At 64.0% G+C, this 55,893-nt stretch carries 54 protein-coding genes and 2 tRNA genes (2 of these 56 only partly in view); 29 read left to right on the top strand and 27 right to left on the bottom strand.

Translation table 11 applies throughout. The annotated features are described in order from the left end of the window. From BMI87_RS03570 to BMI87_RS03540, 7 genes are all read left to right on the top strand, one after another. Nucleotides 1–2,082: the 3' portion of a hypothetical protein gene (locus tag BMI87_RS03570; protein WP_168175150.1), read on the top strand. 483 nt of this gene lie to the left of the window's left edge; the window shows 2,082 of its 2,565 coding nt (coding positions 484–2,565); the start codon falls outside the window, past its left edge; its stop codon occupies nt 2,080–2,082. A gap of 122 nt (nt 2,083–2,204) precedes the next feature. Next, nucleotides 2,205–4,937, top strand: a complete 2,733-nt coding sequence (locus BMI87_RS03565) for a Hint domain-containing protein (RefSeq protein ID WP_078519762.1) — start codon at nt 2,205–2,207, stop codon at nt 4,935–4,937. A 109-nt stretch (nt 4,938–5,046) separates the two neighbouring features. Next, complete coding sequence (locus tag BMI87_RS03560; protein ID WP_078519761.1) at nt 5,047–6,147, top strand: ABC transporter ATP-binding protein; 1,101 nt, start codon at nt 5,047–5,049, stop codon at nt 6,145–6,147. Between the two features lie 115 nt (nt 6,148–6,262). Continuing rightward, nucleotides 6,263–7,339 (top strand): ABC transporter substrate-binding protein, encoded by a 1,077-nt coding sequence (locus tag BMI87_RS03555; RefSeq protein ID WP_078519760.1) that lies wholly within the window; start codon nt 6,263–6,265, stop codon nt 7,337–7,339. A 68-nt stretch (nt 7,340–7,407) separates the two neighbouring features. Next, nucleotides 7,408–7,899 (top strand): YegJ family protein, encoded by a 492-nt coding sequence (locus tag BMI87_RS03550; protein WP_168175149.1) that lies wholly within the window; start codon nt 7,408–7,410, stop codon nt 7,897–7,899. Between the two features lie 17 nt (nt 7,900–7,916). Continuing rightward, nucleotides 7,917–9,197, top strand: coding sequence for an ABC transporter permease (locus BMI87_RS03545; RefSeq protein WP_078519758.1), 1,281 nt, complete (start codon nt 7,917–7,919; stop codon nt 9,195–9,197). Between the two features lie 12 nt (nt 9,198–9,209). Continuing rightward, on the top strand, nt 9,210–10,121 hold the full coding sequence (locus BMI87_RS03540) for an ABC transporter permease (RefSeq protein WP_078519757.1): 912 nt from the start codon (nt 9,210–9,212) through the stop codon (nt 10,119–10,121). On the opposite strand, the gene BMI87_RS03535 is transcribed toward BMI87_RS03540, so the two are convergent. Continuing rightward, nucleotides 10,110–10,523: a DUF1810 domain-containing protein gene (locus BMI87_RS03535; RefSeq protein ID WP_078519756.1), complete on the bottom strand. Its 414-nt coding sequence runs from the start codon at nt 10,521–10,523 to the stop codon at nt 10,110–10,112. The genes BMI87_RS03540 and BMI87_RS03535 overlap by 12 nt on opposite strands. 306 nt (nt 10,524–10,829) lie before the next feature. Here BMI87_RS03535 and BMI87_RS21955 point away from each other — a divergent pair, with 306 nt between their 5' ends. Continuing rightward, on the top strand, nt 10,830–11,375 hold the full coding sequence (locus BMI87_RS21955; RefSeq protein WP_146681491.1) for a hypothetical protein: 546 nt from the start codon (nt 10,830–10,832) through the stop codon (nt 11,373–11,375). Nucleotides 11,376–11,475: 100 nt separating this feature from the next. Here the strand turns inward: BMI87_RS21955 and thyX are convergent, their stop codons facing one another. Then, complete coding sequence (gene thyX / locus BMI87_RS03525; protein ID WP_078519754.1) at nt 11,476–12,390, bottom strand: FAD-dependent thymidylate synthase; 915 nt, start codon at nt 12,388–12,390, stop codon at nt 11,476–11,478. A 154-nt stretch (nt 12,391–12,544) separates the two neighbouring features. On the opposite strand from thyX, the gene BMI87_RS03520 reads away from it, so the two are divergent. Then, on the top strand, nt 12,545–12,979 hold the full coding sequence (locus BMI87_RS03520; protein ID WP_078519753.1) for a VOC family protein: 435 nt from the start codon (nt 12,545–12,547) through the stop codon (nt 12,977–12,979). On the opposite strand, the gene pth is transcribed toward BMI87_RS03520, so the two are convergent. From pth to BMI87_RS03505, 3 genes are all read right to left on the bottom strand, one after another. Continuing rightward, on the bottom strand, nt 12,980–13,690 hold the full coding sequence (pth, locus tag BMI87_RS03515) for an aminoacyl-tRNA hydrolase (protein ID WP_078519752.1): 711 nt from the start codon (nt 13,688–13,690) through the stop codon (nt 12,980–12,982). It abuts the gene before it with no gap. 87 nt (nt 13,691–13,777) lie between these two features. Then, a complete protein-coding gene (locus tag BMI87_RS03510) occupies nt 13,778–14,068 on the bottom strand; it encodes a hypothetical protein (protein ID WP_078519751.1) in 291 nt (96 codons plus the stop codon). A 189-nt stretch (nt 14,069–14,257) separates the two neighbouring features. Further along, nucleotides 14,258–14,893: a 50S ribosomal protein L25/general stress protein Ctc gene (locus BMI87_RS03505; RefSeq protein ID WP_078519750.1), complete on the bottom strand. Its 636-nt coding sequence runs from the start codon at nt 14,891–14,893 to the stop codon at nt 14,258–14,260. A 236-nt stretch (nt 14,894–15,129) separates the two neighbouring features. On the opposite strand from BMI87_RS03505, the gene BMI87_RS03500 reads away from it, so the two are divergent. Next, nucleotides 15,130–15,951: a helix-turn-helix domain-containing GNAT family N-acetyltransferase gene (locus BMI87_RS03500; protein ID WP_246832636.1), complete on the top strand. Its 822-nt coding sequence runs from the start codon at nt 15,130–15,132 to the stop codon at nt 15,949–15,951. Nucleotides 15,952–15,961: 10 nt separating this feature from the next. Here the strand turns inward: BMI87_RS03500 and BMI87_RS03495 are convergent, their stop codons facing one another. Beyond that, nucleotides 15,962–17,125 (bottom strand): alpha-hydroxy acid oxidase, encoded by a 1,164-nt coding sequence (locus BMI87_RS03495; protein WP_078519749.1) that lies wholly within the window; start codon nt 17,123–17,125, stop codon nt 15,962–15,964. Nucleotides 17,126–17,279: 154 nt separating this feature from the next. On the opposite strand from BMI87_RS03495, the gene BMI87_RS03490 reads away from it, so the two are divergent. The 3 genes from BMI87_RS03490 (at nt 17,280) to argF (ending at nt 20,442) form a co-directional block, all read left to right on the top strand. Then, nucleotides 17,280–18,026 (top strand): ZIP family metal transporter, encoded by a 747-nt coding sequence (locus BMI87_RS03490; protein ID WP_078520030.1) that lies wholly within the window; start codon nt 17,280–17,282, stop codon nt 18,024–18,026. 222 nt (nt 18,027–18,248) lie between these two features. Then, on the top strand, nt 18,249–19,427 hold the full coding sequence (locus BMI87_RS03485) for an aspartate aminotransferase family protein (protein WP_078519748.1): 1,179 nt from the start codon (nt 18,249–18,251) through the stop codon (nt 19,425–19,427). 88 nt (nt 19,428–19,515) lie between these two features. Next, nucleotides 19,516–20,442 carry an ornithine carbamoyltransferase gene (argF, locus tag BMI87_RS03480; RefSeq protein ID WP_078519747.1) on the top strand — a complete coding sequence of 309 codons (927 nt, stop codon included), beginning with the start codon at nt 19,516–19,518 and terminating at the stop codon, nt 20,440–20,442. 21 nt (nt 20,443–20,463) lie between these two features. Here the strand turns inward: argF and yihA are convergent, their stop codons facing one another. The 8 genes from yihA to rpmH form a co-directional block, all read right to left on the bottom strand. Then, nucleotides 20,464–21,114 carry a ribosome biogenesis GTP-binding protein YihA/YsxC gene (yihA, locus tag BMI87_RS03475; protein WP_078519746.1) on the bottom strand — a complete coding sequence of 217 codons (651 nt, stop codon included), beginning with the start codon at nt 21,112–21,114 and terminating at the stop codon, nt 20,464–20,466. After that, the gene (locus BMI87_RS03470) at nt 21,114–21,881 is read right to left on the bottom strand and encodes an MOSC domain-containing protein (protein WP_078519745.1); all 768 of its coding nucleotides are present in this window, start codon (nt 21,879–21,881) and stop codon (nt 21,114–21,116) included. The genes yihA and BMI87_RS03470 overlap by 1 nt, the downstream gene beginning before the upstream one ends. After that, the gene (gene yidC / locus BMI87_RS03465) at nt 21,878–23,725 is read right to left on the bottom strand and encodes a membrane protein insertase YidC (protein ID WP_078519744.1); all 1,848 of its coding nucleotides are present in this window, start codon (nt 23,723–23,725) and stop codon (nt 21,878–21,880) included. The genes BMI87_RS03470 and yidC overlap by 4 nt, the downstream gene beginning before the upstream one ends. A 191-nt stretch (nt 23,726–23,916) precedes the next feature. After that, complete coding sequence (locus BMI87_RS03460; protein WP_168175148.1) at nt 23,917–25,536, bottom strand: GGDEF domain-containing protein; 1,620 nt, start codon at nt 25,534–25,536, stop codon at nt 23,917–23,919. Between the two features lie 81 nt (nt 25,537–25,617). Further along, the gene (ttcA, locus tag BMI87_RS03455) at nt 25,618–26,499 is read right to left on the bottom strand and encodes a tRNA 2-thiocytidine(32) synthetase TtcA (RefSeq protein WP_078519742.1); all 882 of its coding nucleotides are present in this window, start codon (nt 26,497–26,499) and stop codon (nt 25,618–25,620) included. After that, nucleotides 26,492–26,782 carry a membrane protein insertion efficiency factor YidD gene (gene yidD / locus BMI87_RS03450; protein WP_078519741.1) on the bottom strand — a complete coding sequence of 97 codons (291 nt, stop codon included), beginning with the start codon at nt 26,780–26,782 and terminating at the stop codon, nt 26,492–26,494. The genes ttcA and yidD overlap by 8 nt, the downstream gene beginning before the upstream one ends. Then, nucleotides 26,779–27,207 (bottom strand): ribonuclease P protein component, encoded by a 429-nt coding sequence (gene rnpA, locus BMI87_RS03445; protein ID WP_078519740.1) that lies wholly within the window; start codon nt 27,205–27,207, stop codon nt 26,779–26,781. Before rnpA ends, yidD begins: the two co-directional genes overlap by 4 nt. Nucleotides 27,208–27,337: 130 nt before the next feature. Beyond that, on the bottom strand, nt 27,338–27,472 hold the full coding sequence (rpmH, locus tag BMI87_RS03440) for a 50S ribosomal protein L34 (protein ID WP_075776231.1): 135 nt from the start codon (nt 27,470–27,472) through the stop codon (nt 27,338–27,340). A 305-nt stretch (nt 27,473–27,777) separates the two neighbouring features. Between rpmH and BMI87_RS03435 the strand changes: the two genes are divergently transcribed. Both BMI87_RS03435 and BMI87_RS03430 read left to right on the top strand, forming a co-directional pair. Then, nucleotides 27,778–29,202: a HAMP domain-containing sensor histidine kinase gene (locus tag BMI87_RS03435; protein ID WP_078519739.1), complete on the top strand. Its 1,425-nt coding sequence runs from the start codon at nt 27,778–27,780 to the stop codon at nt 29,200–29,202. Nucleotides 29,203–29,348: 146 nt separating this feature from the next. Beyond that, nucleotides 29,349–29,425 (top strand) — tRNA-Arg (locus BMI87_RS03430). 411 nt (nt 29,426–29,836) lie between these two features. On the opposite strand, the gene BMI87_RS03425 is transcribed toward BMI87_RS03430, so the two are convergent. Further along, nucleotides 29,837–29,912 (bottom strand) — tRNA-Ala (locus BMI87_RS03425). Nucleotides 29,913–30,160: 248 nt separating this feature from the next. Beyond that, on the bottom strand, nt 30,161–30,487 hold the full coding sequence (locus BMI87_RS03420) for a TIGR02300 family protein (protein WP_078519738.1): 327 nt from the start codon (nt 30,485–30,487) through the stop codon (nt 30,161–30,163). A gap of 143 nt (nt 30,488–30,630) precedes the next feature. Between BMI87_RS03420 and BMI87_RS03415 the strand changes: the two genes are divergently transcribed. The 5 genes from BMI87_RS03415 to BMI87_RS03395 all read left to right on the top strand — a co-directional run bounded on the left by BMI87_RS03415 (nt 30,631) and on the right by BMI87_RS03395 (nt 33,549). Further along, nucleotides 30,631–31,326 carry a M48 family metallopeptidase gene (locus tag BMI87_RS03415; RefSeq protein ID WP_078519737.1) on the top strand — a complete coding sequence of 232 codons (696 nt, stop codon included), beginning with the start codon at nt 30,631–30,633 and terminating at the stop codon, nt 31,324–31,326. 31 nt (nt 31,327–31,357) lie between these two features. Further along, nucleotides 31,358–32,014 (top strand): GntR family transcriptional regulator, encoded by a 657-nt coding sequence (locus tag BMI87_RS03410; protein ID WP_078519736.1) that lies wholly within the window; start codon nt 31,358–31,360, stop codon nt 32,012–32,014. Nucleotides 32,015–32,195: 181 nt separating this feature from the next. Continuing rightward, nucleotides 32,196–32,483: a 50S ribosomal protein L28 gene (rpmB, locus tag BMI87_RS03405; protein WP_078519735.1), complete on the top strand. Its 288-nt coding sequence runs from the start codon at nt 32,196–32,198 to the stop codon at nt 32,481–32,483. Nucleotides 32,484–32,595: 112 nt separating this feature from the next. Then, nucleotides 32,596–32,949, top strand: coding sequence for a hypothetical protein (locus BMI87_RS03400; RefSeq protein WP_078519734.1), 354 nt, complete (start codon nt 32,596–32,598; stop codon nt 32,947–32,949). A 39-nt stretch (nt 32,950–32,988) separates the two neighbouring features. Continuing rightward, nucleotides 32,989–33,549, top strand: coding sequence for a copper chaperone PCu(A)C (locus tag BMI87_RS03395; protein ID WP_078519733.1), 561 nt, complete (start codon nt 32,989–32,991; stop codon nt 33,547–33,549). A gap of 22 nt (nt 33,550–33,571) precedes the next feature. Here BMI87_RS03395 and meaB read toward each other — a convergent pair whose 3' ends face one another. Next, nucleotides 33,572–34,558: a methylmalonyl Co-A mutase-associated GTPase MeaB gene (gene meaB / locus BMI87_RS03390; RefSeq protein ID WP_078519732.1), complete on the bottom strand. Its 987-nt coding sequence runs from the start codon at nt 34,556–34,558 to the stop codon at nt 33,572–33,574. A gap of 130 nt (nt 34,559–34,688) precedes the next feature. Between meaB and BMI87_RS03385 the strand changes: the two genes are divergently transcribed. From BMI87_RS03385 to BMI87_RS03375, 3 genes are all read left to right on the top strand, one after another. Further along, nucleotides 34,689–35,441, top strand: coding sequence for a DUF3108 domain-containing protein (locus tag BMI87_RS03385; RefSeq protein ID WP_078519731.1), 753 nt, complete (start codon nt 34,689–34,691; stop codon nt 35,439–35,441). Nucleotides 35,442–35,448: 7 nt separating this feature from the next. After that, a complete protein-coding gene (gene hrpB / locus BMI87_RS03380) occupies nt 35,449–37,899 on the top strand; it encodes an ATP-dependent helicase HrpB (RefSeq protein ID WP_246832635.1) in 2,451 nt (816 codons plus the stop codon). Nucleotides 37,900–37,972: 73 nt separating this feature from the next. Further along, on the top strand, nt 37,973–38,476 hold the full coding sequence (locus BMI87_RS03375; protein ID WP_078519729.1) for an acyl-CoA thioesterase: 504 nt from the start codon (nt 37,973–37,975) through the stop codon (nt 38,474–38,476). Between the two features lie 96 nt (nt 38,477–38,572). On the opposite strand, the gene BMI87_RS03370 is transcribed toward BMI87_RS03375, so the two are convergent. The 7 genes from BMI87_RS03370 to sucC form a co-directional block, all read right to left on the bottom strand. Further along, nucleotides 38,573–39,109: a hypothetical protein gene (locus BMI87_RS03370; RefSeq protein WP_078519728.1), complete on the bottom strand. Its 537-nt coding sequence runs from the start codon at nt 39,107–39,109 to the stop codon at nt 38,573–38,575. Nucleotides 39,110–39,211: 102 nt separating this feature from the next. Continuing rightward, nucleotides 39,212–40,600, bottom strand: a complete 1,389-nt coding sequence (lpdA, locus tag BMI87_RS03365; protein ID WP_078519727.1) for a dihydrolipoyl dehydrogenase — start codon at nt 40,598–40,600, stop codon at nt 39,212–39,214. Between the two features lie 48 nt (nt 40,601–40,648). Further along, nucleotides 40,649–41,041 carry an MAPEG family protein gene (locus BMI87_RS03360; protein WP_078519726.1) on the bottom strand — a complete coding sequence of 131 codons (393 nt, stop codon included), beginning with the start codon at nt 41,039–41,041 and terminating at the stop codon, nt 40,649–40,651. 108 nt (nt 41,042–41,149) lie between these two features. After that, entirely contained in the window at nt 41,150–42,685 is a 1,536-nt protein-coding gene (gene odhB, locus BMI87_RS03355; protein ID WP_078519725.1) for a 2-oxoglutarate dehydrogenase complex dihydrolipoyllysine-residue succinyltransferase, read from the bottom strand. A 4-nt stretch (nt 42,686–42,689) separates the two neighbouring features. Next, a complete protein-coding gene (locus tag BMI87_RS03350; protein WP_078519724.1) occupies nt 42,690–45,647 on the bottom strand; it encodes a 2-oxoglutarate dehydrogenase E1 component in 2,958 nt (985 codons plus the stop codon). A 573-nt stretch (nt 45,648–46,220) separates the two neighbouring features. Continuing rightward, entirely contained in the window at nt 46,221–47,108 is an 888-nt protein-coding gene (gene sucD / locus BMI87_RS03340) for a succinate--CoA ligase subunit alpha (RefSeq protein WP_075776193.1), read from the bottom strand. Between the two features lie 5 nt (nt 47,109–47,113). Beyond that, nucleotides 47,114–48,307, bottom strand: a complete 1,194-nt coding sequence (sucC, locus tag BMI87_RS03335) for an ADP-forming succinate--CoA ligase subunit beta (RefSeq protein WP_078519722.1) — start codon at nt 48,305–48,307, stop codon at nt 47,114–47,116. Nucleotides 48,308–48,542: 235 nt separating this feature from the next. Here sucC and BMI87_RS03330 point away from each other — a divergent pair, with 235 nt between their 5' ends. Then, nucleotides 48,543–49,607 carry a glycosyltransferase family 2 protein gene (locus tag BMI87_RS03330; protein ID WP_078519721.1) on the top strand — a complete coding sequence of 355 codons (1,065 nt, stop codon included), beginning with the start codon at nt 48,543–48,545 and terminating at the stop codon, nt 49,605–49,607. Here BMI87_RS03330 and BMI87_RS03325 read toward each other — a convergent pair. Further along, a complete protein-coding gene (locus BMI87_RS03325) occupies nt 49,594–50,853 on the bottom strand; it encodes a hypothetical protein (protein WP_078519720.1) in 1,260 nt (419 codons plus the stop codon). The genes BMI87_RS03330 and BMI87_RS03325 overlap by 14 nt on opposite strands. Before the next feature lie 69 nt (nt 50,854–50,922). Beyond that, a complete protein-coding gene (gene mdh / locus BMI87_RS03320; RefSeq protein ID WP_078519719.1) occupies nt 50,923–51,885 on the bottom strand; it encodes a malate dehydrogenase in 963 nt (320 codons plus the stop codon). 225 nt (nt 51,886–52,110) lie between these two features. Here mdh and BMI87_RS03315 point away from each other — a divergent pair, with 225 nt between their 5' ends. Beyond that, nucleotides 52,111–52,854 (top strand): sulfite exporter TauE/SafE family protein, encoded by a 744-nt coding sequence (locus tag BMI87_RS03315; protein WP_078519718.1) that lies wholly within the window; start codon nt 52,111–52,113, stop codon nt 52,852–52,854. Nucleotides 52,855–52,863: 9 nt separating this feature from the next. On the opposite strand, the gene BMI87_RS03310 is transcribed toward BMI87_RS03315, so the two are convergent. Then, the gene (locus tag BMI87_RS03310) at nt 52,864–53,196 is read right to left on the bottom strand and encodes a hypothetical protein (RefSeq protein ID WP_216644087.1); all 333 of its coding nucleotides are present in this window, start codon (nt 53,194–53,196) and stop codon (nt 52,864–52,866) included. A gap of 176 nt (nt 53,197–53,372) precedes the next feature. Here BMI87_RS03310 and BMI87_RS03305 point away from each other — a divergent pair, with 176 nt between their 5' ends. The 4 genes in view from BMI87_RS03305 to BMI87_RS03290 are tightly spaced (at most 12 nt apart) and all read left to right on the top strand, a layout consistent with a single transcriptional unit that may run on beyond the window. Continuing rightward, nucleotides 53,373–54,233, top strand: a complete 861-nt coding sequence (locus BMI87_RS03305) for a CoA ester lyase (RefSeq protein WP_078520028.1) — start codon at nt 53,373–53,375, stop codon at nt 54,231–54,233. Between the two features lie 12 nt (nt 54,234–54,245). Continuing rightward, nucleotides 54,246–54,797 carry an NnrU family protein gene (locus BMI87_RS03300; RefSeq protein ID WP_078519717.1) on the top strand — a complete coding sequence of 184 codons (552 nt, stop codon included), beginning with the start codon at nt 54,246–54,248 and terminating at the stop codon, nt 54,795–54,797. 1 nt (nt 54,798) lies between these two features. After that, entirely contained in the window at nt 54,799–55,002 is a 204-nt protein-coding gene (locus BMI87_RS03295) for a DUF1737 domain-containing protein (protein WP_078519716.1), read from the top strand. Beyond that, a protein-coding gene (locus tag BMI87_RS03290) for a MaoC family dehydratase (RefSeq protein ID WP_078519715.1) crosses the window boundary here: on the top strand, nt 55,002–55,893 show its 5' portion. It continues 143 nt past the right edge of the window; 892 of the gene's 1,035 nt are visible here — the first part of the coding sequence; the start codon lies at nt 55,002–55,004; its stop codon lies beyond the right edge, outside the window. Before BMI87_RS03295 ends, BMI87_RS03290 begins: the two co-directional genes overlap by 1 nt.

Genomic DNA, 55,893 nt, shown 5'->3' with positions numbered 1-55,893 from the left:
GCCAGCGCGTCCGCTGCGGAGAGCCGGGCGGCGGCGGAACTGGCGCGTGATGCCGCGATGCTGAGTGGAGGAATTTATGCGAGCGTTGCCGACGGGCTCGGGGCCACCGCGGAAGGCACGCATTTCAGTGTGGCGGGCGAGGGCGCGCGTTTCGCGACGCTCTACCGTCACGCGGCTGGAGGCATCGCCGAGGAGGTCGCGAGCTACCCGTCTTCTGAAGCGCTGGCGGCGCGGAAGTTTACCGGTTTGCGCTCGGTCTTCAGCGGCAACGACTTTCGCGACGGTGCTGCAGGATGGGCCATCTCGGGGGCGGATACTGTAAGCTGGGCCCCCGAAGGCGCAGAGGTCGCGCGCAGCCTGTCGGGGCAAAGCTTCGGCGCGATGCTGATCTATAAGGACGTCCCCGGCGCGGGCGTTGATCTGGTCGCGGGGCATCGCTACGCGCTTTACGCCGATTTCGACGTGGAGGGCGATGTCACCGCAAGCGGTATCGACACGCTCGGCTGGCGTCCCTTCGTGCTGCAATCGACGCCGGGATCGGCGATGGACGCGCTGCGCGTGCAGGTGGGCGAGAGCGGTGCGCCGATCCGCCACCGCGTTGCGCGGTGCTTCATCGCCGAGGCGAGCGCGACGCGCGGCAATCCCTATATCGAATTCGCGAGCCCGCGCGACGGGAGCGATCAGAACCTCCTGACCCTGTCGCTCAAACTCACGCTGCGCTGCTTCATGCTGGTCGATCTGGGCGTGGCCGGCGAGCCCGCATTCGACCTCAGCGAAACGGAGGTGGCCGAGGCGCTGGCGCGGCTTGGTGCCCCCTATCATCCGCTGCCCGAGATCGCGCAGGCGGTCAGCTTCGACGCGGTGCGTGCGGTCCAGACGGGCTACGCCCAGCAGGCCGGGCAGGCGGCTCGTGCCGATCTTGCGGACATGGCAGAGGCGCTACGCTCCCCTTGGGTGGGCAAGCGGGTCATCACTTTGGGCCATTCGCTGGTCTCGCAGGTCATGTGGCAACCGCATCTGCGCGAGATGCTGTCGCTCGAGGGGCACTCGGTGCGCGGGATTTCGGGCGGTACTTTGCAGCCCAAGCCGGGCGAGGGTGTGGCAGGTATGTTCTCGCGCGACTACATGGCGGGGCTCGCGAACGACCTGATCAATTTCAGCGATGCGACCGCAGGAAACGCGACGACGCTGGGTCTGAGCGCGGAAATCCGCGACCGGAGTGCGGCGACGATCTTCTGGCTCGGCGCGAATGACGGTGTGATGGATCTGGCCAATGCCGGGTATCAGACCCTCGCGCTCGATGGGGCGCAGATCGCGGGGCTGGCGGCGAAGGCGGCGGCGCTCTCCGTCGGGCATTTCGCAGGCCCCGCAGAGGGGCTCGCAGCGACGCAAGCCGGGGCCTATTTCAGGGCCCCCGGTACGCAGCCCGGCTTCGATATCCTCTACGAGCATCGCAATACCGGCAGCGCCGAGGCGCGCGCGGTCTATCACGTTGCGCAGCCCGGCATCGCCTATAGCTGCGACCGGATCATGACCGAAACAGAGCAGGACGAGTTCGAGGCGCGCAACGCCGCGGATGGTGCGGCGGCCTTCCTGTCGGCGCCGCTGAGCACTGGGTATATCGTGACCTATGAAGGTCTCTGGCACACGATGATCGCCAATTATCTTGCGGCGAGCGGCTTCGACGGGGTGCCCGATCATCGGTTGTTCATCGTGCGCGAGCCGCAGGCCTTCTGGACTTTCGACGGGACGCTCGACTGGCCGCAAGGGCATTTCGAGCGCAACGCGGTGCATGCGCGTGTCGCCGATCGTTGGGGCATTCCGCAGATCGATCTGTGGGGCGAGAGCGGCATCAACCTAGCGACGCGCGGCTGGTATCTCGCGGTCGAGGCGGGGGGCGATCTGCTGATCCATCTCAACGACCGTGGCGGACGCCTCTGCGCGAACCGGGTCGCGACGCGGATGGCGCAGTTTCCGCCGCTCGATCCGGCGGGGGCATCGAATGGCGCGGCGCTGGCGCTGCCCCTGGACGCGTCCGGGCTCGCGCCGTGGCAACCCGACAATACGGTCAAGCCGGGCTGAACTCCGGCCGATTTATCTCAAATCGCAAGAACTCTCTCGCGCGCGTTAACCCTGCCTTGGGAGACGCGCGCGATGATCGCTCCGGGTGAAACCGTGTGTGGGGCTGATCGGGCGGTCGGGCGATGGCGAGTTACGTCTTTCATGGCTATTTCCGATCGGATTTCCTGATCGAGGGCGGCGGCTCGACCGTCGTCACCGGCAGCCGTCTCATGATCGACCCGAGCTGGGACGTCGATACGAGCGGACGTATCTTCACCTTCACCGACGACGGCTCGACTCTCTCCGGCGACACACTTCTCGACGAGATCGGCAACGACCTCACGCAATCCGTCTCGGTGACCGATGCATATGGCGCGCCGATTGCGTCCGGTCAGGTCTATATCGAGAATGAGTTCACGCTGCTCGCTCCGGACGGCACGACGATCACAATCTATATCCTCGAGATCGGCGGAACGATCGTCGGCGAGGTCGCCGACCAACCGCTGCAGCCCGGCGTCACCTATGAGGTCACATCCGTCAGCGACGTCTCTACCGGTCCGGCCTATACCGAGCTCTTCAACGCAACCTACGACCCCGACGACGCCAACGCGATCCAGGGCGGCAGTCTGGATGACACGCTTCAAGGGGGCGCGTCGAACGACCTGATCGATGGGGGCGCTGGCGCCGACACGATCGACGGTGGCGCGGGCGACGACACGATTAACTACGGCGCCGGCGGCAGCACGCTGGCCGAGGGCGATCTGGTCTATGGTGGCGATGGCAATGATCTGATCGATGACGTCCCGGGCATCTCCTACGACTATGATGACACGCTTGATGGCGGGGCCGGGAGCGATACGATCTGGGCCGGGGGCGGTGCGGATTCCGTCCTTGGCGGGGCCGATGACGACGTGCTCCATGGCGAGGCCGGGGATGACACGATCCTTGGTGGCTCGGGGAACGACTATCTCTATGGCGAGGACGGCAACGACTCGATTCTGGGCGAGGCGGGCTCGGATACCATCCTCGGCGGGACGGGGGGCGACACGATCTCGGGCGGGGACGGGGCCGATCACCTCGCGGGCGAGGCCGGGAGCGACCTCCTCTACGGCGATGCCGATGCCGACACGTTCTACCTGAGCGACGGCTGGGGTAGCGATACGCTTTTCGGCGGCGAGACTGTTACCACGGGCAACGAATTCGACCTGCTCAACTTCACCTATTACACGGCGAGCGGCGTGGCGGTCACCTTCTCCGGATCGGAGAGCGGCACGGCCAGTGCCGGTGGCAACACGGCGAGTTTCAGCGAGATCGAAGGGGTCGTCGGGTCGCAGCAGGGCGACGTGATCGACGCTACCAATGACGCCAGCGGCGTCTCGATAGACGGTGGCGGCGGCGCCGACACGATCAACGGCGGATCGGGCGCGGACACGCTTTCGGGGGGTGACGGCAACGACACGATCTGGGCGCTGGGCGGCGACGACCTGATCTCGGGCGGGACGGGCGACGATACACTACAGGGCGTGGGTGGCAGCGATACGCTCACCGGCGGCGCAGGGGCTGACGAGCTGCATGGCGGCGACGATGCCGACACTTTCCTGCTTTATGCCGGTGACGAGGCCGAGACGATCTTAGGCGGCGAAGGCGGCACCGATTGGGACGTGATCGAGCTTGGTCCGGGTGAGGCCGTCGTCCTCTGGACGGGTTGGGAAACCGGTGCCATCAGTTATGACGGCGGCATTACCGTCACCTATTTCTGGGAGGTCGAGGAGGTTCGGGGCTCCGCCGACGCAGAGGCATTCGATGCCTCCGCCGCGGGGAATGCCGTCTCGATCGCAGCAGGCGACGGGGCTGATACGCTGACTGGCTCGGCGCTGGGCGATACGCTCGATGCGGGCGCTGGCGATGACGTCATAGATGCCGGTGCAGGGGCCGATACGATCACCACCGGGTTTGGGGCCGATACGCTCAGCTTCAGCGATGGCGACGGGCAGGACATCGTCACCGATTTCGATCTGACGGATGACGGGACGGGCTTCATGCTCGATCAACTCGATGTCTCTGACCTGACCGATGGCACCGGCAATCCGGTCAATGCCTGGGATGTCGCGGTCAGCGACGATGGCGCGGGCAATGCGGTTCTCAGCTTTCCCAATGGTGAGAGCCTGACGCTGACCGGTATCGCGCCCGCGCAGGTGGCGGGGGCGCCGCAGCTCTACGCGATGGGCATCCCCTGTTTCACCGAAGGCACGCGGCTTGCGACGCCGCGCGGGTCGCGCCGGGTCGAAACCCTGAAACCGGGCGATCTGGTCACGACGCTGGATGATGCGCCGCAGCCGGTGCTGTGGCATGCGCGTCGCCGGTTTGGCGCGGCGGCGCTGGCCGCCGATCCGCGGCTTTGCCCGGTGCGACTGCGGCCCGGCGCCTTCGGCAATCGCGCGGCGCTGGTTCTCTCCGGGCAACATTGCATCTGGGTGCCGGAGGGGCAGGGCGCGCTCGCGCGCGCGCGCCACTTAGCGGCAACGGGATGGGGCGGGGCGCGGGTGATGCGGGGCTGCCGGGAGGTGACCTATCACCACCTGCTGCTGCCGCGTCACGCGTTGGTCAATGCCGAGGGCGCCTGGGTCGAAAGTTTCTGGCCCGGACCGCAGGCGCTGCGCGCGCTGACCCCCTCAGATCTGACCGATCTGCTGCGCGCCCACCCCGCCTTGGCGCAGGTCCATTTCCTCGGCGCGGCGCCGGAAGCGGTCTACGGTCCACGAGTTCGTCCACCTCTTACGTGGCGGAAGCTAGATCGTTCCAAATGCAAGTCGTGGTCGCTCCTTGCGCGACAAGCGACGCAAAACGGCAATTTTTCAGGCGAAACCGTGCTGTGATGCGTCGGTGACGTGGGTTTTTGATTTCCGGGTTGAAAAACGCAAATGCCCTTGCTTTAGTCACATGCACGGGAATTGACCAACGACAAAAAACAACGGGGAGCCCGCTTTGAACAACGCAGCTAGCGACGATGGATTCGTCGTATTCGACCGCGTGCAGAAGAGCTATGACGGCGAAACGCTCGTCGTGAAGGATCTCAATCTCTCGATCGGCAAGGGCGAGTTTCTGACGATGCTCGGACCGTCCGGTTCAGGGAAAACCACCTGCCTGATGATGCTTGCAGGTTTCGAAACCGCCACCAACGGCGAGATCCGCCTCGACGGCCAGAACATCAACATGGTGCCTCCGCACAAGCGCGGCATCGGGATGGTGTTCCAGAACTATGCACTCTTTCCACATATGACCGTGGGCGAGAACCTCGCCTTCCCGCTCGAAGTGCGGGGCATGGGCAAGGATGAACGCGAAACCAAGGTCAAGCGCGCACTGGATATGGTGCAGATGGGGAGTTTCATCCATCGCCGTCCGGCGCAGCTTTCGGGCGGTCAGCAACAGCGGATCGCACTGGCCCGCGCGCTGGTCTTCGACCCCGAGCTGGTCCTGATGGACGAACCGCTCGGCGCGCTCGACAAACAGCTTCGCGAACATATGCAGTTCGAGATCAAGCACCTGCATGAAAGCCTCGGGATCACCGTGGTCTATGTGACCCACGATCAGGGCGAGGCGCTGACCATGTCTGACCGCGTGGCGGTGTTCAACGACGGGCGCATCCAGCAACTCGCACCGCCGGACGAACTGTACGAACGTCCGCAGAACAGCTTCGTCGCGCAGTTCATCGGCGAGAACAACAAGCTTCCGGGCCGGGTCGAGACGCTGAATGGCGACACCTGCACGGTGCGTCTGGAAACCGGCGAGATCATCGACGCGACGGCGGTGAACATCCGCGAGGCGGGGCAGGAGACGCTGGTCTCCATCCGTCCCGAGCGGGTCGAATTCAAGCCCGAGATGATGCCTTCGGGCGCTCATACGATCAACGCCGACGTGCTCGAAGTGATCTATATGGGGGACATCCTGCGCACCCGTATGAAGGTTGCCGGGTCGCCGGAATTCGTCATGAAATCGCGCAATACGCTCGATCAGGTGCGGCTGACGGAAGGCCAGACGGTCAAGATCGGCTGGCACCCGCAAGACGCGCGCGCGCTCGATCTCTAAAGAATGCGGAACGTGCGGCCCAAGCTCCGCACGCTCCGAACTGCCGCAAAAAGCGGCCAAGCGGCGAAAACGTCGCGAAACCACAAAAGCTCAACCAACTGGGAGTAAGACCAAGATGAAAAAAGCAATGATCCTGAGCACCGCGCTCGTCGGCCTCGTGGCTGGTGCGGCGCAGGCCGAGGAAGTCACTGTCCTTTCCTGGGGCGGCGCTTACGAAAAAAGCCAGGTCGAAGCCTATAACAAGCCCTTCGCGGAAGCGACCGGCATCGACGTGAACATGGAAGCCGCCGATAACCCGGCGACCCCGATCAAGGCACAGGTCGAAGCGAACAACGTGTCGGTCGACGTGGCCGATGTTGAAAAGTCCGACGCGATCCGCCTGTGCGACGAAGGTCTGCTCGAGCCGATCGACCCCGACACCGATCTGGCCGCGTCGCCCGACGGCACCCCGGCGAGCGAAGACTTCATCGATGGCTCCTTCACCGATTGCGGTGTGGCGAACATCGTGTGGTCGACCGTGATGTCCTACAACTCGGACAAAGTTGACGGTGAGCCGACCTCGATCGCCGACTTCTTCGACACCGCGAAGTACCCCGGCAAGCGCGGTCTGCGCAAGTCGGCCAAAGGCACGCTGGAATTCGCGCTGATGGGCGCAGGCGTTCCGGCTGCGGACGTCTATAAGGAACTCGGCACCCCCGAGGGCGTCGACAAGGCTTTCGCCGAACTCGACAAGATCAAGGGCGACGTCGTCTGGTGGGATGCCGGTGCGCAGCCGCCGCAGCTTCTCGCCGACGGCGAAGTCGTGATGTCGACCGCCTATAACGGTCGTATCTTCAACGCTGAAGTCGCCGAGGGTCAGCCCTTCAAGATCGTCTGGGACGGCCAGCTGATGGACTTCGACTTCTTCGTGATCCCGAAGGGCGCGCCCCATATGGAAGCCGCGAAGAAATATCTGAAGTTCGCGACCGAGACCCAGCAGCTCGCCAATCAGGCGAAGTGGATCTCCTACGGTCCGGCACGTAAGTCGTCGGCTCCGATGGTCGGTATGTATCAGGACGGCAAAACCGAGATGGGCCCGCATATGCCCACCGCGGAAAACAACATGACCAACGCCCTGGTCAACGACTCGGAGTTCTGGGCTGACCACGACACCGAACTGAGCGAGCGCTTCAACGCTTGGCTCGCTGGCTAAAGCCACAAGGGCCGCGCGGCATTTCCATGTCGCGCGGCTCGACCTGTTCGATGTCAGGAGCCCCGCGGATGTCAGCTTTCCGGTCGTCACTGGCCTGTTTGTGCATCGGTCTTTGCCTGTCGTTACCCGCTGCCTTGCACGCTCAGGCGCAAGACGATGCGGTCGTCGGCTACGAGACCGGCGATACGAAGATGAACACGGCGATCGGCCAAGCCCGCGCGACCTATGAAAGCGTCTTCATTCCTGCGGTGCGTGCCCGGTCCGGCTCGCAATTCATGCTCAAGGCGGGGATCGAGACGCCCGCCAATGGCCTCGAACATATCTGGATCGCGCCGATTTCGATCTCCGCGCAGAAAATCACCGGCACGTTGATGAACGAGCCCGTGCATTTCAAAGCGCATGCGGGAGACGAGATTACCTTCGCGCCGAACCAGATTTCCGACTGGAGCTTTAGCCGCGATGGCAAGCTTCACGGCAACTATACGACGCGGGTGATGCTGCCCGATATTCCCGCCGAGCAAGCCGCGAATTTGCGCGCGCAGCTCGCCCCGCTGCCCTGAGGGGCCAAGGAGACACGATGAGCGACGCAACGATGGATGCGAGCCTGAACGGCCCCGAACCAACACAGTTGAAGACCGCCGACGGGCTGCCGCTGAAGGCCGCCCTAGCGAAATCTCAACTCCGCGCAAAACGCCGCGCCTTCCTTCTGGTCGCGCCGCTGTTCCTCTTCGTTCTGATTACCTTCGTCGTTCCGATCGGGCAGATGCTGCTGCAGTCGGTCTATAATGACGGGTTCTCGAAGAACGCGCCGGCGCTGGGGCAATGGTTCAACGAACACCCTCTGGGGTCGCCGATCGACGAGAGCGCCTATACCGCGCTCGCCTCGGACCTCAAGCAGATGAAGGAAAACCGCACGCAGGGCGAGGCGGGGACCCGGATCAATTATGACGTGGCGGGCACGCGCTCGCTGTTCACCTCCACCGCGCGCAAGATCGAACGTCTCGAGCCGCCGTGGAAAGAGTCGATCCTCGGCGTGAACGAGGGGTGGAGCGACCCGAACCTGTGGCGTGCGATGCGCTCCGCGTCGAGCCCCTACACGGTGGATTTCTACCTCGCCGCAACCGACCACACCCGCGACAAGGACAACAATATCGTGCCCGTCGATCCGCAACGCGCGATCTACGGCAAGCTGTTCATCCGCACCGCGATCCTGTCGCTGGTGATCACCGTGCTCTGCATGTTCCTCGCCTTCCCGATCGCGCATCTGCTGGCCTCGCTGCCACTGGCGAAGTCGAACCTTCTGATGATCTTCGTGCTGCTGCCCTTCTGGACCTCGCTGCTGGTGCGGACGACCTCATGGATGGTGCTGTTGCAGCAGCAGGGCGTGATCAACGACCTGCTCGTCTGGTCGGGTCTGATCGGCAACGATAACCGGCTGGAGATGATGTATAACCAGACCGGCACGATCGTCGCGATGACACATATCCTGCTGCCTTTCATGGTGCTGCCGCTCTATTCGGTGATGCGGACCATCCCGCCGAGCTATGTCCGCGCGGCCCGCAGCCTTGGCGCCACCTCGTGGACCGCCTTCCGCCGCATCTACCTGCCGCAGACGCTGCCGGGGATCGGGGCAGGGGCGCTCTTGGTGTTCATTCTCTCGGTCGGCTACTACATCACCCCCGCCCTTGTCGGTGGTGCAGACGGTCAGCTGATCTCGAACATGATCGCCTTCCACATGCAGAAATCGCTCAACTGGTCGCTTGCGGCTGCACTCGCCTCGATGCTGCTGGGCGGCGTCATCATCCTCTACTGGCTCTATGACCGGCTGGTGGGCATCGACAACATGAAGCTGGGCTGAGGAGAAACACAGATGGCCGTTCCCGCATATGCAAGCCCGCTCGAGAGAACCTGGCACTACGCCTATCTCGTGATCTGTGGCCTGATCTTCTTCTTCCTGATCGCGCCGATCGTGGTGATCATTCCGCTGTCCTTCAACGCGGAGCCTTACTTCACCTTCACCGAGAAGATGCTCGCCTTCGACCCCTCCGGCTATTCGATGCGCTGGTATGATCTGCTGCTGACCTTCGGGATGCAGGAGCCGCAGGTGGAGCGTGGCTGGTCGTGGTGGATGGATGCCTGGCAGCATTCGACCTGGATCGACGTGGCGAAGAACTCGGTGATCATCGGTTTCTTCTCGACGATCCTCGCGACGGTGCTGGGCACGCTGGCAGCCCTCGGCCTGTCGCGCCCCGAGATGCCGTTCCGCCGCGCCATCATGGCGGTGCTGATCTCGCCGATGATCGTGCCGATCATCATCACCGCGACGGGGCTGTTCTTCTTCTACTCGAAGACCGGGCTCGCGCATTCCTATCCGGGCATCATCATGGCCCACGCGACCTTGGGCATTCCCTTCGTGATCATCACCGTGACCGCGACGCTGGTGGGCTTCGATCACTCGCTGACCCGCGCGGCGCAGAACCTCGGGGCGGATCCGCGCACGACCTTCTTCAAGATCGTGATGCCGCTGATCCTGCCGGGCGTGGTCTCGGGCGCGCTGTTTGCCTTCGTCACCTCCTTCGACGAAGTCGTCGTGGTGCTCTTCGTGGCAGGCTACGACCAGCAGACGATCCCGCGTCAGATGTGGAACGGTATCCGCGAGCAGATCAGCCCCGCGATCCTTGCGGTGGCGACGATCCTCGTCTTCGTGTCGATCGCGCTGCTGACCACGGTCGAACTGCTGCGCCGCCGCTCCGAGCGCCTGCGCGGGATGTCACCGGGCTAAAGCGTCCAGCGTCAGCGGGCAGCGCTCGCCCTCGTAAAACGTCTCAAGGAGCCGGGTGAACACCGGCTCCTTTTTCTTTGAGGCGGCTTCGAACAGCGTCGCGCAGGAGCGCAGCTTCAGCGCATCGACCGGCCCCATGATCTCCTCGATGGGCGTGCGCGCATGGGCGAGCACCGCCTCGGAGGCCTCCACCAACCGCGCCCGCAACACCGGATCGGCGAGATAGGCCCGCGCCTCGGCCAGATTCGCGATCCCGTATTCCACCGCCCGAGGCGAACGCCCGAGCGAGGCCAGTTGCGGAAAGATCCACCAGATCCAATGGCTGGTCTTGCGACCTTGGCGGAGTTCCGCGAGGGCGGTGGGATAGTCGCGGTCTTGGGGGGCGTGGAAGCGTTGGTTCATGGGATGAGCCTAACACGCTCTGGCCATCGCGAGGAGGGCCGCGTCCGACCCGAGGGTGGGCGCAATCGCGCCTGCCCTGGGGGCGGGTCGGGCGCGGCCCGGCCTAGGGCCGGGCGGGTGTTGAGTTGGAATGTTCTCGCAGTATGGTAGAAAGACGAAAGATAATCTGGTGATGTGTTGTCGATAAACCTGCGGAACGTAAAAAAGCGTCGACGAGTTACTCCGAGCAAGCCTCCTGATAGAATCAAGAGGACTTTTCTTGGGTTAAAGTTTCTGTATGGTTTTTTTGGATTTGTCTTGGGGTTAATGACTCAAGTACTCGGTATTCCGGAAAAAATCGCAAATTTTAAGGAGAACTGGCCGAAAGCCAAGTCATACTATTACGAAGTCTTTTATCAAACTCCGCGTTGGTCTGGTATATTCGATTCATTCCCCGAAGGCGTAGTTGATATGGCGGACTACGGTCTGACCGAAGAGAACAAAGCTGCCGTTGACTTGGTAGTGGAGGGAAATTGGGTGAATGGTACCATTTGGTGGGATCAATCGTGCAATCTAGGCTTGCCCTGGTCAGGAATCCTTATTCAAGGGTACATCAACTTTGGAGGAAAATCCGCTGAAATGGAGATATTCGATTTTGTGGGCGGCCACAAAGTCACGTTCATGACCGGAACCTTCCGTGTGGATGATCAGATCCTCGAAATGTCAGATTTTCCCGTAGAAACCGATCTTAACGGAAGCAGATTGTTCCATAATCCTGATCCGGCCACCATTGAGGACTGGCCGAGCAATTACTGTAGTGATTTCATGTTTAAGGGGCAGGTGTCCGATAGCCTGAAGCAGGATTACCCCTGAAGCACCTCTATTTGCACGCCCTCGCTTGCGCTCGGGCGTTCGGCACTGAAAACGCTCCACTGGAGCGTTTTCGCCCCGGATCAAGATCCGGGGCCGTGCCTCACCCCCAAATCTCCGTAAACTCCCGCCACTCCCCTTTGCTCATGCCGGAGGTCTCCTGCGTGATCTCCTCGCCCGCCAGACGGCGCTTGAGCAGTTCCACCGCCTTGCCCGACAGGTTCACCCCGCCCAGACGGTAATCCTCGAAGGCCGAATAGGCCGCGGGGACCCAGTCCTTGACGATGTCGCACATGGTCTCGGCATAGACGCGGATCTCGTATTGCGCGTGGCTGTCGGCGCGCAGGCGCAGGAAGTGGAAGAGGTTGTGCAGGTCCACCTTCCAATACCATTGCGTGTAGATATTGGTGGGCAGGTTCATCCGCGCCAGTTCCCGCGCGAGGCCTTGTTTGCCCGCATCCTCGTCGGGCGTCAGCATGTCCTCGTAATGGTCATAGGCGCGCATCGCGTCGTCGCGCAGGATGTCGAGCACGCGAGCGGCCTCGGCGCCTTCGAGCACCTGACCGCGGCCCTGATGGTTCTGGCTCGATTGCGCGGCGAGCTGGCTGGCCTCGGGGATGTAGAATTCGCGGTCGAGGATCGAGTAGCGCGCGGAGTATTCGTTGACGTTCGCGGTGCGGTGGCGGATCCACTGGCGCGCCACGAAGACCGGAAGTTTGACGTGGAATTTGACCTCGCACATCTCGAACGGGGTCGAGTGCCAGTGCCGCATCAGGTAGCGGATCAGGCCCGCGTCGCTGTTCACCGTCTTGGTGCCCCGGCCATAGGAGACGCGCGCCGCCTGCACGATCGCATTGTCGTCGCCCATATAGTCGATGACCCGGACCACCCCGTGATCGAGCACTTCATGGGCGGTATAGAGGCGCTTCTCCATCCCCGGCGAGACCGCCCGTGCGGTCATTTGCGTCTCGGCGCGCTGTGCGTCGATCTCGGCTTGTTGTTCGGGGGTGAGCGCCATGATGTCCTCCGGATGTCTCGAATCGACCTCCACTATATATGCGATGGGCGGCTCTAGGAACCGCCATATCCTGTGGATAAGCCGGGGTGCTTGCCGCGGCTGCCTCAAGGGCTATCCTCCGGATAACCGCAATCAGTTCCAAGGAAGCCTGTTCATGAAAATCGAATATCTGCACACGATGGTCCGCGTGCTCGACCTCGAGAAATCGAAAGCCTTCTACGAGCTTCTGGGCCTGAAGGAACGCCGCCGCATCGAAAACGACAAGGGCCGTTTCACGCTGGTCTTCATGTGCCCGCCCGAGCAGGACGACGGCACGGCGGATGTGGAGCTGACCTGGAACTGGGACGGCGACAGCGGGCTGCCCTCGGACAGCCGTCATTTCGGCCACCTCGCTTACCGCGTCGAGAACATCTACGAGATGTGCCAGCACCTGATGGACAATGGCGTGACGATCAACCGCCCGCCGCGCGACGGTCACATGGCCTTCGTGCGATCGCCCGACAATATCTCGATCGAACTGCTGCAGATGGGCGAGCCGCTGCCGATCCAGGAGCCGTGGTCGAGCATGGAGAACACCGGCAGCTGGTGATCACTTACGGAAGTGATCCTTAAGCTTGTCGAAGGGGCTGCGGGTTTCCGTGGCCTCTTTCTTTTGCGGTGCGGGCTGCGGGGCGTCTTGCGGGGCAGGGGTGTCGGCTTTCGCGGGCGCTTTGGTTCCGGTCGACGAGCGCGGCGGCGCGACCCGCAGGCTCACCGCGTTGAGGAATTTCGACCCGTCGCCCGCCGCCAGCGCAGGCGCCCCGTCCGAGATCCCGCGCAGCAGGTCGTCGAGCATCTCCTGCTCCGCCTTCGGGAAATCGTTGAGCACATAGCCCGCCACGCGGTCCTTGTGGCCCGGATGGCCGATCCCGAGCCGCACCCGCGCGTAGTCGGGGCTCATATGCTGATGGATAGAACGCAGCCCGTTATGCCCCGCATGACCGCCACCCTGCTTGAGGCGGCACTTGCCGGGGGCTAGGTCCAGCTCGTCATGGAAGACGGTGATGTCGGAGACATCGACCTTGTAGAAATCGGCGGCCGCGCGCACCGATTGGCCGGACAGGTTCATGAAGGTCTCGGGTTTCAGCAGCACAACGCGGGTCGAGCCAAAGCGGCCCTCACTCACCTGACCCTGAAACTTGCCGCGCCACGGGGCGAAGCCGTGATCCTCGGCGATCCGGTCGAGCGCCATGAAGCCGATATTGTGACGGTTGTTCGCGTATTTCGCGCCCGGATTTCCCAGGCCCACCCAAAGCTGCATGCGTCTCCCCTTTCGAACGCCGGTGTCGAGGCTCTGCTCACCGAGGGATATGTGAGCGGGCGCGCAGGGGAAAGGGGGTCGTCGCGCTTAAGCCGCGCGGTATTCGACATAAGTCGGGCGTCCCGACTCGCCTACGACGATCGGGCGCTCTTGCGCGTCGGGCAGGGCGAACTCATCGAAGAGGCGCTCGCTGGTCTCGTCGATATTGCATTTCGCAATTTCTTCATACCCGTTGCGCGGGAGTCGCCGCGACGCGAAATGGCAGAACGGGCGCAGGACCGGACGCAGCACGGCATAAACGGCGCGGCCAATTGCGCTGAGCATTCTAGGCGGTAGCACCACGAATGCTGCAAGAACGAGTGCGATAAGCTCCAGCATGTGACTAGCCTTAAGGTTGTATTAACTTAGAGGCTATCGCGTTTTGAGAAAAAGGCGAGGAAATTCTTGTTCACATAAATGTGAGCATGCGCCGCATGCGGTTTGCCGCGCATCCCGGATGCAAGGCTCTGCGCAAAGAAAAACGGGGCCCCGAAAGGCCCCGTCTCGAAAATCTCATCGGAAGAAGAATTACTCTTCGGTCGCTTCTTCGCTGGCTTCTTCGCCTTCGTCCTCGTCGGAGGAACCGCCACCGAAGCCTTTCGGGGGCGCGACGTTCGCGATCACGAAGTCACGCTCGATGGTCGGCTTGGCGCCTTTCGGCAGGTCCACGTCGGAGATGTGGATGGTGTCGCCGATCTGCTTGCCTTCGAGGTCGACCACGATCTGCTCGGGGATATCACCGGCGAGAACGTTGAGTTCGACTTCCGGACGCACTGCGACGAGGGTGCCGCCGCGCTTCAGGCCGGGCGCCTTCTCGTGGTTGATGAACTCGACATGCACGAAGAGCGAGATGCGCGAGTTGCGGTGGGTGCGCATGAAGTCGACGTGGGTCGGCAGGTCCTTGACGACGTCTTTCTGAACGCCGCGGCAGATCACGCGGACATCTTCCTGGCCGTCCATCTTCAGGTTGAAGAGGGTGGACGTGAAGCGGCCTTTACGCAGGCGGGTGATCAGGCGGTTGTAGTCGAGGTTGATTGCAACCGGGTCCTTGCCGTCGCCGTAGACGATACCGGGCACGAGGCCCTCACGACGCGCTTGCCGAGCGGCCCCCTTGCCCGTCCCCGTACGCGCCACGGCTTCGATCGTTTCGATCTCTTTTGCCATAACTGGTCTCCAATTTGTCAAAGTGATGGGCCGCCTCCAAGGGTGTCGGGCCCATGAAGCCGCGCGGATACTCGGGATTGGCCGAGATGGCAAGGGGAAAGCGACGATGCGGCGGAATACGGGTTGCTATAGAAGGATATCTGACTAATGTCAGAAATAATCTCGGACGCAAGTCAGGTATTCCCATAGACGCACTCGCACATATACGCCGGTTCAACCGGGCCGTCACCCGGCAGGTGGGCGCGCTGAACTCCTCCTTTCTCGATCGCGGGCGGCCTTTGGGCTCTGCGCGGGTGCTCAATGCGATCGGGCGTGGGCAGGGCGATGTGGCGAAGCTGCGGCAGGCGCTGGCGCTCGATTCCGGGCTGATGAGCCGTCTGCTGCGCGGTCTGGAAGCTGAGGGGCTGATCGTCGTGGAGGACGATCCCGAAGACGGGCGGCGCCGCATCGCGCGCCTGACCGAGGCGGGGCAGGCGGAATTCGCGGAATATGAACGGCTCTCCGATGCGCAGGCGGCGGATATCCTCTCGCGCCATCCCGACCGGAGCGCGCTCTTGGCGGCGATGGACCTGATCGCGACCGCGCTGACCCGCGCCGAGATCGAGATCGTGCCCTGCGATCCGCTCGACCCGCGGGCGCGGGATTGCCTTGCGCAGTATTACGCGGAACTTTCCGCCCGGTTCGAAGGTGGCTTCGATGTGAACCTGTCGAAAGACCCCGAGGCCGACGATATGCGCCCGCCCCGCGGCACCTTCCTGCTCGCGTTGTCCGACGGGGTGCCGGTGGGCTGTGCGGCGCTGAAGGGCGGTGCTGACTATGCCGAAGTGAAGCGCGTCTGGATCGCGCCTGCCGCGCGCGGCCTCGGGCTGGCGCGGCAGTTGATGGAGGCGATCGAGGCGGCGGCGCGCGACTTGGGCCAGCTGCATCTGCGGCTCGATACCAATTCCGCACTGCCCGAAGCGGTCGCCATGTATCACCGCTTCGGCTGGGAGGAGATCGACCGCTTCAACGACGATCCCTATCCCGACCGGTTCTTTGAGAAGCGCCTAAACCCTTAGGAGCCCGCCCTCAGGAATAGGTGTCGAAGAAGCCGTTGGGGATCAGCAGATCGTCCCGGCCCAGATCCTCGATCCGGCGCTCGCCACACAGTGCCATCGACGTGTCGAGCTCCTTCTGGATGACCTCCAGCGCCTTGGTCACGCCCGGCTCGCCCATCGCGCCCAGGCCGTAGACATAGGCGCGCCCGATCATCACGCCCTTCGCGCCAAGCGCCAGCGCCTTGAGTACGTCCTGACCCGAGCGGATACCGCTATCGAGCCAGACTTCGGTCTTGTCGCCGACTGCGTTGACGATCTTCGGTAGCATCCGGATCGAGCTGAGCGCCCCGTCCAGCTGACGCCCGCCATGGTTCGAGACCACGATCGCATCGGCCCCGGTCGCGGCGGCCATCTCGGCGTCTTCCTCGCTGAGGATCCCCTTCAGGATCACCTTGCCGCCCCACATATCCATGAGCTGCTTGATCCGGTCCCAGTTCAGCGACTGGTCAAACTTCTCCGCAGTCCATGACGACAGCGAGGCTGGGTCAGCGGCGCTGTCCACATGGCCCACGATATTGCCGAAGAAACGCCGCTTGGTCTGCAGCATCTCGATGCCCCAGCGCCATTTCGTCGCGAGATCCGCCAGCACGGCAGGGGTGAATTTCGGCGGCGCGGTGAGGCCGTTCTTCAGGTCCTTGTGGCGCTGGCCCAGCAGCTGCAGATCGACCGTGATCACCAACGCCGAGCAGCCCGCCGCCCGTGCCCGCTCCAGCACCCGCTTGTTATAGTCGTCATCGGTCAGCGTATAGATCTGGAACCAGAAGGGCTGGCTGACATTCTCGGCCACGTCCTCGATCGAGCAGATCGACATCGTGGACAGCGTATAAGGCACGCCGAATTTCTCCGCCGCCTTCGCCGCCTTGATCTCGCCATCGGCGCGCTGCATCCCCGTCAGCCCGACCGGCGCCAGCGCCACCGGCATCGCGACCTCCTGACCCAGCATCGTCGATTTCGTCGTGCGTCCCGTCATGTCCCGCGCGATCCGCTGGTTGAGGCGGATCTGCGCGAAGTCCTCGGTGTTCTCGCGGAAGGTCTGCTCGGTGTACGAACCGCTTTCCGCGTAATCGTAGAACATCTTCGGCGTGCGGCGTTTATGCAGACGTTTCAGATCGGCGATGGAGGTGATGACGGGCATGGGTGTTCCTCTCTCCGTGGTTAAGTTTCCTTACCAATCCCTCGAAATTTGCGCAATCACCCATCGCAACGCTTGCAATCATGCGCGATCCGTTCCCATCTCGCCGGGCGAACACGAAAAGGAGAGCGGCGTGAACGAGATTTGGCTCGGCCTGATGGGCGGCATGGTGGCGGGCGTCGCAACGGCTGCCGGGGCGATCCCGGCGCTGCTCGGGCGCTCCATGAGCCAGCGCACCGCCGATACGATGCTGGGCTTCGCAGCGGGCGTGATGCTCTCGGCCTCGTATTTCTCGCTGATCCTGCCCGGTATCGACGTGGCCGAGACCATGTTCGGCTCGGTCTGGGTCGCCGCCGCCATCGCCGCGATCGGCATTGCCATCGGCGCGGGCTTCGTTGCCTGGCTGAACGCAACCCTGCCGCACGAGCACTTCACCTCCGGGCGCGAAGGGGCAGACGCGGCGCAACTGGCGCGGATCTGGCTTTTCGTGATCGCGATCACGATCCACAACTTCCCCGAAGGCCTGTCGATCGGCGTGGCCTTCGGCGCGGGCAACGAGAACGGCTTCTCGGTGATGACCGGCATCTCGCTGCAGGACATCCCCGAGGGGCTCGCCGTGGCCGTCGCGCTGATCGGGCAGGGCTACACCCGCCGCAAGGCCTTCTTCGTCACCGCGATGACCGGCGCGGTAGAACCCGTGGGCGCGCTGGTCGGCGCAGCTGCCGTGTCGGTCTCCGGCGCGTTGCTGCCATGGGGGCTGACCTTCGCGGCGGGCGCGATGCTCTACATCATCAGCCACGAGATCCTGCCCGAGACCCACCGCAACGGGCACCAGAACCGCGCGACCGCGGGGCTGCTTTTCGGGTTGATCCTGATGATGTTCCTCGACGTGACGCTCGGCTAAACCCTCTTTACTTCCGCGCTGCCCCGGCGTAAGCGCAAACGCATGATCGCACGGACCGCATATATCACCCGTCCCCGACGTCGCCGCTGAAGCGCCTGACGTCCGATCTGCCGTGGCATGCCGCCACACCCAATCCCAAATCGCTGACCTTAGGCCCCTGAATGTTGACAGCCCCCCGGGACTGTTGCACGAATTTGCCTTCTCTTACTGGAGTTTGACCCGATGATCCCCTCCGTTTTGCCGACCTATAATCGCGCACCGCTCGCCTTCGTGAAGGGCGAGGGCTCTTGGCTGGAGACGGCGGACGGGACCCGATATCTCGACATGGGCGCGGGGATCGCGGTGAATGCGCTGGGTCATGCCGCACCCGAGCTGGTCGAGGCGCTGACCGAGCAGGCGAGCAAGCTGTGGCATGTCTCGAACCTCTACCAGATCCCGCAGCAGCAGGCGCTGGCCGACGCGCTGGTCGAGAAGACTTTCGCCGATACGGTCTTCTTCACCAATTCCGGCACCGAGGCTGCGGAACTCGCGATCAAGATGGCGCGGAAATACTGGTCCTCGAAGGGCGAAGATCGAACCGAGATCATCACCTTCGATGGCGCCTTCCACGGCCGCTCCACCGGGGCGATCTCGGCCACGCCGAATTCGGAAAAGATGGTGAAGGGCTTCGGTCCGCTGCTGCCCGGTTTCACCCAGCTTCCCTGGGGCGATCACGAGGCGCTCAAGGCCGCCGTCACCGACAAGACCGCCGCCATCCTGATCGAGCCGATCCAGGGCGAGGGCGGTATTCGCCCGGTGCCCGATCAATGCCTGAAAGGGCTGCGCGATCTCTGCGACGAGACCGGCGCGCTCCTGATCTTCGACGAGGTGCAATGCGGCGTGGGCCGCTCGGGACGGCTCTTCGCGCATGAATGGGCAGGCATCACGCCCGACATCATGATGGTCGCGAAGGGCATCGGAGGGGGCTTCCCGCTGGGTGCTGTGTTGGCTACCGAAGACGCCGCCTCCGGCATGGTCGCGGGCACGCATGGCTCGACCTATGGCGGAAACCCGCTGGGCTGCGCTGTCGGCGCCAAAGTGATGGAGATCGTCTCCGAGCCCGCCTTCCTCGATCAGGTGAACGCGCGCGCTGGCTTCCTGCGTCAGAAACTCGAAGGGCTGATCGCGGCGCATCCCGACACGTTTGAGAGCGTTCGCGGCACCGGTCTGATGCTCGGGCTCAAATGCAAGCGCGCTCCGACCGACTTGGTCGCCGCCGCCTATGATCAGCACCTGCTGACCGTGCCCGCTGCCGACAATGTGCTGCGCCTTCTGCCCGCGCTGAACATTTCCGAGGCCGATCTGGCCGAGGCCGTGACCCGGCTCGATGCCGCCGCGTCGCAACTCGAAAAGGCCGCCTGACTTCCTCTTGGCGTAAATATCCTCGGGGGCTGCGCGGGAGCGCAGCGGGGCGGACAGCCCCTCAGGCCCCTCCACGAAAGACAAACCGATGAACCATTTCCTCGATATCCACAAAACCGACCCCGCAGCACTGCGGTCCATGATCGACCAAGGCATCGCGATGAAGCAGGCCCGCAACGGTCGCCCGAAAGGCGCGCCCGATGACGAGCAGCCGCTCGCCGGTCACATGGTCGCTCTGATCTTCGAGAAGCCCTCGACCCGGACGCGCGTCAGCTTCGATGTCGGCGTGCGTCAGATGGGCGGCCAGTCGATGGTGCTCTCGGGCGCGGATATGCAGCTGGGCCATGGCGAGACCATCGCCGATACCGCCCGCGTTCTGTCGCGCTATGTCGATCTGATCATGATCCGGACCTTCGAGGAGGAGACCCTGCTCGAGATGGCCGAATATGCTTCGGTGCCGGTGATCAACGGTCTCACCGACCGCACCCACCCGTGCCAGATCATGGCCGATGTGATGACCTATGAAGAGCAGCGCGGGCCGATCGCGGGCAAGAAGGTGGTCTGGTCGGGCGACGGCAACAACGTCTTCGCGAGCTTCGCCCACGCCGCCGCGCAGTTCGGCTTCGATCTGACCTTCACGGGTCCGGAAACGCTCGATCCCGAGCGCGCTTGGCTGGACGTGGCCGAGAAGGCGGGCCACCCGATCACCATCGAGCGGGATCCGGTCAAGGCGGTCGAGGGCGCCGATCTCATCGTCACCGATACCTGGGTGTCGATGCACGATCCGGAATCCGCGAAGGAGCGTCGCCACAACCAGCTGCGGCCCTATCAGGTCAACGAGGAGCTGATGAGCCACGCCAAGCCCGACGCGCTTTTCATGCATTGCCTGCCCGCGCATCGCAATGACGAAGCGACAAGCGGCGTCATGGACGGCCCGGCCTCGGTGATCTTCGATGAGGCGGAAAACCGTCTGCACGCGCAAAAGGCGGTGATGCGCTACTGCCTCGGCAAGTAACGACAGCAGCCGGGCAGGGGGTTACTCCAGCCCGGCGATGATCGCGCGCAGCGTCTCGATCCCGTCGCCCTTCTCGGACGAGGTCAGCACGATTTCGGGGAAGGCGGCCGGGTGCTTCGTCAGCGCCTTGCGCACCTGATCCAGCACCTTATCGCAATCCTTTGCGCTGACCTTGTCGGCCTTCGTCATCACGACCTGGAAGGGGACGGCAGCGCGGTCGAGCAGCGTCAGGATTTCCTCGTCCACCGCTTTCACGCCGTGACGTGTGTCGATCAGCACGAAGGCGCGGCGCAGCGTGGCGCGACCCGCCAGGTAATCCTTGAGCAGCGCCTGCCATTTCGCGACCACCGCGACGGGGGCCTGCGCGAACCCATAGCCCGGAAGGTCGACCAGATAGGGACCGTCCTGCGTGGTAAAGTAGTTGATCTCCTGCGTCCGGCCCGGCGTGTTCGACGCCCGCGCAAGGTTGCGGCGGTTCGTCAGCGCGTTGATCAGGCTCGACTTGCCGACATTGGAGCGGCCAGCGAAGCAGACCTCGATCCGGTCGGCAGGCGGCAGCCCCTTCATTGCGACGACGCCCTTGAGGAAATCGACGGGAGCGGCGAAGAGCTTGCGTCCGCGCTCACGCGAAAAATCGTCGGGGGCCTCGGCCAGCGGGAAATTCAACTCCATCAGAGTACCTCGATCTTGTCGCCGCGCGCGATGCGGCCCTGTTTGGTGACGAGACAGAAGACGCCAAGGTCGGTATGCCCGTAGTGGCGTTCCAGCTCTGCCAGCATGTCGATATCGCGTTCGCCCGTCTCAAGATTGGCGTCCGTCGCGCGGCAACGCCCGATACAGGCGCGCAGTTGCAGTTCCGCCTCGCCAACGCGCACCGTCTTGCCGATCAGGTCCATCTCCGCGAAGGGCTCCCAGCCCTCGACCCAGAGATTGGCGCGGAAGCGGCGGCGGTCGATCGGTTTGCCCACCCGTGCCGAGAGATCATCGAGCGAAGCCTGCCCGATCAGCGAAACATAGGGCAGGGGGTCGTCGGTGAAGGCCCGGTCGGGGCCGCGCACCAGCGCGGTCGGGCGCGGCGCACTGTCCGGCCAGAAGGTGCGCAGCCATTCGAATAGCTTGCGCTGGTCGGCTTCGCGCTCGGGGTCGATCTCGAGATGCCACTGCTCGGGATGCTCCAGCAAGATGTGCCCGTTATCGAGCATCCGCGAGGTGACACCCATCAGCCCCGGCGCGGAGCGCCCGATCACGAAGTTGATCTTCTGCCCCCAGCTATCGGCACGTCCATCCGCGCCGACACCTACCTTGGAGCGCTCGTGCAGCACCGCCCACTCCCGGTCGCAAGGCAAGACGCGCCCCTCTTCAAGGGACGCGTCCTTCAGTTCCTCTACCCCGATCGACTTGATCGGATGTCGGTAGATGCGAGAGAGCGTTGCGCTCATTTCTTCTCTTCGGCGGGTTTCTTCCGCTGGAAGCTCTCTTTGATATTGCCGAACAGATCCGGGCGTTTCCCGTGCATCGACATGATCGTGTACTGCTGGAGGAACGTGATCGTGTTGTTCGTGATCCAGTAGAGCACGAGGCCCGAGGCGAAGCTGCCCAGCATGAACATGAAGACCCACGGCATCCAGGCGAAGATCATCGCCTGAGTCTTGTCCGTCGGCGCCGGGTTCAGACGCTGCTGGAACCACATCGACACACCCAGCAGGATCGGCAGGATGCCGAGCGACAGGATGAAGAGCGGCGAGCCCGGATCGGGCGCTGCGAAGGGCAGCAGGCCGAACAGGTTCAGGATCGAGGTCGGATCGGGTGCCGAAAGGTCATGAATCCAGCCGATCCACGGCGCGTGATACAGCTCGATCGTGACGTAGATCACCTTATAGAGCGAGAAGAAGATCGGGATCTGGATCAGAAGCGGCAGACAGCCCGCGGCGGGGTTCACCTTGTGCTTCTTATACAGCTCCATCATGCCCTGCTGCATCTTCTGGCGGTCGTCGCCAGCGGCTTCCTTCATCTTCTCCATCTCGGGCTGCAGCTCTTTCATGCGCGCCATCGAGATGTAGGACTTCCGTGCCAGCGGGAAGACGATCAGCTTGATGATGAAGGTCAGTGCGATGATCGCCCAGCCCATGTTGCCGATCGCGCCATGCAGGAAGTGCAGCAGGCGGAACATCGGCTTGGTGAGGAAGTAGAACCAGCCCCAGTCGAGCGAGTCGACGAATTTCGGGATCGGGACATTGTCCTGATAGTCGCGCAGGGTTTCCCATTCCTTCGCACCGGCGAAGAGGTGGGTCTGCGCGTCGCCCTTGGCACCCGGCGCGACGTCGATCACCGGCAGGCGGGTTTCGGTCTGGTAGATGTCGGACTTCTCGCCCGAATATTTCACGACCGAAGTGAACGGGCCCGAGATCGGCGCCAGAACGGTCTGCCAGTATTTGTCGGTGAAGCCCGTCCAGCCGGCGTCCTGCACCTGCTTGATCTCGGCCTGACCCTCGGCGCCCTTGTTGTCGAGCTTGGTGATGTTCTTGTATTTGATCTCTTCGAGATTGCCGTCATCCATCGCCACGAGACCTTCGTGGAGCACGTAGACGCGGCGCTCCTGCGGGATGCCGTGACGCGCGATGATGCCGTAGGGAGCAAGTTTCACCGCGGCGTCGGTGCCGTTCTGCACCGACTGCTTGATCGTGAAGAGATACTTGTCGTCGACCGAGATCTCGCGTTGGAAGGTCAGGCCATGGCCATTGTTCCATTGCAGCGTGACCGGGGTGTCGGGCGTGAGTTTGCCGTTGCCGACCTGCGTCCAGACCGTGTTCGGACCGGGCACCTGATCGCCGGGCAGACCGCCTGCGGGCAGCCAGCCATAGACGACGTAATAGGGCAGGGTCGAATTGCCGGTATCGCCGCTGATCGGCGACAGAAGCCGCACGTCGGGCGAATCCTCGGCCAGCGTTTCCTTGTATTTCTTGAGCGAGAGGTCGTCGAAACGCCCGCCGAGAGTCGAGATCGAACCCTCGACCGCAGGTGTGTCGATCTCGATGCGCGCGGCGCTCTGGGATTGGGCGCTCGCGGCTTGGGACATCGTCTCCGTATCGACCGGCGCGCCCGTGGAGTCGGCGGCGGTCTTCGGTGCGATATCAGTGGCTTCGGGCGAAGCGCTCTGCTCTGCGACCGGTTGGCTCGGTGCCGTTGTCGTGTCTTCCGTGGGCGGGAAGAAGTAGGTCCAGACGCCCAGCACGAGCGCGGAAAGCACCACCGCGAGAATGAGATTCTTGTTTTGGTTGTCCATGAAGCCCTAATTCCACAAGCCTGTCGAAAACTTGCATGGGTTCAACAGAAGGGGCAGCCAAAGGTCAAGCCATTTTCCCTTGAAACAGTGGATCGGGCATGGTTTGCCATCACGCTTTCGGCCCGGATCCGGGGTCCGCAGTGGCAAAGCCCGGTCTGCGACTCGGTTTGCGGCCCGGGCTTTGGGGTGGTTCAACGCCTGCCGATTTGCGGCGTCGCGTCGAGCTTGGTGCGATGGCGTTCCGCCCATTCGAGGAATTCGCTGATCGGCATCGGCGCGGCAATCGCCGGGCCCTGCACCGCCGAGCAGCCCAACTGGCACAGCATCGCGTGTTCGGCGATCCCCGGCACCCCTTCGGCGAGTGTCTCCAGTCCAAGACCTTCGGCCATCGACACGATCGCGGCGGTCAGGCGCTGGTGTTCGGTGTTGTGGTCGATCTCCGCCGTGAGCGAGCGATGGATGCGCAGCCGCTGCGGCCCGATCTGGCGGATCGTCTCCGCCGAGACGGGTCCGGAGCCGAAACCCGCCAGTTCGATCAGGCAGCCGAGGCGCTTGATCGCGTGCAGCGTATGGCTGCAGACCGGATCGTCGAGCCGCGCCACCATCGCCTGCGGGACGATCAGCCGCAGCCGGGTCGGGGCGACCTCGAAGCGATCGAATTCCCAGGCTAGCCGCTCGGCCAGCTTCGGGTCGCTCATCTGCCCGGGCAGGAAGGGAAGCGAGGCCGGGCCGAAGTCGCTGCCGTCGCGGGCGATGTCGCGCAGCGCGCCGAAGGTCGCGTAGAGCATGACCTCGGAGAAGCGCGCGCCAAGCCCTGCAGCCTCGATTGCGGGGAGTATCTCGCTTTCGGTCAAAATCCCGCGCTGCGCATGCAGCCAGCGCGGAATCGCCTGAAATCCGCTGATATCGCCTGTGTCGGTGGAAATCTGCGGCAGGAAAAACGCCTTGATATGGCCCGCTTCGAGCGCCTCTCCGACACTGGCAGAGAGCGGATGCGGGCCCGGCTCTTTCGTGGCGATCTTGTCCGAGCGGGAGGAGCGGATCGCCCCCGGGCCAGATTGCATCGCGCGGTTGGCCGCGGTCTCGGCGCGCGAGAGCGCCGCCTCCGCCTCTGTGTTGGCGCGCGCGTCAGCCTTGGCCTGCGTGGCCGCGTCGTCGCGATAGGCCGGGGCTGCGGCACTTCGGCCCACGAGGTGAAACCCGATATGCATGGTGATCTCCTGCGTCTGCTCGGCGATCACGTAAGGCTCGCTCACCGCTTCCTGAAGGCGGCCGCAAAGCTGGATCATCCCTTCGAGGCCAAGCCGCGGCGTCGGACGCAGCATCACCGCGAAACGCGCGCCGTCCCAGCGCGTGACCACATCGCCGCTGCGCAACTGCGCCTGTAGCCGTTCGCCAATCCGGCGCAGCAGAAGATCGAATTCCTTTGGGTGGAGTCGCCGCAGCACCTGATCGGGGGCGTCGAGCCCGAGGATCAGGCATCCGGTCGGGCGATTGCGCTGCTGTGCGTCCTGCAAGGAGGCGGCCATCTCGGAAATCGCGGCACTCGGCGGCAGCAGGCCGGTCGCGGGGTCGCAGCCTTCCTCGTCGACCTCGGGCGGAACGGGCAGGGGGCGTGTCATCCAGCCCACCAGAATCGCGGTCAGCCCGATCAGTACCATCGCCTCCGGCCCGACCCAGAGCAGGGCGAGCCCGCAGGCTGGCAAAAAGGCGATCATCTCGCGTCGGAGCAGAACCGGACCCGGCTTGCCCTGATATCTTGCGCGCAGCTCTGATTTGCGGGCGGCGCGCTTGCCCCCGTCACTTCCCATGACACCTACCCCCATGGCACATGCGGGCCCCTCAAGGCCCCCCTTCGCCAGCAAGGCTAGACGTCATTCGTGTTCAGCCGGTTAATCGCGCTCGCGCAAATCCGGGACGTTTTCGTTAAAATCCGCTTCACCCTCCGCGCGGCGCTCGAGCCCCGCGAAATCGAAGATCGAGGGGTCGCACAGATGCGAGGGGCGTGCGTTCATCAGCGCCTTGAACATCTTGTTCCGGCGGCCGGGGGCGTTCTTCTCCCAACCGTCGAGCATCATCTTCACCTGCTGGCGCTGCAGCCCGTCCTGAGAGCCGCAGAGGTCGCAAGGGATGATCGGATAGTCCATCGCGCGGGCGAATTTCTCGCAATCGGCCTCGGAGACGAAGGCGAGCGGGCGATAGACGAAGAGATCGCCTTCCTCATTCAGCAGTTTCGGCGGCATCGTCGCAAGGCGCGAGCCGTGAAACAGGTTCATGAAGAAAGTCTCGAGAATGTCGTCGCGGTGATGGCCCAGCACGACCGCCGAGCACCCTTCCTCGCGTGCGATCCGGTAGAGGTTGCCGCGCCGCAGTCGCGAGCACAGCGCGCAATAGGTGCGGCCCTGCGGGACCTTGTCCATCACGATCGAATAGGTGTCCTGATACTCGATGCGATGCGGCACGCCCATCTTCTCGAGGAACTCCGGCAGCACGGTTGCAGGGAACCCCGGCTGGCCCTGATCGAGATTGCAGGCCAGCAACTCCACCGGCAGCAGTCCGCGCCATTGCAGCTCGTGCAAAATGGCCAGCAGCGTATAGCTGTCCTTGCCGCCCGAGAGGCAGACCAGCCAACGTTGTCCGCGTTCGATCATCCCGTATTTCTCGATCGCCTCGCGGGTCTCGCGCACGATGCGCTTGCGCAGCTTCTTGAACTCGGTCGTCGAGGGTGCGCCCGCAAAAAGCGGATGGATCGGGCTGTCTTCGTCATCAAGCATCTGGAGTGTCCTTCGCGTCATGCGCATGGGCGCAACGATGGGCGGCGTCAAATTCGGGATCGGCCCCGGGCACCGGGTCATAGCCATGCCCGCCCCAAGGGTGGCAGCTCAGGAGCCGCTTCCCGGCCAGCCAACCACCCTTCACCGCACCATGCCGTTCGAGCGCTTCGAGCGCATAGGACGAACAGGTCGGCTGATAGCGGCAGCCATGCCCCATCCAGGGGCTGAGCAGCAAGCGATAGGCATGAACCGGCAGGGCGAGGATTCGGGCGAGGGGGCTCATTTGCGTTTGCTCCCCTTGGGCTTGCGCGGCCGCGGTGGGGAGATCGGCAAATCGTGAATGATCGTGAGCACGGTCTCGAATTCGGCCAGCATGGCGGCGAAGTCGCGGGTGGCGGTCGCCTCGGGGCGCCCGACCAGAACATAGTCCCAGCCCGGCCGACCCGCCTTGGGCAGAACCTGCCGTGCGATCTCGCGCAGGCGGCGTTTGGCGCGATTGCGCGCCACCGCGTTGCCGAGCTTCTTCGAGCAGGTGAAGCCCACGCGGATCAGATCGGGGGCGACGGGCTCGCCCTCGCGGCGCTTGCGCGCCTGCAGCAGGAAGCCGGGCATCCCCTTACGCTGCGCCGAGGCCGCTTTCAGGAAATCCGCCCGCTGCCGCAGAACCGCGGTCGGGCGAGTCGGATCATCTGAGCGTATGGCGGCCATCAGGCGACCTCCGGCGAATAAACGACGCGCAAAATAGCGAAGCCGCCGGTCTTTTCACCGATCCGACCCGAGGGCCCGACCTGCGAAAAGCATCCGGCGGCGTCAAAAGCCAGTAGCGGCTGTAACGGCCTTAAGCCGACAGACGCTTACGGCCCTTCGCGCGACGGGCGTTGAGAACCCGGCGTCCACCCTTCGTGGCCATGCGGCTGCGGAAGCCGTGGCGACGGGCGCGAACGAGGTTCGACGGCTGGAACGTGCGTTTCATCGTTTTCACTCCGGTTCGGGCCCAGAAACAGGATTCGAGGGCCAGATAGCATTTCGAAGCCGCTCTTTAGTGACCTCTCCCCAGCAAGTCAATTCGCCAAAGCGGGTTTTTTCCGGCTTTTCCGGTCGCTTCGCACGGATCGTGACCGCTCACGGGGTTTTGCCTTCTGCGCGAGCCGCCTATCTTGTGCGCAAAGCGCGGCTGACGCAGGGGACGGTATCCTTGCATCCTGACCGGCGGTGCATCAAGAGTGACATTGAAGGGGACGGGCCGATCCTGCGGGACGGCCTTGCGTTTGATAGGCGATGAAAGTGAACACTCTTTCAGGGCGGTTTCTGATCCTGACCACGGTTTTCGTGGTGCTCGCCGAGGCGTTGATCCTTTTGCCGGGTTTGGCGAATTTTCGCGAAGACTATCTTTTGACGCGACTTGAGCGCGCGCAGATCGCCTCGCTTGCGCTTCTGACCACCGACACCACTATCGCGCCCGATCTGGAAAAAGAGCTTCTGTCCAACGCGGGCGTCTTCAACGTGGTGCTGCGCAGGGACGCGGCGCGGCAGCTGGTGCTGTCCTCGCCGATTCCCTCTCCGGTGACCGAAACCTACGACCTGCGCGATTCGACCGAATGGACGCGGATTCGTGATGCGGTCCACGCGCTCTTCGATTCCGGGGATCGCGTGATCCGGGTGCTGGGTCAGCCGGTGCAGAAGGGCGGTATCGTGATCGAGGTTACGCTCGCGACCGAACCGATGCGGATCGCGATGGTGGAATACGGGCTGCGGCTCTTGTCGATCTCGGCGGTCTTCTCGGTGATCACCGCCGTGCTGCTGTTCCTGCTGGTGCGCCGCCTGATGGTCGTGCCGATCAAGCGGCTGGTCGCGCATATGTCTTCTTATGCGGACGCGCCCGAGGATGCGCGGCGCATTATAACTCCGCAGGCCAGCGTTGAGGAGCTGCGCGTGGCGGAAGAGGCGCTGGCCTCGATGCAGCAGCAGCTCACCGCGTCGCTGCGCCAGAAGGAGCGTCTCGCGCAGCTCGGGCAGGCGGTCGCCAAGATCAGCCACGACCTGCGCAACATCCTGACCACGGCGCAGCTCTTTGCCGACCGGATGGAAAGTTCGGACGATCCCGGCGTGAAGCGCGCCGCCCCGAAGCTGACCGGCTCGATCGAGCGCGCGATCAACCTGTGCGAAACGACGCTCGCCTTCGGCAAGGCCAAGGAGCCGCCGCCGACGCTCTCGCGCTTCATGTTCGGAGAGCTGGCGCAGGAAGTTCTGGAGAACGAGGAGCACCCGAGCGAAGGCCCGCTCGTCGATTTCGTCACCGACATGCCGCCGAATCTGGTGATCCGCGCCGACCGCGAGCAGCTCTATCGCGTGCTCAACAACCTCGTGCGCAACGCCCGACAGGCGATCGAAGCGACGGGACAGAACGGCACGGTGGAGATCGGCGCGGGCGAGAATGCCGATGGCTGGTGGATTCGCGTGCAAGATAGCGGCCCCGGCCTGCCGGAGACTGCGCGCGAACACCTCTTCAAGCCCTTCACGGGCGGCACCCGCGCGGGCGGCACGGGCCTTGGCCTCGCCATCGCTGCAGAGTTGATTCGTGGCCACGGCGGGCGTCTGGACCTGGTTCGGACCGACGGCAACGGCACCGAGTTCCGAATCTTCCTGCCCTCGGATATCGCGCTGGATTGCGTCTCCGAGAAGGGCGCAGGCGCAATTTCCTGAGCCTGCGCGGGGTTAGGTTCCGGGAGGTGCGTGCCGATCTTCAGGGCTTCCGCGAGGGCATCCAAGAATTTTGACGGTTTTCCAAAATTGCCTCGAATTTGCTCTTGCATCGCTCCGACGTGGCCGTTACATCGCCCCACATAAGCGGACCCGTAGCTCAGCTGGATAGAGCACTTGACTACGAATCAAGGGGTCGGGCGTTCGAATCGTCCCGGGTCCGCCATTTCCCCCTCCTACTGAAAACCGATGCCGCGCAGGCCATGCCTGTCGTTCGCACTGTTGTCTGCTGCGGTCTGCGCGCTCTCTCGATCGTGCATGTTGAGCCGTGGGCCCTCGGTCGTCCTTAGGGGCGTCTCATCGGACAAGCTCTCGCTGCGCTGCGAGAGCGGTTCGGGGCCGCGCTTGGGTGTGGGGTGCCCCGGAGGCGTTCGAAGGGTGGCTGCGGGTGCTGATCGACGCTCTGCGTCCTCTCCCGGGCTGGTTCCAAAGGCAGGGCGCCTAGAGGTCCTCTTAGAGCCCTCTCAGGCGTCTGTCGGAGGCGGCGTGCGGTTCAGCTGTTTGCAGAGAAACAAGCCCTCGGAAACGCGAAACCCCGCCACGAAGGGCGGGGTTTTCGACGTCGCGAAGTTTGTATTGGTGGAGCCAAGGGGAGTCGAACCCCTGACCTCTTGAATGCCATTCAAGCGCTCTCCCAACTGAGCTATGGCCCCACCGGAGGTCCAGCGGGTAGCCCCGCTGTGTGGGGAGGCGTATAGGCAAAGCGCCGCGGCGGCGCAAGAGGAATTTCGCCCCGAACCGCGCGAAAATTTCGTCTCTCTCACCTTCCCGAACGTCAGTCTTCATCCGCACCCGGAAACGGGGCGCGAGGCTGCATGCCGGGGCAGGGCGCCGGGCCAAAGAAAAAGGCGCCACGGTTTCCCGTCGCGCCTTGATCAATGGTCCCGAGCGGCCCAGCCGATCAGTTGTCTTCCTTATCCTCGGTGCTGACATCCGCGATGTCATCGAGCGAGACATTGTCGTCATCGTCGTCGTCGTCGAGCAGATCGTCGTCGAGATCCACGTCACCGTCATCGGTGTCGAGATCGTCATCTCCGAGACTGACGTCATCGTCTTTCTGAGACGACGTCTTGTCGGTCGTAAGCGTACGACCGCTGCCCGAGGTCAGAGCCTCGAGGGTAAAGGTGTTGTTGCAGACCGGGCAGGTCATCGGGTCGTTATTCAGGTCGTAAAAGCGGCTCGCGCAATGCGGGCACAGACGCTTGACGCCCCATTCCTCTTTCGGCATGGAATTCTCCTGCGCACTTAATCCAGCAGAGTCGCAGCCACCTGCCACATGCCGGGCAGGGTGTCAAAGCCTTTTCGTGCCTTTTCTGGCCGGGCTGCGACCCGCGGGCCACCTCTCGCTGTCGAACCTTTCGGAGAAAGCTTCTGTCCCGCACGCCCCCCATTCCCGAACTGCCTGAGGTGGAGTTGGTTCTCCGCCGCTCCGGGCGTGCGCGGCGGTTCTCTCTGCGGGTGTCGCGGGTGGACGGCCGGGTGGCGCTCACGATCCCGCGGGGTGCGTCCGAGCGCGAGGCTTTGGCCTTCGCGCGCTCGCAGACCGAATGGCTGCGCAAGACCCTCGGGGCGATTCCGCCCGCGCAGGTGGTGCGATTCGGACAGGGCATCCCCTTCGAGGGGCAGATGCTGACATTGGAGCCCGCACGATTGCGCAGCCCGAAGATCGACGGCGCGCGGCTCTTGGTGCCCGAAGACCCGGCGCGGCTGGGCGTGCGGGTCGAGACCTTTTTCAAACACGCGGCCCGGATGCGGCTCCATGCGGCCAGCGCGCGCTATGCCTCCGAGATCGGGCGCGACTTCGCCAAGATCAGGATTCGCGACACGCGCTCGCGCTGGGGCTCGTGCAGCTCGACCGGGGCGCTGTCCTATAGCTGGCGCCTGATCATGGCGCCGCCGGAGGTGCTCGACTATGTCGCGGCCCATGAGGTCGCGCATCTCGAGGAGATGAATCACTCGCCCGCCTTCTGGCGCGTCGTCGAAGCCCTGCGTCCGAGCTTCAAGTCAGAGCGCGCCTGGCTCAAGCGCGAAGGCTCTGCGCTGCATGCGATCCGGTTTCGAGATTGACCCCGGCTGCTAACGTGATCACAAAAAGCGCATGACCACGATTTCTACACGCCCCATCGAGACCGCCGCCCACGATCGGCTTTACCGCGCATTGCGTCAGCAGATCATGGTGGGGGAATTGCTGCCGGGCACCGCGCTGACGCTGCGGGGCTTGGGCAAGCAATACGGTGTCTCCATGACCCCCGCGCGCGAGGCGCTGCGGCGGCTGGTGGCGGAAGGGGCGCTGACGCTGTCGAGTTCGGGCCGCGTCGCCACGCCGGAGCTGTCGAACGAGCGGATCGAGGAGTTGGCGGCGCTGCGCGCACTGATCGAGCCGGAGCTGTCGGCCCGAGCCCTGCCGCGGGCGCACCTCGCGCTGATCGACCGTCTCGGCGCGATCAACGTCGCCAATGCCGAGGCTGTCGCGAAGCAGGATGCGGTCGGCTACATCCGCACGAACCTCGAATTCCACCGCACGCTCTATCTGCGTGCGCAGGCGCCCGCGATGCTCGCGGTGATCGAAACCGTCTGGCTGCAGCTGGGGCCGACAATGCGCGCGGTCTACACCAAGCTGCAGCGCAACGAGCCGCCGCGCCACCACCGGATGATTCTCTCGGCTCTGCGTGCGGGCGACGAACCGGCGCTTCGATTGGCCGTGCGCACCGATGTGACCCAGGGTTTGCGTCACCTGGCCCAGCGTGGCTGGTAAAACCGCCCCTTAAGCGATGCGTGAGGGGCATAAAAACGGCTTGGGCGACTTGACGCGAGACGCCATTGCCCGTATTCCGCGCCAACAGATTTTCGGGCGCTGCCATGCGGCGCCTTCTCATGTTGGGGCCGGGCGCGCGATTCGCGTAACTTCGGCCAGGTAGAAACGAAGGAAGAATGCCATGTCGCGCGTTTGCGAACTGACCGGCAAGGGCCCCACGACGGGCAACAAAGTGAGCCACGCGAACAACAAGTCGCGTCGTCGCTTCCTGCCGAACCTGAACGATGTCTCCCTGATCTCGGATACCCTGGGCCAGAGCTTCAAGCTGCGCGTTTCCGCAGCCGGCCTGCGCTCGGTTGACCATCGCGGCGGTCTCGACGCGTTCCTCGCCAAGGCGAAGGATGCAGAGCTGTCGGTGAATGCTCTGAAGATCAAGAAAGCGATCGCGAAAGCTCAGGCAGCCGCCTGATCCTTTCCGGATCCACAGTTACGAAAACCCCGCGCCTCGGCGCGGGGTTTTTGCTTGTGCGGCTTTATCTGCCATATTTCCCTCCCTGCGTTGTCACGCTAGTGTGAGCGCCATGTGGAGGACGCGCTTCAAGCTGCCAATCGGGATCGCCACGGCGCTCATGCTGGCCATGACCAGCATGACGATGGCGGTTGCACGCGGTCAGGCGCGCGTCGCGGGTGAGGTGGTGCTCTGCACCGGCTACGGCGTGACCACGGTCAGCGTCGATGCCGAGGGCAACCCGACCGGTCCCGCCCATATCTGCTCCGACATGGTGCTGGCGATGATGGCTGCCGTCACGCTCGCGCCGGCTCTGCCGACACCGCCCCAGGGCGAGGGGCGCAGCGTCGAGACGGTCGAGCCCGAGACCGCGCAGGCGCAGGCTGTCGTGGTGCCGCGCGCCCGCGGACCGCCCGTGACCGTCTGACCCCAAGCTTTCAGACGAACACACCCACAGGAGACGCAAATGATCCGCAAATACCTGATGAGCGCGGCCCTGATCGCCGCAGCTCTCCCCGCCTTCGCCGCCGAACCGATCCAGATCCTCGATCCTTACGTCCGGGTCTCGACCCCGATGTCGAAATCGGCGGCGGCCTTCATGGAGATCAAGAATATCTCCGATCTCGACGATCGCCTTCTCTCGGTCAGCTCGAACGTCGCCGCGCGCGTCGAGTTGCACACCCACAAGCAAGGCCCGAATGGCGAGATGCAGATGCTCGAGGTCAAGGAGGGCTTCGAGATTCCCGCCAAGGGCGAGCATGTCCTGCAGCGTGGCGGCGATCACGTCATGTTCATGGGGCTGAACCAGCCGCTCCACCAAGGCGACATGGTCACGCTCAACCTGCGCTTCGAGAAGACGGGGCTGATGGTCGTGGACATCCCGGTCGATCTCAACCGCGATCAACCCGCCGCGGCGACGCCGGATAGTGCACCGGTCGCCGATCCGCAGATTTCACATGAAGACATGACCCACGGGGAGCCGGAACATACCGAGCCCACGATGGACAAGAAAGAAAGCGATATGTGAGCGGAGCCGGGCAGGGCGGCGCTCAGCCGCCCAACTGCTCCAGCATCTCGGCTGCGGCCGCCGAGGCCGCGCTTTCGCCGCTGGCCACGGCATCGCCCAATTCGCGCATCTTGGCGCGGATCTCCGGGTCCTGACGCAACCGCGCAAGCAGCCCCTCGCGGACTTCGGCCTCGAACCAGTGGCGCGCCTGCTCGGCCCGGCGCTGATCGAAATGCCCGTTCGCGCGCCGCCACTCGGCCAGCGCGGTCATCTCGTCCCAGGCCTTCTCCAGCCCGTTCTCTTCCATCGCCGAGACCGGCAGCGCCTTGGGGAACCCCTCGGGGTCCTGAGGCCGCTTGCGCAGCAGCCGCAGCGCACCGGCGTAATCCGAGACTGTCCGCATCGCGGCCGGTTTCAGATCGCCATCCGCCTTGTTCACCAATATCAGGTCGGCCATCTCCATGATGCCGCGCTTGACGCCCTGCAACTCGTCGCCGCCCGCCGGGGCCATCAGCAGCACGAACAGGTCCACCATCTCGGCCACGAGCGTCTCGGACTGGCCGACGCCCACGGTCTCGATCAGCACCACGTCGAAGCCCGCCGCCTCGCACAGAGACACCGCCTCGCGGGTGCGCCGCGCGACGCCGCCCAGATGCGCCTGAGACGGCGAGGGGCGGATAAAAGCATTGGGATCGCGCGAGAGCCGCTCCATCCGGGTCTTGTCGCCGAGGATCGAGCCGCCCGAGCGGGCCGAGGACGGATCGACCGCCAGCACGGCGACCTTCATCCCCTTCGCGGTCAGCATCATCCCGAAGGCTTCGATGAAGGTGGATTTGCCCACGCCCGGCGTGCCCGAAAGCCCGATGCGCAGTGCCTGACGCCCTTCGCCCGCCAGCGTATCGAGGAGTTCGACCGCCTGCGCGCGATGCTCGGCCCGGCCCGATTCCACCAGCGTGATCGCGCGGGCCAAGGCGCGGCGATCGGAGGCCAGAATGCGCGGAGCGAGGTCGGCGGGGCTTTGTTTGGTCATCGGCAGGCTTTCGCTGATTTTGGGTATTCGTGTCAAAAATGACATCAGACGTGAAGACTTAACGGTTACTTGCCTGCACCCTGCGACCTATGTCCAGAGCCAATGGGAAATTCCTGACACGAGGATGCCAATGACATCTCTTTCGAGCCTCGCCGCGCGTCCGATCGCGGCCATGCTGAGCGCCGCGCTGGTGATCGCGCCCCTTGGCGCAGCGCCCGCGCGCGCCGAGCAAAGCGACAAGATCGTCTTCGACGTGGTGCTCAAAGGCATCCGCGCGGGCGAACTGGCGATCAACGGCAAGATCACCGATGGCGCCTATGGCGCGAACGGTGTGCTGCAGACGGCGGGCCTCGTGGGGCTGCTGCGCAAGATCAAGTTCTCGGCCAGCGTCTCGGGGCTTCATGACGGCCAGAAATTCACCCCGCTCAAGTATTCCGAAGTGGATGACGCGCCGGGGCGCAAGTCGAAGCACCAGATCATCTACAACAACGGCACGCCCGTTTCCGTCAGCCAGCAGCCGCCGCGCAAGCCCAAGCCCCGCGATGTCGATCCCGCGAAACAGGGCGGCACGGTCGATCCGCTGACCGCACTCTATGCGGTTCTGCGCGATGTGCCGCGCGACGAGGCCTGCAAGCTCGACGTGAAGATGTATGACGGCGCGCGGCGCTCGCAGGTGCGCCTGTTCGATCCGAAGCCCGATGGCAAGAACCTCGTCTGTTCGGGCGAATATCGCAGGCTCGAAGGGTTCTCGGAAAAGGACATGAAGGAAAAGAGCCGCTTCGCCTTCACCCTCTATTACGAGCCGAGCCCGAAGGGCGGTTTGCAGGTCGACAAGATCGAGACCGACACGCTCTATGGAAAAGGTCGCCTCACTCGGCAATAAGGGGCGGGTGAACACAGACCGCCTCTCTCTTCCGATCGACGTGGTGCTGCCCGATCTCCGTGCGGCGCTGTCTGCCCATGGCCGCGCGGTGCTGATGGCGCCGCCGGGCGCAGGCAAGACGACCCGCGTGCCGCTTGCGCTGCTGGATCAAATCGAGGGCCGGATCGTGATGCTGGAGCCGCGCCGTCTGGCCGCGCGCGCTGCCGCCGAGCGCATGGCGGACTCTTTGGGCGAAAAGGTCGGCGAGACGGTCGGCTACCGCATCCGGGGCGAGGCGAAGGTCTCGAAATCCACCCGGATCGAGGTGGTGACCGAAGGCATTCTGACCCGCGTGCTGCAATCCGACCCGGAACTGACCGGCATCGGCTGCGTGATCTTCGACGAATTCCATGAACGCTCGCTGAATGCCGATCTGGGGCTGGCGCTGGCATGGGAAGTGCGCGGCGCGCTCAGGCCCGATCTGGCGCTGGTGGTGATGTCGGCCACGCTCGACGCCGAGCCGGTGGCGCAGCTTCTGGACGCGGCCCCCATCGTGGTGTCCGAGGGCCGGGCCTATCCGGTGGAGACGCGCTGGCTGGACCGTCCGGTCGACAGTTCGATGCGGTTCGAGGCCGCGATGGCCGGGCTAATCACCGAGGCCGCCGAGACCTCCGAGGGCAGCCTGCTGGCCTTCCTGCCGGGCGAGGGCGAGATTCGCCGCGTCGAAGCTCTGCTTAAAGGCCGCCTGGCCGATGACATCGCGATCCGCCCGCTGTTCGGCGCGATGGAGTTCGCCGCCCAACGCGCTGCCATCGCGCCCGCACCCTCGGGCCGCAAGCTGGTGCTGGCCACCGCCATCGCCGAAACCTCGCTGACCATCGAGGATATTCGCGTCGTGATCGACGGCGGCCGCGCCCGCCGCGCGCGCTTCGACCCAAGCTCCGGCATGGCGCGGCTGGTGACCGAACCCGTCTCGCGCGCCGAGGCCGAGCAGCGCCGGGGCCGCGCAGGCCGCGTGGCGGAAGGCATCTGCTACCGGCTCTGGACCAAGGGCGCGGAAGGCGCGCTGCCTGCTTTCGCCCCGCCCGAGATCGAGGTGGCCGACCTCACCGGCCTCGCACTGGAACTCGCGGTCTGGGGAACGGAGGGCGGCGATCTGGCCTTCCTGACCCCGCCGCCCGCGCCTGCGATGGCGGAGGCGCGCGCTCTGCTCGAGGAACTCGGCGCTCTGAAATCGGGGCTGATCACCGAGCACGGGCGCAAGCTCGCCAAACTGCCGCTGCATCCGCGTCTCGGCCATATGCTGTTGACCGCTGGCCCCGAGGCCGCGCCGCTCGCTGCCCTATTGGCCGAGCGCGATCCCCTGCGCGGCGCGCCCGCCGATCTGACTCTGCGCCTCAGCGCCATCCGCGACCCGAAGCGTTTCGAGGCGAACCATCCCTACACGCCCCATCGCGGCACGATCGAGCGTATCCGCTCCGAGGCGAAGCGGCTGGCCCGCCTCGCCCCCGAGACGCCCGAGACCTATTCGCCCGCCGAACAACTCGCGCTCGCCTATCCCGACCGCGTCGGTCTGCGCCGCAAGGGCGATGCGCCGCGCTACGTGCTGTCAGGCGGCAAGGGCGCGGTGGTGGCCGAGGGCGATCCGCTGGGCGCACAACGCCTGATCGTGGTGAGCGATCTCGACGGCGATCCGCGCGAGGCGAAAGTGCGCCAAGGCATCGCGATCTCCGAGGCCGAGGTTCGCCGCCTCTTCGCCGATCAAATCGCGTGGCACGATGTCTGCGACTGGTCCAGGCGCGAGGGCCGGGTGATTGCGCGCAAGCACGAACGGTTCGGCGCGCTGGTGCTGGACGATCGCGTCTGGAAAGACGCTCCGCGCGAGGCGTTGGCGCGCGGCGCATTGGCCGGGCTGCGCCAGATCGGGCTGCCGATGACGCCCGCCGCCCGCCGCCTTCAGGCGCGGGTGGAGCTACTGCGCGGGCAGGGGGCCGATCTGCCGGATTTCTCGGATGAGGGGCTGTTGGAGAGGGCGGAGGACTGGCTTCTGCCCTATCTGGGCAAGGCCCGGACCGAGGCTGATTTGCGCAAGCTGGACCTCACCGATCCGCTGCGCGCCGCCCTCGACTGGGAGCAGATGCAGCTCGTGGATCGTTTGGCTCCTGCGCATTTCGAGACCCCTCTGGGCCGTCGCGTGCCGATCGACTACGCGGGAGAGGCGCCGGGGATCGAGATCCGCCTGCAGGAGATGTTCGGCGTCACCGCCCATCCCACGGTCGGCCCGAAACGCCTGCCGCTCAGGATCACGCTTCTGTCGCCCGGCCACAAACCCATTCAGGTGACGATGGACCTGCCGGGTTTCTGGGAAGGCTCCTACGCCGATGTGCGCAAGGATATGCGCGGGCGCTACCCCAAGCACCCGTGGCCGGAAGACCCGCGCGAGGCCGATCCGACCCTGCGCGCGAAGCCTCGCAAATGACTGCGCCCAATTGACCACGTTGACCCGGCGCGCCGCTTTCGCGCATATGGCGCGGATCAACGAGGGATGTGACATGACCGAAACGCTGAGCTTCGAGGACCGCAAGCGCCTCGTGATGACCGTGCTGATGACGCCGGATCAGGCGAATTTCTCGGGCAAGGTGCATGGCGGCGCGCTGCTGAACTGGCTCGACCGGGTCGCCTTCTCGCTCGCCTCGCGCTACTCGCAGCGCTACGCGGTGACGCTGTCGGTCGATCAGGTGACCTTCCAGCAGCCGATCAATGTGGGCGAGCTGGTGACGTTTCGGGCCAGCGTGAACCACACGGGCCGCACCTCGATGGAGATCGGCATCCGCGTCGAGGCCGAGAACATCACGGCGGGCACGCGGCGTCACACCAATAGCTGCTATTTCACCATGGTCGCGGTGGACGAGGACGGTAAACCCGCCGCGGTTCCGAAGCTGGAGGCGGAGACGGCAGAGGAGCGCCACCGCTGGCGCGCCGCCGAACTGCGCCGCGAACTGCGCCGGGAATTCGCCGCCAAGATGGACGCGGCGGCGGATCACGGCGAGGGGTGAGCTACGGCGCAATGCCGGGGTCTCGGCTCCGAAATTGCCCCGTCTTCTCGCGTAATATGAATAATGGGGAGATGAGCTCGACGACGTCGGGAAGCCCTAGCTCCCCGCCCGGTCCGCTGGCGGCAAAATAAGGGTGGCCGAGGTGAAATCCGTTCCCGGATCTCCCGTTCCGGGATGAATAAGGATGACACCCCAATTGATTGCTGTCGTGCTCGGAATCCCATCGAGCCAGCTTCGATGGAGTTTCCAGCCGAGTTTATCTTGCTCATAGGGCCGAAGACTCGGCAGACGACTTTCAATTTTCTCGCCGAGCTTAGCTGCCAGCTTTGACGCTGCCGCATCGGAAAGCGGCTTTTCGGTCGTCACGGCGCAGGTCGTGGCCTTTTGATCGAGGCTGAGTTCCGGTCCGCGGAGGATGTGGCGGGTCTGCGTGATCGACTTGCCGTTCAATGTGAAGGTCGTCGTTTCGGCCTGTGCCTCAGGGGGAAGATGGCCGGGGCCTTCCTCTCCGATGCGCGACAGGCAGTAATTTTCAAAAAGGGTAAGAAAAGCGGTGGCTCGATCCTCGGCAAAGACTGGCGTCGCGGCCAGAAATAGGCCTGCACCACATGCGATGAAGGATTTAGAAAACATCGGTTAGACCATCTCGTTGAAAAAATGACAGAATAATAGCCGACCTTAACACGAAAAAGGCGGGCAAGAGCCCGCCTTTTGTTTTTCTTCGAGTGTTCCGCCTTACGCGTGGATCGCGCCGTCGCCGCAGGCGAGCGCGGCTTCGCGCACAGCCTCGGAGAAGGTCGGGTGGGCGTGGCAGGTCAGGGCCACGTCCTGCGCCGAGGCGCCGAATTCCATCGCCACGCAGATTTCGTGGATCAGGTCGCCCGCGCCGGGGCCGATGATGTGGCAGCCGAGGATGCGGTCGGTTTCCTTATCCGCGATCAGCTTCACGAAGCCGTCCGACTGGAACACCGCCTTGGCGCGGCCATTGCCCATGAAGGAGAACTTGCCGACCTTGTAGGCGCGGCCGTCCTGCTTGAGCGCCTCTTCGGTCTGACCGACCGAGGCCACTTCCGGAGTGGTGTAGATCACGCCGGGGATCACTTCATAGTTCACGTGGCCATGCTTGCCCGCAATGACTTCGGCGACTGCCATCCCTTCGTCTTCGGCCTTGTGGGCGAGCATCGGGCCGACGATCGCGTCGCCGATGGCGTAGATGCCCTTGGCCGAGGTCTGCCAATGCGCGTCGGTCTTCACCTGACCGCGCGGCAGCATCTCGACGCCCACGCCTTCGAGGCCCAGACCATCGGTATAGGGCTTGCGGCCGGTCGCGACGAGAACGGTCTCGGCCTCGATCGAAGCCTCGCTCTCATCCTTGCGCAGCTGGTAGTTCACGGACGCCTTGCCGTTCTTCACGTCGACGCTCTGCACGGCGGCGCCCATGACGAATTTCAGGCCTTGCTTGGTCAGGATCTTCTGGAAGTTCTTCGCGACTTCACCGTCCATGCCGGGGGTGATCGCGTCGAGATATTCCACGACGGTCACTTCGGCGCCGAGACGGGCATAGACCGAACCCATTTCCAGACCGATGACGCCCGCACCGATGACGACCATCGACTTCGGGATCTTGTTGAGCGACAGCGCGCCGGTCGAGGTCACGACGGTTTTCTCGTCGATCTCGATGCCCGGCAGCGAGGAGGGCTCGGAGCCGGTCGCGATCACGATCGACTTGGCGTTATGGACGTCATCGCCCACTTTCACCTTGCCGGCTTCCGGGATCGAGCCCCAGCCCTTGAGCCAGTCGATCTTGTTCTTCTTGAACAGGAACTCGATGCCCTTGGTGTTGCCGTCGATGACTTCCTGCTTGTAGGTCAGCATCTGCTTCCAATCGACCGAAGGCGATTTGCCCTTCAGGCCCATCTTGGCGAAGTTATGCTCGGCTTCGTGCAGCTCATGGGTCGCGTGGAGCAGCGCCTTGGAGGGGATGCAGCCCACGTTGAGGCAGGTGCCACCGAGGCTGTCGCGGCCTTCGACACAGGCGGTTTTCAGGCCCAGCTGGGCGCAGCGGATGGCGCAGACATAGCCGCCCGGGCCGCCGCCGATCACGATCACATCATAGTCAGCCATTGTTCTTGCTCCTTGGATTGGGGCGCGAGGGGGCCTCGCGCCGGGAGGTCAGATCAGCGCGGCAATTGCCAGCGCCAGAATTGCGAAGAAGGAAAAGCCCCAGATGAGCGAGCGCCACGGCACCCAGCCCAGCAGATAGGACGGAATGTAGAGAACCCGCGCGATCAGAAAGATCCAGGCGATACCCGCAGTGAGCGCGGTGGATTGCCCGGTCAGTCCGATAACGAGCGCGACCGGGGCGAAGAGGATCAGCCCCTCGAAGGAGTTGTTCATCGCGCGTTGTAGCCGGCCGAGCAGGGTCGAGATCGGCGGCGGTGTCTTGTCGCGCGGGGAAACGGGGTATTTGGTGCCGAGCTCGGTATTCGCTTTGACGGAATAGGCGACCATCAGCCCCAGATGGAGCAGGGTCGCGAGGATGAGCACGGTCAGTTCGGGGGTCATGGGTCGCTCCCGGAGGTGAGGGCGGACCGGAGGGCTGTCTGCCCCCCGGACCCCCCGAGGATATTTGGCAAGAGCGAAGGGGCGGGGGCCGCCGACTTCGTCCCGGTCTTACAGATCCATCAGCAGGCGGCGCGGGTCTTCCAGCGCTTCCTTGACGCGCACGAGGAAGGTCACGGCGCCTTTGCCGTCGACGATGCGGTGGTCGTAGCTGAGCGCGAGATACATCATCGGCTTGATGACGATCTGGCCGTTCTCGACCATCGGACGTTCCTGAATCTTGTGCATGCCGAGGATACCCGATTGCGGCGGGTTGAGGATCGGCGAGGACATCAGCGAGCCATAAACGCCGCCGTTCGAGATGGTGAACGAACCGCCCTGCATCTCGGCCATCGAGAGTTTGCCGTCACGGGCGCGGGTGCCCATCTCGGCGATCGTCTTCTCGATCGAGGCGAAGCTCATCTGGTCGGCATCGCGCACGACCGGCACGACGAGCCCGTTCGGGGTGCCCACGGCCACGCCCATGTGGACGTAGTTCTTGTAGACGACTTCGTTGCCGTCGATCTCGGCGTTGACTTCCGGGACCTCTTTGAGCGCGTGGCAGCAGGCCTTCACGAAGAAGGACATGAAGCCGAGCTTCACGCCGTGCTTCTTGTTGAAGAGATCCTTGTACTCGTTGCGCAGGTTCATGACGCCCGACATGTCCACCTCGTTATAGGTGGTCAGCATCGCGGCGGTGTTCTGCGAGTCCTTGAGGCGCTTGGCGATGGTCGCGCGCAGGCGGGTCATCTTCACGCGCTCTTCGCGCGACGCGTCATCGGCATTGACCGGGCCGCGCGGGGCCTGCGAGGGCGTCGAGGCGACGGAGACCGACGCCTGCTTCGGCGCGCTTTCGGCCTTGGCGACGTCTTCTTTCATGATCCGGCCGTCTTTGCCCGAGCCCTGAACGGAGGCCGGGTCGATACCCTTCTCGGCCATCAGCTTCTTGGCGGAGGGCGCATCCTCGACATCCTTGCCGCCCTTGCCGCTGGCGGCGGGGGCTTCGGATTTTGCCTCTTCCTTGGCGGGGGCGCTGTCGGAGGCGCCACCGGATTCGCCTTCAGCGATCACGGCGAGCTTGGCCGAGGCATCCACGGTCGTGCCTTCTTCAGCGACGATCTCCTTGAGAACGCCCGCGGCGGGCGAGGGCACTTCGACGGAGACCTTGTCGGTTTCCAGCTCGCAGAGCATCTCGTCGGCCGCGACCGTGTCGCCGACCTTCTTGAACCACGTCGACACAGTTGCCTCGGTGACCGATTCACCAAGGCTGGGCACCATAACGTCGGTCATTTTTCCCTCGTTCGATTGGGGCTGTTGGGCGGGTTTTTCCGCCGGTTTGTCTTCTGTCTTCTTCGGCGCGGGGCTGGCGCCGGCCTCTTCGATCGTCGCGAGAAGCGCATCGACGCCGACGGTCTCGCCCTCAGCGGCCACGATCTCGCCGAGCGTGCCGGCCGCGGGGCTCGGCACTTCGACGGTCACCTTGTCGGTTTCGAGCTCGCAGAGCATCTCATCGGCGGCCACCGTGTCGCCGGGCTTCTTGAACCAGGTGGCGACGGTGGCTTCCGTGACGCTCTCGCCGAGCGTGGGAACGCGGACTTCAGTGGACATCTATTCAACCCTCCAGTGCATCGTTGACGAGCGCGTCCTGCTCGGCTTTGTGGCGGCTTGCCAGACCCGTCGCGGGCGAGGCGGAAGCTGCACGGCCTGCATAGCGCGCACGGGCATGTTTCGCGTCGATCTTGGCGAGGACCCATTCGATATAGGGCTCGACGAAGAACCAAGCGCCTTGGTTTTTCGGCTCCTCTTGGCACCAGACGATCTCGGCATTCTTGAAGCGGGTCAGCTCTTTGGTGACCGCCTGCGCGGGGAACGGGTAGAACTGTTCCAGACGCAGCAGGTAGACATCGTCCAGCCCGCGTTCGTCGCGCTGTGCCAGCAGGTCGTAATAGACCTTGCCCGAGCACATCACGACGCGCTTGATCTTGTCGTCGGACTTCAGCTCCAGATCCGAATTGCCCTGTTGGGCGTCGTCCCACAGCACGCGGTGGAAGCTGGACCCGGTGGTGAAGTCTTCCGTGGTCGAGACCGCCTTGGGGTGACGCAGAAGCGATTTCGGCGTCATCAGGATCAGCGGCTTGCGGAAGTCGCGGTGGATCTGGCGGCGCAGAATGTGGAAGTAGTTCGCCGGCGTCGTGCAGTTCGCGACGATCCAGTTATCTTCCGCCGACAGCTGCAGGAAACGCTCCAGACGGGCCGAGCTGTGCTCGGGGCCCTGACCTTCGAAACCGTGCGGCAGCAGGCAGACGAGGCCCGACATGCGCAGCCATTTGCGCTCGCCCGAGTTGATGAACTGGTCGAACATGATCTGCGCGCCGTTGGCGAAATCGCCGAACTGCGCTTCCCAGAGCGTCAGCGCCTTCGGTTCCGCCAGCGAGTAGCCGTATTCGAACCCGAGCACCGCATATTCGCTGAGCATCGAGTCGATCACCTCGTAGCGGGCCTGACCCTCACGGATGTTGTTCAGCGGGTAGTAGCGGTCTTCGTTGTCCTGATTGACCAGCGCCGAGTGGCGCTGCGAGAAGGTGCCGCGGGTGGCATCCTGTCCCGACAGGCGCACCGGGTAGCCCTCCGTCAGAAGCGAGCCGAAGGCCAGTGCCTCGGCGGTCGCCCAGTCGAAGCCCTTGCCGGTCTCGAACATCTGCTTCTTGTTCTCGAGCAGACGCCCGACCGTCTTGTGCAGCGCGAATTTCTCGGGCGCGGTCACGAGCGCCTTGCCAACCTCTTCGAAGGTCTCGGGCGCGATCGCGGTGGTGCCACGCTCGTACTCGCTCTTTTCCTGCTCCATGCCGGACCAGCGACCGTCGAGCCAGTCGGCCTTGTTCGGCTTGAAGACCTTGCCGGCTTCGAACTCCTCGTTGAGATGCGACTGGAACGAGGCTTTCATATCCTCGATCTCGCCCTCGGGGATCAGGCCGTCCGCCACGAGACGCTCGGTGTAGAGCTGCAGCGTGGTCTTGTGGGTCTTGATCGACTTGTACATCACCGGGTTGGTGAACATCGGCTCGTCGCCTTCGTTGTGACCGAAGCGGCGGTAGCAGAAGATGTCGATGACCACGTCCTTGTGGAACTTCTGGCGGAACTCGGTCGCGACGCGGGCTGCGTGCACGACGGCCTCCGGATCGTCGCCGTTCACGTGGAAGATCGGAGCTTCCACCATCAGCGCGAGATCGGTCGGGTAGGGCGAGGTGCGCGAGAAGTGCGGCGCGGTCGTGAAGCCGATCTGGTTGTTCACGACGAGGTGGATCGTGCCGCCTGTGCGGTGGCCGCGAATGCCCGAAAGCTGGAAACACTCGGCCACGACGCCCTGACCGGCGAAGGCCGCATCGCCGTGCAGCAGCACCGAGACCACCTTGGAGCGGTCCGAACGGTCGGCCAGCTGGTCCTGCTTGGCGCGGACCTTGCCGAGCGCGACCGGATTCACTGCCTCGAGGTGCGAGGGGTTCGCGGTCAGCGACAGGTGGACCTTGTTGCCGTCGAACTCTCGGTCGGCGGACGCGCCGAGGTGGTATTTCACGTCGCCGGAGCCGTCCACGTCCTCGGGCTTGAACGAGCCGCCCTGGAATTCGTGGAAGATCGCGCGATAGGGCTTTTGCAGCACGTTGGCGAGGACCGAGAGGCGACCGCGGTGGGGCATGCCGACCACGACCTCCTGCAGGCCGAGCTGACCGCCCCGCTTGATGATCTGCTCCATCGCGGGGATCAGCGCTTCGCCGCCATCGAGGCCGAACCGCTTGGTGCCCATGTATTTGACGTGCAGGAACTTCTCGAACCCTTCCGCCTCGACGAGCTTGTTGAGGATCGCGCGGCGGCCGGTCTTGGTGAAGGTGATTTCCTTGCCGTAGCCTTCGATGCGCTCTTTCAGCCAGGCCGATTGCTCGGGGTCGGAGATGTGCATGTATTGCAGCGCGAAGGTGCCGCAATAGGTGCGCTTCACAATATCCATGATCTGACGCATCGAGGCGATCTCGAGGCCGAGCACGTTGTCGATGAAGATCGGACGATCCATGTCGGCATCGGTGAAGCCGTAGCTCTTCGGATCGAGCTCCGGATGCTGGCCGGTGTCGCGCATGTTCAGCGGGTCGAGATCGGCGGCGAGGTGGCCCCGGATACGGTAGGCGCGGATGATCATCAGCGCGCGGATCGAATCCAGCACGGCGCGCTTTACCGCGGCCTCATCGACCGGAACGCCAGCCTCGGCGGCCTTCTTCTTGATCTTGTCGCCAGCTGCCTTGCCCTCGGCAGGGGCGGCGGGCCATTCGCCGGTCAGCGCGGCGGTCAGGTCGTCGGCGGCCACCGGCGGCCAGTCGCGACGCTCCCAGCTCGCGCCTTCGGCGGATTTCTTCACGTCCTGATCGGGATCACCGAGCGAGGCGAAGAAGGCAGCCCATGCGGTATCGACCGAAGACGGATCTTCGGCGAACTTGGCGTAGAGCTGCTCGACATATTCGGCATTCGCGCCTTGCAGGAACTGCGAGGCATTGAACTGGTCGTTGGGGGATTGGTCGGTCATTTTCCTCACCTTCGGTCGGTGAAACAGGGATCTGTGGAACTCGAACGTCTATCAGCGGCCCATTGAACGGTTGATTAAACGCTGGGCGCGTGTGGTGGCGGGGTCGCGCGGCGCGCGAACGCCCTCGCGACGGATACAGGGGTGGAACGGGACATGATGTAGGGTCCTTTCCTTCGCGCGCGGGGCCGGCACGGATACGTCGATACCGGCACCTGTCGTCCCGGGCATATTGCCTTCTGGGTCAATGATGTAGGTGCTGATGTCAGGACTTCCATGCAGGGCAGGGATGCGCACAGTCTGAACTGCGACCGGTGAGCGGACGACCGCGACCGGAGCGAGGCCGCTATGGACGCGCTTCCCGATGCGGTTGGCGACCCGCCATGCGCCGCTGGCGACGCGCTCCGCCGCAAAAAAAGACCGGCCCCCGTCGCTGCTTTCAAGCAGGGCGCATGCGACCGTCCCCGAAACGGGGAGGGAGGCGCGCCGTGCGATCCGCAGCGACATGGGTCCGGTCCTTTCCTTGGTCAGGATGCAGGGCCGCGTGCGCCGCGACCCCGCCTGTCTCAATGGGGCTTATTCGCCCTTGATCGCTTTCATCACAGCTTCGCCCAGCGTGGCGGGGCTGTCAGCGACGACGATACCGGCCGATTTCATGGCCTCGATCTTGGATTCCGCATCGCCTTTGCCGCCCGCGACGATCGCGCCGGCGTGGCCCATGCGGCGGCCGGGAGGGGCCGTGCGGCCAGCGATGAAGCCGGCGGTCGGCTTCCAGCGACCTTTCTTCTTCTGCTCGGCGAGGAATTCCGCGGCTTCTTCTTCCGCCGAACCACCGATCTCACCGATCATGATGATCGATTCCGTTTCCGGGTCGTCGAGGAACATGTCGAGCACGTCGATATGCTCGGTGCCCTTGATCGGGTCACCGCCGATGCCGACGGCCGAGGACTGGCCCAGACCCATATCGGTGGTCTGCTTGACCGCCTCGTAGGTCAGCGTGCCCGAGCGCGACACGACGCCGACCGAGCCACGCTTGTGGATGTGGCCGGGCATGATGCCGATCTTGCAGGCGTCGGGCGTGATGACACCGGGGCAGTTCGGGCCGATCAGACGCGACTTGCTGTCGATCAGCGCGCGCTTGACCTTCATCATGTCGAGGACCGGGATCCCCTCGGTGATGCAGACGATCAGTTCCATTTCCGCGTCGATCGCTTCGAGGATCGAGTCAGCCGCGAAGGGCGGCGGAACGTAGATAACCGAGGCGTTCGCTTCGGTCTTGGCTTTCGCCTCGTGGACCGAGTTGAAGACCGGCAGGCCGAGATGCTCTTGGCCGCCTTTGCCGGGGGTCACGCCGCCGACCATCTTGGTGCCGTAAGCGATTGCCTGCTCGGAGTGGAAGGTGCCCTGCGAGCCGGTGAAGCCCTGGCAGATGACCTTGGTGTTTTCGTTGACGAGAACTGCCATGATTCTTAGCCTTTCACCGCTTTGACGATTTTTTCTGCGCCGTCCGACAGGTTGTCGGCGGCGATGACGTTCAGGCCGGAATTCGCGATGATTTCCTTGCCTTTTTCGACGTTGGTGCCCTCGAGGCGGACGACCAGCGGCACTTCGAGGCCGACTTCCTTCACCGCGGCGATCACGCCTTCGGCGATGATGTCGCAGCGCATGATGCCGCCGAAGATGTTCACGAGGATACCTTTGACGTTCTTGTCCGAGGTGATGATCTTGAACGCTTCGGTCACTTTCTCTTTCGTGGCGCCACCGCCAACGTCGAGGAAGTTCGCGGGCTCGGCGCCGTAGAGCTTGATGATGTCCATCGTGGCCATTGCGAGGCCAGCGCCGTTCACCATGCAGCCGATCTCACCATCGAGCGCGATGTAGTTGAGGTCGTATTTCGACGCTTCGAGCTCTTTGCTGTCTTCTTCGGTCTCGTCGCGCAGGGCGGCGATGTCCGAGTGACGGTAGACGGCGTTGCCGTCGAAGCCGAGCTTGGCGTCGAGAACCTTGAGGTTGCCGTCGGTCATGACGATCAGCGGGTTGATCTCGAGCATCTCCATGTCCTTCTCGACGAAGGCTTGGTAGAGCTTGCCGAGAAGACCGACCATCTGCTTCACCTGCGGGCCTTCGAGGCCGAGCGAGAAAGCGACGCGGCGGCCGTGGAACGGCTGGTAGCCGGTGGCCGGGTCGATCGAGAAGCTGAGGATTTTCTCGGGCGTGTTCGCCGCGACTTCCTCGATGTCCATGCCGCCTTCGGTCGAGGAGACGATCGAGACGCGCGAGGTCACGCGGTCGACGAGCAGAGCGAGATACAGCTCGCGCTCGATGTCGGAACCGTCTTCGATATAGATGCGGTTGACCTGCTTGCCCGCCGGGCCGGTCTGGTGCGTCACGAGCGTCTTGCCGAGCATCTGCTTGGCGAGCGTTTCAGCCTCTTCGACCGATTTGGCGAGGCGGACACCGCCCTTTTCGCCGGCTTCGGCTTCCTTGAAGTGGCCCTTGCCGCGACCACCTGCGTGGATCTGCGCCTTGACGACCCAGAGCGGACCGTCGAGTTCGCTGGCTGCGGTCTTCGCTTCTTCGGCCTTGAGGACGACACGGCCGTCCGAGACCGGTGCGCCATAGCTCTTGAGAAGCTGTTTGGCCTGATATTCGTGGATATTCATCCTTGGATACCCCATGCTGGTGCGATTTGAGGGGGTTCTAGGCTGTTAAGCGGGGCGTACAAACCGAAATCGCGACAATCTGCCCCACTCGCCCGGAAAAAGCGACATACGTGATCACAGCGCGGAAAGGTGTGATCACAAATCGGAAAATGCTGCGCTGTGGCATGGGAGCACTGGCACGACTCGGTTAATTGAACCTATCTGCGCAGAGGGCATCGGCAGGAATCGGATTTAGATGACGCAAGGGCAAGATATGCCGCGCTGGGGCGTGGTGGCGACGGTGGACGAGCCCGCAGCGCTGGTAGCCGCCTATGTCGCGCATCATCTGAGCATCGGCGCGAGCGAGGTCCACGTCTTCTTTGACCGCCCGAACCCCGAAGCCGAGGCGCTGCTCGACCCGGTCGATGTAGCGTTCATTCACCATTCCGGCGATGACGACTGGGCGCGAAGCTGGCGCAAGAAACGCCCCGCGCGCCATCAGGGCCGCCAGAAATACAATGCGACCCGCGCGCTGAACGAAACCAAGCTGGATTGGATGATCCATTGCGACGCGGACGAGTTCGTGAGCCTCGCGCGCCCGCTCGAATGGGAGCTGGCGAAGACGGGCGAACAGAAAGCGTGGCTGCGTCTCGAAGTGGACGAACGCTGCTATCTCGACCGCAACCCCGGCCCGGACATCTTTAGCGGTGTCTTTAGGCGACGCTGGGACGGGTTTCAGGAGGACGGGCTGATGTTCTACGGCCTCCGGTCGCGCTTTCTGAAGAAAGGTCTCGCGGGCCATGTCGCCGGAAAACCTGTCGTGCGGGCAGGGCGCGGCTATGCGATCGGGGTGCATTACCCGCTGAAAGACTGGGACAGCAAGGAAAACGATCTGCCTTACCGGCCCAGCTATAACGGGCGGCTGATGCATTTCGACGGGCTGACTCCGTTGCATTTCATTCTCAAGATGCTGCGCCGCGCGACGACGAAGGTGAAGGGCCAACCCGTGCCCTATGTCGGGTCCCGCAAGGCGCAATTCGCTGAGGCCGCTGAGCGCGCCGCCGATCCCTCCGAGCTGATGAGCCTCTGGTGGGAGGTGCAGGGGATGCGCGATTACGAGGCCGACGAGCTGGAAGCCCACGAGCTGCTGACCCGCCCCGAAGTGAAGATCGCGACTGAGACCCGCGCGCTGTTCGGTGACAAGGTCGATCTTTCGCCCGCCGCCTTCGATCGCGCACTGCTTCTCCATGAGGCGGACCTGATCGCGCGGCTGCACGAGGAATTCGGTTTCGACCCGGAGCCGCTCGTCAGTTTAGCGTGAACATCATCATGCCGGTCCTTCCGCCAACCAAGCGCGAAAAGCGCGTCCAGTTCTCGGGCGTCAGCATCGGCGTATCGGTGAAGTAAGGATCGAGCGCCCAACCCTGAACCACCCCGGTCAGCGGCAGCGGCGCGGGATTTTCCAGCCACGCGCCCAGATCGACCCCGACCGGCACACGCCAGAAGGGGAAGGACTTCTCGCTCGTCAGCAGCGCCTCGCCATCGCTCAGCACGCCCCGCCATGTCTCTCCCAGACCGTCGGGGAATTCGACGCCAAGCGCCTGATCCTGCGCGTCGCTCGGGATCCATTCCGCCTGATTGTCGGTCTCGGCTTCCGCCAGATCCCAGAACTGCCGGTTCTGCGCGATCATCTCCAGCCAATGATCACGCGCGGCACGGGTGCGCGTCGGATCGGGCTGCTGGTGGAGCATGTCGAGCACCGCCGCCGCCGGGTCGATGAAGCTGAACATCATCAGACCATCCATCGACGTGGCCTGCCCGGTGCCCATCGCCTTGTCGCGCGCGTCCACGAGTTTCGCATAGGTGGCCATCACGCGAGCGATGGCCGGTTCAGGGTCGAAGGCCAAGATTAGCTCGCCCACGCCCGAGACCAGATGCGTATAGGCCGAAAGCCAGGCCGCATCCGCATTGTCGAAGCGCACGATCCGCGAGGCGCCCGGGGTGGCCTCCGGTGCGCGGGGCATGAAGGCGCCGCGCAAGAGCGTCACGGCGTCCTCGCCGTCGTCACGCGTGCCATTGCCGTTCAGGTCAAACCAGAGATCGTTCAGGTCGATCGCAAGGCCGAACTCCGGTCCATCGGCCAGCCCGTCGAGCGCGGTCTTGGCGCGATCCATGCCGGCGATCAGCGCCTCGCTTTCGCGCGGGACCGCGTCGGCGGTGAAGGTTTCGCGCGGCGCGTCGCGCCTGCCGGGAAGGTTGCCCACGAAGGGCATCAGCACACGAGCGCCGCCTGCTTCCAGCTGCCAGCGCATCGTCGCCTCGAGGCTCGCGAGGAATTCCAGCCCGCCGAGCGCGAAACGGTCCTTCGGGTCAAGCGCGTCCTGCGATTGCAGATCGGCGAGCACCGGCGCGATCCCCTCTGCCCCGATCCGCGCCGAGATTGGATCGGCGGCAGGTGCCTCGCTTCGCGCGATCTTGGCGGTCACCGGCCCGTCTTGCGCATGCGTGGTGATCGGTGAAAGGGCGAGAAGAACGGCAAGGCACGGGGCGAGACGGGCGGAACACATGGCACTCTCCAAAACAAAGGGCGCGCCTACGAAGGCGCGCCCCAAGATTGGATCAGTCCTGGCTTTCGATCAAGCGAGCGTGCTGTCGATGCCCTTGCAGGCGGCCACGAGGCCTTTGACTGCGTCGACGGACTTGTCGAACATCGTTTGCTCGTCCTTGTTGAGCTTGATGTCGATGACCTTCTCGATGCCTTTGGCGCCGATCACGGTCGGCACGCCGACATAGAGACCGTCGAGGCCGAGCGCACCTTTGACGTAAGCCGCGCAGGGCAGAACGCGCTTTTGGTCTTTCAGGTACGCTTCCGCCATCTCGATCGCCGAGGTGGCCGGAGCGTAGAAGGCCGAACCGGTCTTCAGCAGGCCCACGATCTCTGCGCCACCGTCACGGGTGCGCTGGATGATCGCGTCGAGCTTCTCCTGCGTGGTCCAGCCCATCTGCACGAGGTCGGGCAGCGGGATGCCACCGACGGTCGAGTAGCGTGCGAGCGGCACCATCGTGTCGCCGTGGCCGCCGAGGACGAACGCGTTCACGTCGCGCATCGAGACGCCGAATTCCAGCGACAGGAAGTGACGGAAGCGGGCCGAGTCCAGAACGCCCGCCATGCCGACGACTTTCTCTGCCGGCAGGCCGGAGAATTGCTGCAGCGCCCAGACCATCGCGTCGAGCGGGTTGGTGATGCAGATGACGAACGCGTCGGGTGCGTGGGCTGCGATGCCTTCGCCGACCGATTTCATGACCTTGAGGTTGATGCCCAGCAGATCGTCGCGGCTCATGCCCGGCTTGCGCGGAACGCCAGCCGTCACGATGCAGACATCCGCGCCCGCGATACCGGCGTAATCGTTGGTCCCCTTGAAGGAGCCGTCGAAGCCCTCGGACGGGCCCGATTCCGCGATGTCGAGCGCTTTGCCCTGCGGCGTACCTTCGGCGATATCGAACAGAACGACGTCACCGAGTTCCTTGATGGCGGCGAGATGGGCGAGCGTACCGCCGATCTGGCCGGCGCCGATAAGGGCGATCTTGGGTCTGGCCATTTGGTCCTCCGGGTGGATGGATTGGAAAATAGATCGCAGGTGGAGTAGCCCTTTGGCTCGCAAAGGGCAAGGGCGCTGCGCTGCGGCGACACTGTTTGTATGCACTCGTATGCCGAAACTGGTTCCGCACACTGACGTGCGGTTCCGTTTCGTCACGCGCCGTGTCAGCAAGGGGGCAAGACGGGGCAGAGCGATTCTGTGACCCGCAGGGAAGGGAGCATCCGAATGGAGTTGAGCCTGCTCGGTTGGGCGCTGGCGCTGCTCGCCGCGGTGATGGTGGGGCTGTCGAAAGGCGGTATCCCGATGGCGGCCTCGATCTCGGTCCCGGTCCTGACGATCGTGATGGACCCGGTCGCGGCGGCGGGCCTGTTGCTGCCGGTCTATATTGTTGCCGACATGTTCGGTCTCTGGGCCTATCGCAAGCATTTCGACAAGCGGGTGCTCGCGATCATGATCCCCGCCACGACGATCGGGATCGGCATTGGCTGGGCCACCGCCGAGGTTGTGCCCGAACGCTGGGTGACGCTCATGGTCGGAGTGATCGGCGCGGTCTTCGCGCTGAACGCGCTGTTCCGGCATCGGCATGGCGCGCGGCAGGAGGCGAAAGTCGCGCCGGGCCTCTTCTGGGGCACCATCGCGGGCTTCACCAGCTTCGTCAGCCATTCGGGCGCGCCGCCCTTTCAGGCTTACACGATCCCGCTGAATCTGCCCAAACAGGTCTTTGCGGGCACGGCGACGGTTCTCTTTACCTATGTGAACCTTGCGAAGCTCGGCCCCTATATCGCGCTGGGCGAGGTGAACTGGGACAGCCTCGGCACCGCGTTGATCCTGGCGATCCCCGCCTCGGCCTCGGTGTTCCTTGGTGTCTGGCTGGTGAAGCGCATGCCCACGGAGATCTTCTTCAAGGTGGTGATCTGGGCACTTCTGCTGATCTCGCTGAAGCTGATCCAGCAAGCGATCACCGGGTGAGGGCGGCGCCTAGAGCGCCGCGTCCTTTTCCTTGAGCGTCCCGTCGAGCTCCTCGAACGCCTCGCCCGAGGCGATCAGGCAACTCACGCCATCCGCCGGTGTGACGATGATCGTCCAATTGCCCGCCTCGGCTGCGAAAATCTCCAGCACGGAGTTGTTCGCGGAGAGCGCCACCATGCGGCGGCTCTCGTGATATTTCGCTTCGAGATTGGCCACGATCTCGTCTCGCTTGCCGCAGGCGCGCGACGGATCAGACGGGTCCCGCGTCTCTCCGTAAGAAGCCTGTGCGAAGCCGATCGCTGCGGCCAGGCCGAGCGTTAGCACATAAGTTTTGTTCAGCATTTTGATCCCTCTGAGGTCATCATCAAAGAGTGACCGGTCAGCTGTCAAGAAAGCTTTACGTCGCGGCTCCGTATCGCTGGACGCTGTGATTTTTCTGCGTTGCGGCAAATCGGGGCTTGCCGATTCTGTCTCATTCGTGCGATTTGGCGAAAGAAAATTGCGAGATGGAGAATCAAATGGCCCGCCCGACCCGTTCCGTGCTCTACATTCCCGGCTCGAAAGAGCGTGCGCTGGAGAAGGCCACCGGGCTTGCCTGTGACGCGATCATCTTCGATCTCGAAGACGCCGTGGCGATCGACGAGAAGGCCAATGCGCGCGCGCTACTCGCAAAGACGCTGACCGAGGTCGATTACGGTCCGCGCATGAAGATCGTGCGGATCAACGGGCTCGACACCGAATGGGGGCGCGAGGATGTGCTGGCCTTCGCCGACGCGATCCGCAACGGCGCCAAGGTCGATGCGATCCTGATCCCTAAGGTTTCCACCCCCGCCGATCTCGTCGAGGTGGCGGACCTGATTCAGGGCGTGCCGCTCTGGGCGATGATGGAGACCGCGCTGGGGATGCTCAACGCGGGCGATATCGCGGCATATCCGCGGCTCGAAGGCATGGTGATGGGCACCAACGATCTCGCGAAGGAGTTGGGCAGCCGTTTCCGCGCCGACCGTCTGCCGATGCTTCCGGGGCTGGGCCTGTGCCTGCTGGCCGCGAAAGCGCATGGCAAGATCATCGTCGACGGCGTCTATAATGCGTTCAAGGATGACGAGGGGCTCAAAGCCGAATGCGAGCAGGGCCGCGACATGGGCTTCGACGGCAAGACCCTGATCCACCCGGCGCAACTCGAGGTCTGCAATGCGGCCTTTGCGCCCTCGGAGGTCGAGATCGATCTCGCCCGACGTCAGATCGCTGCCTTCGAGGAAGCCGAGAAAGCGGGGCAGGGTGTCGCGGTCGTGGATGGAAAGATCGTCGAAAATCTGCATATCGTCACGGCGCGGCAAGTCCTCGCCAAGGCGGAGGCGATTGCCGCGCTTGGCAGCTAAGAGGCAATCGCAATGGCACTACTCATCCTCGGCGTCCTGATCTGGTCGCTCGCACATCTGGCAAAACGGATCTTTCCGGGCTTCCGGCGCGCGCTCAAAGGGGCCGAGCGTCCGATGGTCGCGGCCCTCGTCCTGATCAGCCTCGTTCTGATGTTCGTCGGCTGGCGCGCCGCCGATCCGTTCTTCTACCTCTGGACGCCGAACGCGGCGCTCAAGGGGATCAACAACCTGCTGATGATTTTCGCGGTCTATCTGTTCGCGGTCTCGGGCATGAAGCTCTGGCTCAGCGGCAAGATCCGTCATCCGCAGCTGACCGGCGTGAAGACCTGGGCCTTCGCGCACCTGCTGGTCAATCCGACCCTGCCGGGGATCATCCTGTTCGGCGGTCTGCTGGCGTGGGCGGTGGTCGAGGTCATCCTGATCAACAAGAAGTCGAAGCCCGCCAAGGTCACGCCCGAGGTAAAGATGGGCAAGGAGATCGGCGGGATCGTCGGCACGTTGGTCCTCTACGGGCTGATCGCCTCGATCCACATCTGGTTCGGCCACAACCCGTTCGGAGCCTGATATGCAGATCTACCGCCTTCTGACCGAGGAAGACACCTCGGCCTTCTGTCACAAGGTCAGCCTCGCGCTGTCCAAGGGCTGGGTGCTGTATGGCGATCCGCAATATGCCTACGATCAGGCGAATGGAGTGATGCGCTGTGCCCAGGCTGTCATCAAAGAGATCGAGGGTGAGTATCACCCCGACATGAAGCTGGGAGAGCAATGATGGGCAAGACCAATCCGGGCCGTTTCTTCGAGGATTACAAGCTGGGCGACGTGATCCGTCACGCCGTCCCGCGCACCGTGGCGGAAGGGGAGCGCGCGCTGTATCACGCGCTCTACCCGGCGCGCCATGCGCTCTATTCCTCGGACGAATTCGCGGCGGCTTGCGGATTGGAAGGCTCGCCCCTCGACGATCTGATCGCCTTTCACGTGGTGTTCGGCAAGACCGTGCCGGATGTCTCGCTGAACGCGGTCGCCAATCTTGGCTATGCGGAAGGGCGCTGGCTGAAGCCGGTCTATCCCGGCGACACGCTGCGCTCGGAATCCGAGGTGATCGGGGTCAAGCAGAACTCCAACGGCAAGTCGGGGGTGGTCTATGTCCGCACCCGCGGGCTGAACCAGGTGGGCGAGACCGTGCTGGAATATGTCCGCTGGGTGATGGTGCGCAATGGCGATCTGGATGCGCCTGCGCCTGAGACCGTGCTGCCCGATCTGGCATCGGTCGTGGCGCCTGCGGATCTGGTGATCCCGGAGGGGCTGAGCTTCAACGATTATGATTTCGATCTGGCGGGCGAGCCGCATCGCTGGGGCGATTACGAGATCGGCGAAAAGATCGACCATGTGGACGGCGTCACCATCGAGGAAGCCGAGCACATGATCGCCACCCGTCTGTGGCAGAACACCGCCAAGGTGCATTTCGACGCGACATTCCGCGAGGACGGCCAGCGTCTGATCTATGGCGGTCATGTGATCTCGATGGCCCGCGCGCTGTCCTTCAACGGGCTGGCGAACGCGCAGATGATCGTGGCGCTCAATGGCGGGGCGCATGCCAATCCCTGCTTCTCGGGCGATACGGTGAAGGCATGGTCGGAAGTGCTCGACAAGGCCGAGACCT

This window comes from Thioclava sp. F28-4 (assembly GCF_002020045.1).
Lineage (GTDB): Bacteria > Pseudomonadota > Alphaproteobacteria > Rhodobacterales > Rhodobacteraceae > Thioclava > Thioclava sediminum.
Note: the sequence above shows the minus strand (reverse complement) of the source record. Positions and strands in the feature narration are given on the sequence as shown.

Bases quoted from the DNA above. Each gene is read 5' to 3' on its own strand.
- BMI87_RS03565 (WP_078519762.1), top strand. From the start codon at position 2,205: ATGGCGAGTTACGTCTTTCATGGCTATTTCCGATCGGATTTCCTGATC.
- BMI87_RS03555 (WP_078519760.1), top strand. From the start codon at position 6,263: ATGAAAAAAGCAATGATCCTGAGCACCGCGCTCGTCGGCCTCGTGGCT.
- BMI87_RS03550 (WP_168175149.1), top strand. From the start codon at position 7,408: ATGTCAGCTTTCCGGTCGTCACTGGCCTGTTTGTGCATCGGTCTTTGC.
- BMI87_RS03545 (WP_078519758.1), top strand. From the start codon at position 7,917: ATGAGCGACGCAACGATGGATGCGAGCCTGAACGGCCCCGAACCAACA.
- BMI87_RS03540 (WP_078519757.1), top strand. From the start codon at position 9,210: ATGGCCGTTCCCGCATATGCAAGCCCGCTCGAGAGAACCTGGCACTAC.
- BMI87_RS03535 (WP_078519756.1), bottom strand. From the start codon at position 10,523: ATGAACCAACGCTTCCACGCCCCCCAAGACCGCGACTATCCCACCGCC.
- BMI87_RS21955 (WP_146681491.1), top strand. From the start codon at position 10,830: ATGACTCAAGTACTCGGTATTCCGGAAAAAATCGCAAATTTTAAGGAG.
- thyX (WP_078519754.1), bottom strand. From the start codon at position 12,390: ATGGCGCTCACCCCCGAACAACAAGCCGAGATCGACGCACAGCGCGCC.
- BMI87_RS03520 (WP_078519753.1), top strand. From the start codon at position 12,545: ATGAAAATCGAATATCTGCACACGATGGTCCGCGTGCTCGACCTCGAG.
- pth (WP_078519752.1), bottom strand. From the start codon at position 13,690: ATGCAGCTTTGGGTGGGCCTGGGAAATCCGGGCGCGAAATACGCGAAC.
- BMI87_RS03510 (WP_078519751.1), bottom strand. From the start codon at position 14,068: ATGCTGGAGCTTATCGCACTCGTTCTTGCAGCATTCGTGGTGCTACCG.
- BMI87_RS03505 (WP_078519750.1), bottom strand. From the start codon at position 14,893: ATGGCAAAAGAGATCGAAACGATCGAAGCCGTGGCGCGTACGGGGACG.
- BMI87_RS03495 (WP_078519749.1), bottom strand. From the start codon at position 17,125: ATGCCCGTCATCACCTCCATCGCCGATCTGAAACGTCTGCATAAACGC.
- BMI87_RS03490 (WP_078520030.1), top strand. From the start codon at position 17,280: ATGGGCGGCATGGTGGCGGGCGTCGCAACGGCTGCCGGGGCGATCCCG.
- BMI87_RS03485 (WP_078519748.1), top strand. From the start codon at position 18,249: ATGATCCCCTCCGTTTTGCCGACCTATAATCGCGCACCGCTCGCCTTC.
- argF (WP_078519747.1), top strand. From the start codon at position 19,516: ATGAACCATTTCCTCGATATCCACAAAACCGACCCCGCAGCACTGCGG.
- yihA (WP_078519746.1), bottom strand. From the start codon at position 21,114: ATGGAGTTGAATTTCCCGCTGGCCGAGGCCCCCGACGATTTTTCGCGT.
- BMI87_RS03470 (WP_078519745.1), bottom strand. From the start codon at position 21,881: ATGAGCGCAACGCTCTCTCGCATCTACCGACATCCGATCAAGTCGATC.
- yidC (WP_078519744.1), bottom strand. From the start codon at position 23,725: ATGGACAACCAAAACAAGAATCTCATTCTCGCGGTGGTGCTTTCCGCG.
- BMI87_RS03460 (WP_168175148.1), bottom strand. From the start codon at position 25,536: ATGGGAAGTGACGGGGGCAAGCGCGCCGCCCGCAAATCAGAGCTGCGC.
- ttcA (WP_078519742.1), bottom strand. From the start codon at position 26,499: ATGCTTGATGACGAAGACAGCCCGATCCATCCGCTTTTTGCGGGCGCA.
- yidD (WP_078519741.1), bottom strand. From the start codon at position 26,782: ATGAGCCCCCTCGCCCGAATCCTCGCCCTGCCGGTTCATGCCTATCGC.
- rnpA (WP_078519740.1), bottom strand. From the start codon at position 27,207: ATGGCCGCCATACGCTCAGATGATCCGACTCGCCCGACCGCGGTTCTG.
- rpmH (WP_075776231.1), bottom strand. From the start codon at position 27,472: ATGAAACGCACGTTCCAGCCGTCGAACCTCGTTCGCGCCCGTCGCCAC.
- BMI87_RS03435 (WP_078519739.1), top strand. From the start codon at position 27,778: ATGAAAGTGAACACTCTTTCAGGGCGGTTTCTGATCCTGACCACGGTT.
- BMI87_RS03420 (WP_078519738.1), bottom strand. From the start codon at position 30,487: ATGCCGAAAGAGGAATGGGGCGTCAAGCGTCTGTGCCCGCATTGCGCG.
- BMI87_RS03410 (WP_078519736.1), top strand. From the start codon at position 31,358: ATGACCACGATTTCTACACGCCCCATCGAGACCGCCGCCCACGATCGG.
- rpmB (WP_078519735.1), top strand. From the start codon at position 32,196: ATGTCGCGCGTTTGCGAACTGACCGGCAAGGGCCCCACGACGGGCAAC.
- BMI87_RS03400 (WP_078519734.1), top strand. From the start codon at position 32,596: ATGTGGAGGACGCGCTTCAAGCTGCCAATCGGGATCGCCACGGCGCTC.
- BMI87_RS03395 (WP_078519733.1), top strand. From the start codon at position 32,989: ATGATCCGCAAATACCTGATGAGCGCGGCCCTGATCGCCGCAGCTCTC.
- meaB (WP_078519732.1), bottom strand. From the start codon at position 34,558: ATGACCAAACAAAGCCCCGCCGACCTCGCTCCGCGCATTCTGGCCTCC.
- BMI87_RS03385 (WP_078519731.1), top strand. From the start codon at position 34,689: ATGACATCTCTTTCGAGCCTCGCCGCGCGTCCGATCGCGGCCATGCTG.
- BMI87_RS03375 (WP_078519729.1), top strand. From the start codon at position 37,973: ATGACCGAAACGCTGAGCTTCGAGGACCGCAAGCGCCTCGTGATGACC.
- BMI87_RS03370 (WP_078519728.1), bottom strand. From the start codon at position 39,109: ATGTTTTCTAAATCCTTCATCGCATGTGGTGCAGGCCTATTTCTGGCC.
- lpdA (WP_078519727.1), bottom strand. From the start codon at position 40,600: ATGGCTGACTATGATGTGATCGTGATCGGCGGCGGCCCGGGCGGCTAT.
- BMI87_RS03360 (WP_078519726.1), bottom strand. From the start codon at position 41,041: ATGACCCCCGAACTGACCGTGCTCATCCTCGCGACCCTGCTCCATCTG.
- odhB (WP_078519725.1), bottom strand. From the start codon at position 42,685: ATGTCCACTGAAGTCCGCGTTCCCACGCTCGGCGAGAGCGTCACGGAA.
- BMI87_RS03350 (WP_078519724.1), bottom strand. From the start codon at position 45,647: ATGACCGACCAATCCCCCAACGACCAGTTCAATGCCTCGCAGTTCCTG.
- sucD (WP_075776193.1), bottom strand. From the start codon at position 47,108: ATGGCAGTTCTCGTCAACGAAAACACCAAGGTCATCTGCCAGGGCTTC.
- sucC (WP_078519722.1), bottom strand. From the start codon at position 48,307: ATGAATATCCACGAATATCAGGCCAAACAGCTTCTCAAGAGCTATGGC.
- BMI87_RS03330 (WP_078519721.1), top strand. From the start codon at position 48,543: ATGACGCAAGGGCAAGATATGCCGCGCTGGGGCGTGGTGGCGACGGTG.
- BMI87_RS03325 (WP_078519720.1), bottom strand. From the start codon at position 50,853: ATGTGTTCCGCCCGTCTCGCCCCGTGCCTTGCCGTTCTTCTCGCCCTT.
- mdh (WP_078519719.1), bottom strand. From the start codon at position 51,885: ATGGCCAGACCCAAGATCGCCCTTATCGGCGCCGGCCAGATCGGCGGT.
- BMI87_RS03315 (WP_078519718.1), top strand. From the start codon at position 52,111: ATGGAGTTGAGCCTGCTCGGTTGGGCGCTGGCGCTGCTCGCCGCGGTG.
- BMI87_RS03310 (WP_216644087.1), bottom strand. From the start codon at position 53,196: ATGCTGAACAAAACTTATGTGCTAACGCTCGGCCTGGCCGCAGCGATC.
- BMI87_RS03305 (WP_078520028.1), top strand. From the start codon at position 53,373: ATGGCCCGCCCGACCCGTTCCGTGCTCTACATTCCCGGCTCGAAAGAG.
- BMI87_RS03300 (WP_078519717.1), top strand. From the start codon at position 54,246: ATGGCACTACTCATCCTCGGCGTCCTGATCTGGTCGCTCGCACATCTG.
- BMI87_RS03295 (WP_078519716.1), top strand. From the start codon at position 54,799: ATGCAGATCTACCGCCTTCTGACCGAGGAAGACACCTCGGCCTTCTGT.